Origin of the sequence: Serinicoccus sp. CNJ-927, assembly GCF_001942435.1 — a bacterium.
In the GTDB taxonomy this organism is placed as follows: Bacteria; Actinomycetota; Actinomycetes; order Actinomycetales; family Dermatophilaceae; genus Ornithinicoccus; species Ornithinicoccus marinus.
The window spans coordinates 113,903-171,573 of sequence record NZ_MKKF01000033.1 but is presented as its reverse complement, the minus strand read 5'-3'; the positions used below and the strand labels follow the sequence as shown (position 1 = coordinate 171,573).

47 protein-coding genes, 1 tRNA gene and 3 pseudogenes (1 of these 51 cut by a window edge) are annotated in these 57,671 nt (G+C 72.4%); 28 read left to right on the top strand and 23 right to left on the bottom strand.

The window, feature by feature from the left end; translation table 11 throughout:
• The 5 genes from BJF86_RS18940 to BJF86_RS10395 all read right to left on the bottom strand — a co-directional run.
• Positions 1–89 carry the beginning of a hypothetical protein gene (locus BJF86_RS18940; RefSeq protein ID WP_237768173.1) on the bottom strand. The gene continues 112 nt to the left of window position 1, outside the view, so only the first 89 of its 201 coding nucleotides appear in the window; it begins with the start codon at positions 87–89; its stop codon lies off the left edge, out of view.
• Positions 90–102: 13 nt separating this feature from the next.
• Positions 103–921 (bottom strand): transporter substrate-binding domain-containing protein, encoded by an 819-nt coding sequence (locus BJF86_RS10410; protein WP_075818762.1) that lies wholly within the window; start codon positions 919–921, stop codon positions 103–105.
• A 70-nt stretch (positions 922–991) separates the two neighbouring features.
• A complete protein-coding gene (gene glpK / locus BJF86_RS10405) occupies positions 992–2,530 on the bottom strand; it encodes a glycerol kinase GlpK (protein WP_075818760.1) in 1,539 nt (512 codons plus the stop codon).
• A 47-nt stretch (positions 2,531–2,577) separates the two neighbouring features.
• Positions 2,578–3,312, bottom strand: coding sequence for an MIP/aquaporin family protein (locus tag BJF86_RS10400; protein WP_075818758.1), 735 nt, complete (start codon positions 3,310–3,312; stop codon positions 2,578–2,580).
• Positions 3,313–3,363: 51 nt separating this feature from the next.
• Complete coding sequence (locus BJF86_RS10395; protein WP_075818756.1) at positions 3,364–5,127, bottom strand: glycerol-3-phosphate dehydrogenase/oxidase; 1,764 nt, start codon at positions 5,125–5,127, stop codon at positions 3,364–3,366.
• A gap of 144 nt (positions 5,128–5,271) precedes the next feature.
• Here BJF86_RS10395 and BJF86_RS10390 point away from each other — a divergent pair, with 144 nt between their 5' ends.
• Positions 5,272–6,126: a DUF4081 domain-containing GNAT family N-acetyltransferase gene (locus tag BJF86_RS10390; RefSeq protein ID WP_075818754.1), complete on the top strand. Its 855-nt coding sequence runs from the start codon at positions 5,272–5,274 to the stop codon at positions 6,124–6,126.
• Positions 6,127–6,144: 18 nt separating this feature from the next.
• Here BJF86_RS10390 and BJF86_RS10385 read toward each other — a convergent pair whose 3' ends face one another.
• Together BJF86_RS10385 and BJF86_RS10380 are read right to left on the bottom strand one after the other, a co-directional pair.
• Complete coding sequence (locus BJF86_RS10385; RefSeq protein WP_075818751.1) at positions 6,145–8,229, bottom strand: prolyl oligopeptidase family serine peptidase; 2,085 nt, start codon at positions 8,227–8,229, stop codon at positions 6,145–6,147.
• A complete protein-coding gene (locus tag BJF86_RS10380; protein WP_075818748.1) occupies positions 8,226–8,561 on the bottom strand; it encodes an alpha/beta hydrolase-fold protein in 336 nt (111 codons plus the stop codon). The genes BJF86_RS10385 and BJF86_RS10380 overlap by 4 nt, the downstream gene beginning before the upstream one ends.
• A gap of 281 nt (positions 8,562–8,842) precedes the next feature.
• Here BJF86_RS10380 and BJF86_RS10375 point away from each other — a divergent pair, with 281 nt between their 5' ends.
• The 4 genes from BJF86_RS10375 (at position 8,843) to BJF86_RS10360 (ending at position 14,445) form a co-directional block, all read left to right on the top strand.
• Positions 8,843–10,420, top strand: coding sequence for a M20/M25/M40 family metallo-hydrolase (locus BJF86_RS10375; protein WP_075818746.1), 1,578 nt, complete (start codon positions 8,843–8,845; stop codon positions 10,418–10,420).
• Between the two features lie 84 nt (positions 10,421–10,504).
• A complete protein-coding gene (locus tag BJF86_RS10370; RefSeq protein WP_075818744.1) occupies positions 10,505–11,710 on the top strand; it encodes a cysteine desulfurase-like protein in 1,206 nt (401 codons plus the stop codon).
• 120 nt (positions 11,711–11,830) lie between these two features.
• Positions 11,831–13,630: a proline--tRNA ligase gene (locus BJF86_RS10365; RefSeq protein ID WP_075818910.1), complete on the top strand. Its 1,800-nt coding sequence runs from the start codon at positions 11,831–11,833 to the stop codon at positions 13,628–13,630.
• Positions 13,631–13,644: 14 nt separating this feature from the next.
• Positions 13,645–14,445, top strand: a complete 801-nt coding sequence (locus BJF86_RS10360; RefSeq protein WP_075818742.1) for a TSUP family transporter — start codon at positions 13,645–13,647, stop codon at positions 14,443–14,445.
• Positions 14,446–14,449: 4 nt separating this feature from the next.
• Here the strand turns inward: BJF86_RS10360 and BJF86_RS10355 are convergent, their stop codons facing one another.
• The 4 genes from BJF86_RS10355 to BJF86_RS10340 form a co-directional block, all read right to left on the bottom strand.
• Complete coding sequence (locus BJF86_RS10355) at positions 14,450–15,766, bottom strand: CapA family protein (protein WP_083652934.1); 1,317 nt, start codon at positions 15,764–15,766, stop codon at positions 14,450–14,452.
• Positions 15,763–16,914: an LCP family protein gene (locus BJF86_RS10350; protein WP_075818738.1), complete on the bottom strand. Its 1,152-nt coding sequence runs from the start codon at positions 16,912–16,914 to the stop codon at positions 15,763–15,765. Before BJF86_RS10350 ends, BJF86_RS10355 begins: the two co-directional genes overlap by 4 nt.
• A 38-nt stretch (positions 16,915–16,952) precedes the next feature.
• Positions 16,953–18,893: a thioredoxin domain-containing protein gene (locus BJF86_RS10345; protein ID WP_075818736.1), complete on the bottom strand. Its 1,941-nt coding sequence runs from the start codon at positions 18,891–18,893 to the stop codon at positions 16,953–16,955.
• A gap of 109 nt (positions 18,894–19,002) precedes the next feature.
• Entirely contained in the window at positions 19,003–19,968 is a 966-nt protein-coding gene (locus BJF86_RS10340; protein WP_075818735.1) for a DUF4439 domain-containing protein, read from the bottom strand.
• Between BJF86_RS10340 and rimP the strand changes: the two genes are divergently transcribed.
• The 9 genes from rimP to BJF86_RS10295 all read left to right on the top strand — a co-directional run bounded on the left by rimP (position 19,967) and on the right by BJF86_RS10295 (position 30,474).
• Positions 19,967–20,590 carry a ribosome maturation factor RimP gene (rimP, locus tag BJF86_RS10335; protein ID WP_202817337.1) on the top strand — a complete coding sequence of 208 codons (624 nt, stop codon included), beginning with the start codon at positions 19,967–19,969 and terminating at the stop codon, positions 20,588–20,590. The two genes, BJF86_RS10340 and rimP, sit on opposite strands and share 2 nt — an antisense overlap.
• The gene (nusA, locus tag BJF86_RS10330; RefSeq protein ID WP_075818733.1) at positions 20,590–21,621 is read left to right on the top strand and encodes a transcription termination factor NusA; all 1,032 of its coding nucleotides are present in this window, start codon (positions 20,590–20,592) and stop codon (positions 21,619–21,621) included. Before rimP ends, nusA begins: the two co-directional genes overlap by 1 nt.
• A gap of 1 nt (position 21,622) precedes the next feature.
• Positions 21,623–21,937, top strand: a complete 315-nt coding sequence (locus BJF86_RS10325) for a YlxR family protein (RefSeq protein WP_075818731.1) — start codon at positions 21,623–21,625, stop codon at positions 21,935–21,937.
• A 199-nt stretch (positions 21,938–22,136) separates the two neighbouring features.
• Positions 22,137–24,914 (top strand): translation initiation factor IF-2, encoded by a 2,778-nt coding sequence (gene infB, locus BJF86_RS10320; protein ID WP_075818729.1) that lies wholly within the window; start codon positions 22,137–22,139, stop codon positions 24,912–24,914.
• A 132-nt stretch (positions 24,915–25,046) separates the two neighbouring features.
• On the top strand, positions 25,047–25,556 hold the full coding sequence (gene rbfA, locus BJF86_RS10315; protein ID WP_075815117.1) for a 30S ribosome-binding factor RbfA: 510 nt from the start codon (positions 25,047–25,049) through the stop codon (positions 25,554–25,556).
• A complete protein-coding gene (gene truB / locus BJF86_RS10310) occupies positions 25,553–26,482 on the top strand; it encodes a tRNA pseudouridine(55) synthase TruB (RefSeq protein ID WP_075818727.1) in 930 nt (309 codons plus the stop codon). The genes rbfA and truB overlap by 4 nt, the downstream gene beginning before the upstream one ends.
• A gap of 10 nt (positions 26,483–26,492) precedes the next feature.
• Positions 26,493–27,458 carry a bifunctional riboflavin kinase/FAD synthetase gene (locus BJF86_RS10305; protein ID WP_075818906.1) on the top strand — a complete coding sequence of 322 codons (966 nt, stop codon included), beginning with the start codon at positions 26,493–26,495 and terminating at the stop codon, positions 27,456–27,458.
• Between the two features lie 6 nt (positions 27,459–27,464).
• Positions 27,465–28,601 (top strand): rod shape-determining protein RodA, encoded by a 1,137-nt coding sequence (gene rodA, locus BJF86_RS10300; protein ID WP_075818726.1) that lies wholly within the window; start codon positions 27,465–27,467, stop codon positions 28,599–28,601.
• Positions 28,602–28,635: 34 nt separating this feature from the next.
• Positions 28,636–30,474, top strand: coding sequence for an AMP-dependent synthetase/ligase (locus BJF86_RS10295; RefSeq protein ID WP_075818724.1), 1,839 nt, complete (start codon positions 28,636–28,638; stop codon positions 30,472–30,474).
• A 66-nt stretch (positions 30,475–30,540) separates the two neighbouring features.
• On the opposite strand, the gene xylB is transcribed toward BJF86_RS10295, so the two are convergent.
• The 3 genes and pseudogenes from xylB to BJF86_RS10280 all read right to left on the bottom strand — a co-directional run.
• On the bottom strand, positions 30,541–31,959 hold the full coding sequence (gene xylB / locus BJF86_RS10290) for a xylulokinase (RefSeq protein ID WP_075818722.1): 1,419 nt from the start codon (positions 31,957–31,959) through the stop codon (positions 30,541–30,543).
• A complete protein-coding gene (locus BJF86_RS10285; RefSeq protein ID WP_075818720.1) occupies positions 31,946–33,463 on the bottom strand; it encodes a mannitol dehydrogenase family protein in 1,518 nt (505 codons plus the stop codon). Before BJF86_RS10285 ends, xylB begins: the two co-directional genes overlap by 14 nt.
• Positions 33,460–33,594, bottom strand: a pseudogene (locus BJF86_RS10280) (carbohydrate ABC transporter permease); the annotation flags it as partial. The pseudogene BJF86_RS10280 and the gene BJF86_RS10285, both read right to left, overlap by 4 nt.
• Positions 33,595–33,775: 181 nt before the next feature.
• Here BJF86_RS10280 and BJF86_RS10275 point away from each other — a divergent pair.
• Positions 33,776–34,708 (top strand): sugar-binding transcriptional regulator, encoded by a 933-nt coding sequence (locus BJF86_RS10275; RefSeq protein WP_237768172.1) that lies wholly within the window; start codon positions 33,776–33,778, stop codon positions 34,706–34,708.
• Positions 34,709–34,717: 9 nt separating this feature from the next.
• On the opposite strand, the gene BJF86_RS10270 is transcribed toward BJF86_RS10275, so the two are convergent.
• The 4 genes from BJF86_RS10270 to serC form a co-directional block, all read right to left on the bottom strand.
• Positions 34,718–34,906, bottom strand: coding sequence for a hypothetical protein (locus BJF86_RS10270; protein WP_237768171.1), 189 nt, complete (start codon positions 34,904–34,906; stop codon positions 34,718–34,720).
• The gene (locus BJF86_RS10265) at positions 34,903–35,580 is read right to left on the bottom strand and encodes an MFS transporter (RefSeq protein ID WP_075818715.1); all 678 of its coding nucleotides are present in this window, start codon (positions 35,578–35,580) and stop codon (positions 34,903–34,905) included. The genes BJF86_RS10270 and BJF86_RS10265 overlap by 4 nt, the downstream gene beginning before the upstream one ends.
• A 191-nt stretch (positions 35,581–35,771) precedes the next feature.
• Positions 35,772–36,962 (bottom strand): phosphoglycerate dehydrogenase, encoded by a 1,191-nt coding sequence (locus tag BJF86_RS10260; protein WP_075818713.1) that lies wholly within the window; start codon positions 36,960–36,962, stop codon positions 35,772–35,774.
• Positions 36,963–36,975: 13 nt separating this feature from the next.
• Positions 36,976–38,061, bottom strand: a complete 1,086-nt coding sequence (gene serC, locus BJF86_RS10255; protein ID WP_237768170.1) for a 3-phosphoserine/phosphohydroxythreonine transaminase — start codon at positions 38,059–38,061, stop codon at positions 36,976–36,978.
• A gap of 374 nt (positions 38,062–38,435) precedes the next feature.
• Here serC and BJF86_RS10250 point away from each other — a divergent pair, with 374 nt between their 5' ends.
• The 12 genes and pseudogenes from BJF86_RS10250 (at position 38,436) to BJF86_RS10195 (ending at position 49,531) form a co-directional block, all read left to right on the top strand.
• A complete protein-coding gene (locus BJF86_RS10250) occupies positions 38,436–41,153 on the top strand; it encodes an Rne/Rng family ribonuclease (RefSeq protein WP_075818709.1) in 2,718 nt (905 codons plus the stop codon).
• Positions 41,154–41,311: 158 nt separating this feature from the next.
• Positions 41,312–41,626, top strand: a complete 315-nt coding sequence (rplU, locus tag BJF86_RS10245; RefSeq protein ID WP_022925660.1) for a 50S ribosomal protein L21 — start codon at positions 41,312–41,314, stop codon at positions 41,624–41,626.
• A gap of 31 nt (positions 41,627–41,657) precedes the next feature.
• Positions 41,658–41,930 (top strand): 50S ribosomal protein L27, encoded by a 273-nt coding sequence (gene rpmA, locus BJF86_RS10240; protein WP_022925659.1) that lies wholly within the window; start codon positions 41,658–41,660, stop codon positions 41,928–41,930.
• A gap of 88 nt (positions 41,931–42,018) precedes the next feature.
• Entirely contained in the window at positions 42,019–43,524 is a 1,506-nt protein-coding gene (gene obgE / locus BJF86_RS10235) for a GTPase ObgE (protein ID WP_075818708.1), read from the top strand.
• A gap of 290 nt (positions 43,525–43,814) precedes the next feature.
• A pseudogene (proB, locus tag BJF86_RS10230) lies at positions 43,815–44,938 on the top strand (glutamate 5-kinase).
• Between the two features lie 30 nt (positions 44,939–44,968).
• A pseudogene (locus tag BJF86_RS10225) lies at positions 44,969–46,258 on the top strand (glutamate-5-semialdehyde dehydrogenase); the annotation flags it as partial.
• A 36-nt stretch (positions 46,259–46,294) separates the two neighbouring features.
• A complete protein-coding gene (locus BJF86_RS10220; RefSeq protein WP_075818704.1) occupies positions 46,295–46,513 on the top strand; it encodes a hypothetical protein in 219 nt (72 codons plus the stop codon).
• Positions 46,514–46,527: 14 nt separating this feature from the next.
• On the top strand, positions 46,528–47,100 hold the full coding sequence (gene nadD, locus BJF86_RS10215) for a nicotinate-nucleotide adenylyltransferase (RefSeq protein ID WP_028131138.1): 573 nt from the start codon (positions 46,528–46,530) through the stop codon (positions 47,098–47,100).
• Complete coding sequence (rsfS, locus tag BJF86_RS10210; RefSeq protein ID WP_075818702.1) at positions 47,097–47,477, top strand: ribosome silencing factor; 381 nt, start codon at positions 47,097–47,099, stop codon at positions 47,475–47,477. Before nadD ends, rsfS begins: the two co-directional genes overlap by 4 nt.
• Positions 47,478–47,480: 3 nt before the next feature.
• The gene (locus tag BJF86_RS10205; RefSeq protein WP_075818701.1) at positions 47,481–48,128 is read left to right on the top strand and encodes a histidine phosphatase family protein; all 648 of its coding nucleotides are present in this window, start codon (positions 47,481–47,483) and stop codon (positions 48,126–48,128) included.
• A 63-nt stretch (positions 48,129–48,191) separates the two neighbouring features.
• Positions 48,192–48,263, top strand: a tRNA-Ala gene (locus tag BJF86_RS10200).
• A gap of 44 nt (positions 48,264–48,307) precedes the next feature.
• Positions 48,308–49,531, top strand: coding sequence for an MFS transporter (locus tag BJF86_RS10195; protein WP_075818699.1), 1,224 nt, complete (start codon positions 48,308–48,310; stop codon positions 49,529–49,531).
• A gap of 9 nt (positions 49,532–49,540) precedes the next feature.
• Here BJF86_RS10195 and BJF86_RS10190 read toward each other — a convergent pair whose 3' ends face one another.
• The gene (locus BJF86_RS10190; RefSeq protein WP_414819944.1) at positions 49,541–49,789 is read right to left on the bottom strand and encodes a hypothetical protein; all 249 of its coding nucleotides are present in this window, start codon (positions 49,787–49,789) and stop codon (positions 49,541–49,543) included.
• Between the two features lie 133 nt (positions 49,790–49,922).
• Between BJF86_RS10190 and BJF86_RS10185 the strand changes: the two genes are divergently transcribed.
• Positions 49,923–51,722 carry an L-lactate permease gene (locus BJF86_RS10185; protein WP_075818696.1) on the top strand — a complete coding sequence of 600 codons (1,800 nt, stop codon included), beginning with the start codon at positions 49,923–49,925 and terminating at the stop codon, positions 51,720–51,722.
• A gap of 12 nt (positions 51,723–51,734) precedes the next feature.
• Here the strand turns inward: BJF86_RS10185 and BJF86_RS10180 are convergent, their stop codons facing one another.
• The 4 genes from BJF86_RS10180 to aceB all read right to left on the bottom strand — a co-directional run bounded on the left by BJF86_RS10180 (position 51,735) and on the right by aceB (position 57,583).
• Positions 51,735–52,988 carry a (Fe-S)-binding protein gene (locus BJF86_RS10180; RefSeq protein WP_237768168.1) on the bottom strand — a complete coding sequence of 418 codons (1,254 nt, stop codon included), beginning with the start codon at positions 52,986–52,988 and terminating at the stop codon, positions 51,735–51,737.
• Positions 52,989–53,109: 121 nt separating this feature from the next.
• Positions 53,110–54,420 carry an FAD-binding oxidoreductase gene (locus tag BJF86_RS10175; protein ID WP_237768167.1) on the bottom strand — a complete coding sequence of 437 codons (1,311 nt, stop codon included), beginning with the start codon at positions 54,418–54,420 and terminating at the stop codon, positions 53,110–53,112.
• Positions 54,421–54,428: 8 nt separating this feature from the next.
• A complete protein-coding gene (locus tag BJF86_RS10170) occupies positions 54,429–55,898 on the bottom strand; it encodes an FAD-linked oxidase C-terminal domain-containing protein (protein WP_075818692.1) in 1,470 nt (489 codons plus the stop codon).
• A 65-nt stretch (positions 55,899–55,963) separates the two neighbouring features.
• Complete coding sequence (gene aceB / locus BJF86_RS10165) at positions 55,964–57,583, bottom strand: malate synthase A (protein WP_075818690.1); 1,620 nt, start codon at positions 57,581–57,583, stop codon at positions 55,964–55,966.
• Positions 57,584–57,671: the final 88 nt, after the last annotated feature.

Below are 57,671 nucleotides of genomic sequence, written 5' to 3'. Positions count from 1 at the left end.
AGGACGAGGCCACCGACCAGGAGGACGAAGAGGGCGTACAGCGAGAGCCGGACACCCCGCTGCCGCTGGGTGCGGGTCAAGGAAGGCATCTGCGTCGTCGACTCAGCCCTCGGCGCTGAAGTAGGTGTCGTAGATGGTGTCGTAGTCGCCGCTGTCACGCAGCGCGCTCAGCTGCTCGTTGACCGCCTCCACCAGGCCGGTGTTGTCCTGCTGCATGGCGAAGCCGTACTGCTCGTCGGTGGAGTACTCCTCGACGATCATGAAGCCGCCCTGGCGGGCGTTCTCCACGTTGACCGGCAGGTCCTGCAGGATGGCGTCCACCTGGCCCGCCTGGATCGCCTGGAACATCTCGGGGTTGCCCGGGAAGGCGGTGATGGTGGCGTCCGCGGCGTTCTCCTGCGCGTAGGCCTCGCCGGTGGTCGACTGCTGCACGGCGACCCTGGCCCCGGCGAGGTCCTCGATGCTGGCGATGTCGGAGTCCTCGGGGACGAGCAGCGACTGCTGGGAGTCGTAGTAGCCCTCGGAGAAGGCGAGGTTCTCCTGCCGGTCCTCGGTGATCGTCATGGCCGAGGCCGCGACGTCGCAGTCACCGGAGTTGAGGGCCAGGCCCGACTCGAGGGCGTCGAAGGAGGAGTCCTTGACCTCGAGCTCCAGCTCGAGCCCGTCGGCGATGGCCTGCATCAGGTCGATGTCGAAGCCGCTGTAGCCGGACTCGGTGGAGGAGTCCTCCATCTCGAACGGCTCGTAGGGGACCTCCGAACACACCGTCAGCGTGCCCTCGGTGATGAGCTCCATCTCGGCGGCGCCGGCCTCACCGCCGGAGCCGGAGTCGTCGGAGCCACCGTCGTCGGAGCCGCACGCGGCCAGGGAGAAGGCCAGGGCGCTGGCCGCGATCACGGGAAAGAGCGAGTTCTTCGTCATGGGCGCACCATACGTCCGGCCCGGGCGAGACATGCTCACCCGGGCCGGATCGTGACCGAATCGATGCCTGTCAGGCGTCCGTGGCCTCCTCGACCGCCTCCTCGGCGGCCTCGGCGTCCTCGTCCATCCAGTCGAAGGTCTTGGTGACCGCCTTCTTCCACTGGCGCAGGAGCCGCTCGCGCTCGGCCTCCTTCATCTGCGGGCTCCAGCGCTGGCCCTCCTCCCAGTTGTCCACGACGTCCTGCTCACCCGAGAAGAAGCCGACGGCGATGCCCGCGGCATACGCCGCGCCCAGCGCCGTCGTCTCCGCCACCTTCGGGCGGACCACGTCCACGCCGAGGATGTCGGCCTGGAACTGCATGAGCGTCTCGTTGGCGACCATGCCGCCGTCGACGCGCAGCTCGGTGAGCTCGACACCGGAGTCGGCGTTCATCGCGTCGGACACCTCCCGCGTCTGGAAGGCGGTGGACTCCAGCGCCGCCCGGGCGATGTGATTCTTGTTGACGTAGCGCGTCAGCCCGACGATCGCGCCGCGGGCGTCGTCCTTCCAGTAGGGCGCGAAGAGCCCGGAGAAGGCCGGGACGATGTAGCACCCGCCGTTGTCGTCGACCTGGGTCGCGAGCTTCTCGATCTCCGGCGCGTCCGAGATGAGGCCGATATTGTCCCGCAGCCACTGCACCAGCGAGCCGGTCACCGCGATCGAGCCCTCGAGGGCATACACCGCGTCCTGATCCCCGATCTTGTAGCAGACGGTGGTGAGCAGGCCGTTCTCGCTCGGGACGATCTCGGTGCCGGTGTTGAGCAGCATGAAGTTGCCGGTGCCGTAGGTGTTCTTGCTCATCCCCTTCTCGAAGCAGGCCTGCCCGAAGGTGGCGGCCTGCTGGTCACCGAGGATCCCGGCGATCGGCACCTTGAGCTTGGTGCTCTCGCCGTAGACCTCGGCCGAGGACTTGATCTCCGGGAGCATCGACAGGGGGATGCCCATGTCGCCGGCGACCGTCTCGGACCAGGACAGCGACTTCAGGTCCATGAGCATGGTGCGCGAGGCGTTGGTGACGTCGGTGACGTGCACGCCGCCCTCCGTGCCGCCGGTGAGGTTCCACAGCACCCAGCTGTCGGTGTTGCCGAAGAGCAGGTCTCCGGCCTCGGCGCGGTCCTTGGCCCCCTCGACGTTGTCGAGGATCCACTTGACCTTCGGGCCGGAGAAGTAGGTCGCGAGCGGCAGCCCGCAGATGTCCTTGTACTTGTCCGCGCCGTCGTCACCACCCAGCTCGGCGACGATCTTGTCGGTCCGGGTGTCCTGCCAGACGATGGCGTTGTAGACCGCCTCACCGGTGTTCTTGTCCCACACCACCGCGGTCTCGCGCTGGTTGGTGATGCCGATGGCCGCGAGCTCGTCGTTGCCGACACCACCCTTGCCCAGGGCGATGCCGATGACCTCCTTGGTGTTCTCCCAGATCTCGGCGGGGTCGTGCTCGACCCAGCCGGCCTTGGGGAAGATCTGCTCGTGCTCCTTCTGGCCGACCGAGTGGATCTCGCCGCTCTTGGTGAACACGATGGCTCGGGTGCTGGTCGTTCCCTGGTCGATGGCCAGGACGTAGTCAGCCATGGACTTGCTCCTTCACGTCGTTGTGCATGGTCGATGGGGGAGTGCGGTCAGCCGTAGAGGGCAGCCACGAGACCGGCGATGACACCGCCGATGAGCGGCCCGACGACCGGCACCCAGGAGTAGCTCCAGTCGCTGCTGCCCTTGCCGGGGATGGGCAGGACCGCGTGCGCGATGCGGGGGCCGAGGTCTCGTGCGGGGTTGATGGCATACCCGGTGGGGCCACCGAGGCTGGCGCCGATGCCGACGACGAGCAGCGCCACCGCGAGCGGGCCGAGCTCGTTCGGCGTGTTGCCGAACATGATGACGACGAAGACCAGCACGAAGGTGCCGATGATCTCGGTCGCGAGGTTCCACCCGTAGTTCCGGATCTCCGGCCCGGTGGAGAAGACGCCCAGCTTCGCCGCGGGGTCGCCGTCGGCGTCGAAGTGCTGCTTGTAGGCGACCCAGCACAGCACCGCGCCGAGGAAGGCGCCGAGCATCTGGGCGGCGAGGTAGACGACCATGTTGCCGACGTTGACGGCGACACCGGGCGCGAACTCCTCGGCCCCGTTGGCCAGCAGACCCACGGTGACCGCCGGGTTGATGTGCGCCCCGGACTTGTAGGCGGTGAACACGCCGGCGAAGACGCCGAGGCCCCAGCCGAAGTTGATGAGCAGCCAGGCGGCGCTGGCACCACCGCCGGTGCCCTTGGTCTTGGGCAGGATCGCGTTGGCGACCACGCCGCAGCCCAAGAGCAGCAGCATCATGGTGCCGAGCACCTCGGAGACGAAGATCTCTCCCACGGGATGTTTCCTTTCGTGTCACCTACGGGTCCGGGCGGGCGCTCGGTCCCGTCAGTCGGACGCCTCGGCGCCCGAGCCCATCGCCTGCAACGGGGCGACCTCACCGAGGTCCGCTCGCACGCGGGCGGCGCTCTGGTCGTCCGGCTCGGCCGCCGCCGCGATCTCCGCCTCGGCCCGGGCGGTGTATGCCTCGATCTCGGCCTGCGTCGTGGTCTCGTCCCAGCCGAGCTCGGCGGCGGCGATGGCGGCGATCTCCGGCACCGTGTGCAGGCCCTTGTCCGGCGCCTCGTAGATGAGCCGGGTCCGGCGCATCATGAGGTCCTCGAGGTGCAGCACCCCCTCGGTGCGGCAGGCGTAGGCGATCTCGGCCCGCAGGTAAGCGGTCGACTCCTCCAGCGTCTGCGCCATCGAGGGGTCCTCGGCGATGAGGGCCAGCAGCTCCTCCACGAGCGATCCGTAGCGGTGCAGCAGGTGGTCGGTCATCTGCTCCGACCAACCGAACTGCTCGCGCAGCGCGGGCATCCGCCGGCGCATCGCGGCCTCGCCCACAGCGCCGAGCAGCGGGATCTCGTCGGTGATGCAGGGCAGCTCCGCGGCGCGACCGCCGAGGGCGAAGTCGACGGCGTCCTTCGCCATGACCCGGTAGGTCGTGAGCTTGCCGCCACCGATGACGGTGAGGCCGGGCACCGGGCTGGCGACGGTGTGCTCCCGGCTGACCTTCGCCGAGTCCGTGCCCTCCTTGGTGCCGGGCTGCAGCAGCGGGCGCAGACCGGCATACCAGCCGACGACGTCGTCCCGGGTGAGGGTGGTCTTGAGGACCGCGTTGGCGTGCTCGAGGACGTAGTCGATGTCGGCCGCGGTGGCGACCGGGTTCTGCCGGTCCAGCTCCCAGGGGGTGTCCGTGGTGCCGAGGATCCAGTAGCGGGACCAGGGGATGAAGAACAGCACCGACTTCTCGGTCTGCAGGAACAGGCCCGAGGTGCCCTGGATCCGCTCGCGCGGGATGACCAGGTGTATGCCCTTGGACGCCAGGACGTTGAGCCCGCCGTCGGTGTCGGCCAGGTCGGAGACGTCGTCGGTCCACACCCCGGTGCAGTTGATGATGTGCCGGGCTCGCACCTCGAAGCGCTCGCCGGACTCCAGGTCGGCCAGCTCGGCGCCGATCGCGGTGCCGTGCTCGTCCTTGACGATGCGGACCACCTCGGTGCGGCTGGCCGCGTGGGCGCCGTAGGTGTAGGCCGTGCGGACCAGCGTGGACACGAGCCGTGCGTCGTCCACCGTCGCGTCGTAGTACTTCACCGCCCCGATCGCGGTGTCGTGCCGCAGGTCCGGGAACTGCTTGCTCAGGCCGCCGCGGGTCGTGTGCTGGTGGATCGGCAGGGCGCGGCGCCCGGGCATGATGTTGGCGAGCACGTCGTAGAGCGTGACGCCGGCGCCGTAGTAGGCCCGCTGCCACACCCGGTGCTCGAGCGGGATGAGGAAGGGCATCGGCTTGACCAGGTGCGGTGCCAGGGTCTTGAGCAGCAGCCCACGCTCGGTGAGCGCCTCGTGGACGAGCTTGAAGTCGAGCATCTGCAGGTAGCGCAGCCCGCCGTGGACCAGCTTGGTGGACCACTGTGAGGTGCCGGAGGCCCAGTCCTGGGCCTCGACCACCGCCGTCGTCAGGCCCCGCGTGGCGGCGTCCAGCGCCACCCCGGACCCCGTCACCCCGCCCCCGATCACCAGCACGTCGAGCGGTTCACCACCCTCGGCGGAGTCGCGCAGGGCCTGCAGGGCCTCCGTGCGGCTGTCCGGGCTGAGTGCTCGTGGCTGCATGTGTCGTCTCCCGTGGTCCGTGGTGGTGCTGCGCCGTCCAGATCTTGCCTTGCGGTGATGCCGGACGCAACAGCGGGGTGCGGGTGAACGGGCAGGTCGTGGACCGGTGTCGCCACGTCGGCGTCCGTGCGGCAGGCTGGGGGCATGCTGCGCACACTGGGCTCCGGGGCGGGGGGCGTGCGGGCCTACGGGCTCCAGGACGTGCGTCGTGCCCTGGACGTGTGCGCGCAGGACCCGGTGACGAACGTCTTCGTGGCTGCCCGGATCCAGGAGAGCGGCCTGGTGGGCACGCGCGGACCGCTCTTCGGCTACGAGTCGGGGGGGGAGCACGCCCTGTGCTGGTGCGCCGCCAACGTCGTGCCGGTGGCGGCCAGCCCGCGGGCGATCGGTGCGCTGGCCGGCAAGGTCGTCAAGCGCCGCTCCACCGCCAGCTCGATCTTCGGCCCCGTCGACCAGGTGCTCGACCTGTGGTCCCGCCTGGAGCCGCACTGGGGAGCGGCCCGCGAGGTGCGGGAGAACCAGCTGGTCCTGACGATGCAGGAGCGTCCCTCCGTCCTGGGCGTGCCGGTCGATCCACGGGTGCGCCCCGCCCGGATCGACGAGCTGGATCTCGTGGTGCCGGCGGCGGCCGCCATGTTCACCGAGGAGATCGGCTACCCGCCCTACCGCGGCAGCAGCGGGGCATACCGACGCGCGGTGGCCGGACTGATCGAGCAGGGGCACACCCTGGTCCGGGTCGAGGACGGAGAGGTCGTCTTCAAGGCCGACCTGGGATCGGTGGCCCTCGGGGCCGCGCAGGTCCAGGGTGTCTGGGTCCACCCCGACTGGCGCGGCCGCGGGATGGCCGCGCCCGCGATGGCCGCCGTGGTCGAGCACACGATCTCCCAGGTCGTGCCGACGGTGACGCTCTACGTCAACGACTTCAACGTCCCGGCGGTCGCGACCTACCGCAGGGTCGGCTTCGTCCAGACCGGCACCTTCGCCACCGTCCTGCTCTGAGCGGGTCCGACCGGCCGCTCAGGCGGTGAGGCGGGCGTGCAGGAAGGTCCAGGCGAGGGCGTGCCACGTGGCCCACTGGTCCGCCGTGCTGGCGCCGCCGTGGCCGCCCTCGGTGTTCTCCCAGTAGGTCACGTCCCGGCCGTGCTCCTCCAGCAGCGCCGCCATCTTGCGCGCGTGGCCGGGGTGCACCCGGTCGTCCCGAGTGGACGTGGCGAGGTAGACCGGAGGTGTCGGGCGGTCCGGGTCGAAACGCTGGTAGGGCGAGAAGGTGCGCAGCCACTCCCACTGCTCGGGATCGTCGGGGTCGCCGTACTCCGCCATCCAGGACGCCCCGGCCAGCAGCTCGTGGTAGCGCGCCATGTCGAGCAGCGGCACCTGGCACACCACCGCCCCGAAGTCCTCGGGATAGCCGGTGAGCATGTTGCCGACCAGCAGGCCGCCGTTGCTCCGCCCGGTCGTGCCGAGGTGGGGGACCGAGGTGACGCCGCGGGCGACCAGGTCGCGCGCGACCGCGACGAAGTCCTCGTAGGCCCGGTGCCGGCTCTCCTGCAGCGCCGCCTGGTGCCAGCGCGGCCCGAACTCCCCACCGCCGCGGATGCCGGCGACGATGTGGACGTGGCCGTGCGCCAGCCACGCCCGACCCACGATCGGGTCGTAGGCGGGTGTGAGGGCGTGCTCGAAGCCGCCGTAGCCGTGCAGAACCGTCGGGGTGGAGCCGTCCGCGGGCAGGTCGGCGGGACCCACCTGCCAGTAGGGGACCGGTGTCCCGTCGGCGGACGTCGCCCACGCCTGGGTCACCGTGAGCCCGGTCGCGTCGAAGCGCTCCGGTGCGGCCTTGAGCACCTCGACCTCGACGTCCGCGCCTGCACCTGTCCGGACCAGCGACAGCCGCATGGGCTGCAGGAAGCCGGTCGTCACGAGCCACAGGTCGTCGCTGCGGTGCTCGTCGACGGCCGCCACGCTCGCGGTGCGCAGGTCGATCCCGAGCGTCGTGGTGAGGTCTCGGGTCTCCCAGCCGTGATCCCCGAGCCGGTGCGACTGGACCGTGTGCAGGACGTCGACCAGCGTCGTCGTCACCAGTAGGTTCGCGGTCCACACGAGATCGACCAGCGCGGAGCGGTCGTCGGGGGCGACCAGCGTCGTCCACGTCGCCGACCGGACGTCGTCGAGGACCTCCGCGAGCGGGGCCACCACGAGTGAGCCGGCGGCGAGGTCGCCCGCGCCGGACGGGCCCGCGTGCTCCTCGGGGCTCGGGTCCCACGGGTGCCGCAGCCGCACGGCCACGTGGTCGCCGTGGACCGAGGTCTCGGCGCTCTCCGGGAGGTCGAGCCGCCGCACTCCGTCCTCGGTGAGCACCAGCGTGTGACTCCGGTAGAACGCCAGCGCGTGGTGGAGCACCGTCGTCCCGCGCGTCTGGTCGTGCTCGACGAACAGCCCCAGGTCCTCCTCGGGGATCGTGTGAACGACCTCGGCCTGCGCCATCGGGGTGCCGCGGCGCCAGAGGCGGGCCGTCCGGGGGTAGCCCGAGCGGGTCGCGCCCGTCGGGTCGTCCGCGGTGGTGAGGTAGACGTGGTCCCGGTCCCGCCAGGTCAGGCTGCCCTTCGCCTCGGGCTTGGCGAAGCCCTCCGGCGCCGGGACGAACTCCCCGGTCGTCAGGTCCAGCTCGCGGGTGGTGCCGGCGTCCGAACCGCCCCGGGACAGGTGCACGAGGGCGCGGTCGGCGTCGGGCCGGAGCACCCGGGCTCCCTGCCAGACCCACGGGACGTCCTCCTGCGCCGCCAGCGCGTCGACGTCGACGAGCACCTCCCAGCGCGGGTGCTCGGTGCGGTAGGACTCCCAGGTGGTGCGTCGCCAGACGCCGCGAGGATGCTCGGCGTCGGTCCAGAAGCCGTAGAGGTGGTCACCGACCTGGGCGACGAGAGGTATGCGATCGCTCGCCTCGAGCGCGTCCTGGATCCCGGCGTGCAGCTCGTCGTGGAGGGGGTGCGCCTGGAGCGTCCGCTCGCTGGTCGCGCTGCGCTCGCGGACCCACGCGAGGGCGGCATCCGACTCCACGTCCTCGAGCCAGCGGTGCGGATCGGCGGGGGAGGAGGTGGTCGTCATCCGGCTATGCCATCACACCGCGGTGACGGACCCGCGCAGCAGCCAGGCGATGGCCGGACCGACGCGCTCGGCCCAGGCGGCCTCGACGTGCCGGGCGCCGGAGTCGTAGACGTAGCGGACGGGCACACCGGCTCGCCGTAGCGAAGCCAGCAGGCGCTCCGCGTCGAGGACGTACCGCTGCTGGATCTCCCCGCGACGACGGTGTGCCCGGACCCGGGCCGGGTGCGCAGGACGTCGTCGACCGCCGGCTTGAGCTCGTCGAGCAGGAACCGTCCGTAGTCGGCCGCCCGTCCGCCGCCGTGCTCCGGGTGCGCGTAGCGGGTACTCCTCACCGCGAAGCTCGGGATGACAGGGCACCGCGACGACGACCGCCTCGATGCCCTCGGCCGCCAGGCGGGTCATGGCACGGTCCAGGTGGGGCAGCTCCAGGTCTGGCCACATCCGCAGGTCACCGAGGATCCCGTCCTCGCGGACGGGCAGGAGGTCCGAGGCGTCGAGCTGCATCGCCCCAGGCTAGGACACGCCCGTCCGGTGGGCGTCTGTCGGAACGACCTGCTTAGGTGTGGTGTCGGTCGGTCCGGGCCGACACCACACGAGAGACGAAGGAGTCCTCATGAGCCTGTCCCGTCGTCGAGGGACGCTGGCCGCCGCTGCGGCCGGTGCCCTGGTCACGTCCGCCCTGGTGGCGGCACCCTCGGGTGCCGCACCGTCGAAGAACGGGTGCGACAACCGCAGCAACAACACCTACGCCAAGCTCCTGGAGTGCGTCCGTGTCGACGGTGTCATGGAGCACCTCGAGGCCTTCCAGCAGATCGCGGACGACAACGGGGGCAACCGCGCCTCCCTGACGCCCGGCTACGACGCCAGCGTCGACTACGTCGTCGACGTGCTGGAGTCGGCGGGGTGGTCGGCCGAGGTCGTGCCCTTCACCTACGACGCCGTCGACTCCACCCTCGAGCAGCTCACCCCGCAGCAGACGGAATGGCCGCACGCCGACGCCACGGGGACCGGTGAGGGCGACGTCACCGCGGAGGTGGTGCCGGTCGACATCAACCTCGACCCGCCGCGCGCGAACTCCAGCGGCTGCCAGGCCGAGGACTTCGCGGGCTTCCCCAGCGGCGCGATCGCGCTCGTCCAGCGGGGATCGTGCCCGTTCGCGGACAAGGCGGTCAACGCCGAGGCGGCCGGTGCCTCCGGGGTCGTCATCTTCAACCAGGGCGACACCGACGCCGCCGACCGGACCGGCGTGCTCAACCCGACCCTGGGTGGTGACGGCGTCGTCGACATCCCGGTCGTCGGCACCTCCTACGCCGCCGGCGAGTCGCTCGCGCAGGAGGGCTCCACGGCCCGGATCGCCGTCGACTTCTACGACGCGACGTCATACAACGTCATCGGCGAGCTCGCCGGACGCACCGACGGCAACGTCGTCATGGCCGGCGCGCACCTCGACTCGGTCCCGGCCGGCCCCGGCATCAACGACAACGGGTCCGGCTCGGCCGGCCTGCTGGAGGTGGCCGAGCAGATGTCCAAGAGCCGCCCGCACAACACCGTGCGCTTCGCGTGGTGGGGTGCCGAGGAGCTGGGCCTCCTGGGCTCCCGCGCCTGGGTCGACCAGCGCAGCGAGGCCGAGCTCGACGAGATCGCGCTCTACCTCAACTTCGACATGATCGGCTCGCCGAACTACTACCTGGGCGTCTACGACGCCGACCAGTCCAGCTTCGCCGCACCGGTCGTCGTCCCCGAGGGCTCGGAGGACATCGAGGAGACCTTCGAGTCGTTCTACACGCTGCGCGGTGAGCCCTACGACGACTCCGCCTTCAGCGGCCGGAGCGACTACCAGGCGTTCATCGACAACGGCATCCCCTCCGGTGGGCTCTTCACCGGCGCCGAGGTCGTCAAGACGCCGGAGCAGCAGGAGATCTGGGGCGGCGTCGCGGGCGAGTCCTTCGACCAGTGCTACCACCAGGAGTGCGACACCATCGACAACCTGGACGAGGGCGCCCTGGACGTCAACGCCGACGCGGTGGCCTTCGCGGTCTTCCGTTACGCCGCGTCGACCGAGGCGGTGAACGGCGTCCCGGGGCGTGCGGTCCCCGGGAAGTTCGAGATCCCGGCCCCCGCCGGTCCCGAGCACACCTTCGCCGGTCCCCTGGGTGGCGACGACCACGACCACGAGGGCGAGCACCAGTGAGGCACTGAGCCACGCTGTTCGAGCGAGGCCCGGCGGGCACACGCCCGCCGGGCCTCCGGTCTGCCAGGACCTAGGCTGCGCGGTATGCCGCTCGACGTCGACGCCGTCCGTGCCCAGTTCCCCTCGCTCGCCGGAGGGACCGCGTTCTTCGACGGACCCGGCGGCTCGCAGACCCCCGCCGTGGTCGCCGCGGCCGTGGCGAGCACGCTGACCAGCCCGCTGTCCAACCGCGGCACGGTGACGGACTCCGAGCGCCGGGCCGAGGAGACGGTGCGCGCGGCGCGGTCGGCCCTGGGGGACCTGCTGGCTGTCGACCCGGCGACGGTGATCTTCGGCCGCAGCATGACCGCGCTGACCATGGACCTCGCCCGCACCCTCGCCCGGTGCCAGGGCTGGGGTCCGGGCGACGAGGTGGTCGTCACCTCCCTGGACCACGACGGCAACATCCGTCCCTGGGTCACCGCCGCGCTCGCGGTCGGCGCGACCGTCCGGTGGGCCGAGGTGGACCCTGCCACCGGCGAGCTGCCGGTGGAGGCCGTGACCGCCGTCCTGTCCGACCGGACGCGCCTGGTCGCGGTGACCGGTGCCGCCAACCTCATCGGCACCCGCCCCGACCTGCCCGCGATCAGCGCGGCGGCCCACGACGCCGGAGCCCTCGTCCACGTCGACGCCGTCCACCTGGCGGCCCACGACCGGATCGACACCGCCGCCCTGGGCGCCGACCTGCTCTCCTGCTCGCCCTACAAGTTCTTCGGGCCGCACCTCGGCGTGCAGACCGGCCGCGCCGAGCTGCTGGAGCGGCTCCGGCCGGACAAGCTGCTGCCCTCCATCGACGCCGTCCCCGAGCGGTTCGAGCTCGGCACGCTGCCCTACGAGCTGCTCGCGGGAGCGACGGCGGCGGTCGACCTCATCGCCTCGCTGGGGGAGGGGTCCACCCGGCCGGAGCGGCTCACCTCCGCCTTCACCGTGATCGAGGAGCACGAGGACGGCATGCGCCGACGCGCGGAGGAGGGGCTGTCAGCGATCCCGGGGCTCACCCTCTGGTCGCGGGCGCAGCGCCGGACCCCGACGCTGCTGTTCACCGTCGACGGCGTGGACCCGGCGGCGATCCACCGGCACCTCTCGAGCCTGGACGTCAACGCGCCGGCCTCGCACTTCTACGCCTGGGAGCTGTCCCACCGCCTCGGTCTCGGCGCGGCCGGCGGCGTCCGGGCCGGCATGGCGCCCTACACCACGGCGAGAGAGGTCGACCGCCTCGTGGACGGTGTCGCGCAGGCGGTCTCCGCCTGAGAGACGCCCGCGCAAACCCGTCGAGGCGGGAGCCGCGCGCCGGGTACCCTCGTAGCGCCGGTGCGCACCGGCATACCGCGACGAATCCCCTGCCACCCCGAGGAGTGCCCCCACGTGGTCATGCGCCTGTCGACCCTGTTCCTGCGGACCCTGCGCGAGGACCCGGCCGACGCCGAGCTGCGCGGGCACAAGCTGCTCGTGCGGGCCGGCTACATCCGGCGGGCGGCCCCGGGCATCTACTCCTGGCTGCCGCTGGGTCTGAAGGTGCTGCGCAAGGTCGAGGCGATCGTCCGTGAGGAGATGGACGCGATCGGCGGCCAGGAGCTGTCCTTCCCCGCGCTGCTGCCGCGCGAGCCCTACGAGGCGAGCGGCCGTTGGACGGAGTACGGCGACAACCTCTTCCGGCTCCAGGACCGCAAGGGCAACGACATGCTGCTCGGCCCCACCCACGAGGAGCTGTTCACCCTCACCGTCAAGGACATGTTCAGCTCCTACAAGGAGCTGCCGCTCACGCTTTACCAGATCCAGACGAAGTACCGCGACGAGGCCCGGCCCCGGGCCGGGCTGCTGCGCGGCCGCGAGTTCATCATGAAGGACTCCTACTCCTTCGACGTCGATGACGCCGGGCTCGAGGAGGCCTACCAGCGTCACCGCGAGGCCTACGTCAGGATCTTCGACCGGCTCGGCTTCGACTACGTCATCGTGCACGCCGACTCCGGCGCCATGGGTGGCTCGGCCAGCGAGGAGTTCCTCGCCGTCAGCCCCGTCGGGGAGGACACCTTCGTGCGCTGCGAGGCCTCCGGGTATGCCGCCAACGTCGAGGCCGTCGTCGTGCCGCAGGCGCCCGCGGTGGACGCGGCGGTCGTCGAGGCGACCCCGGCCGCCCACGTCGAGGAGACTCCGGACAGCCCGACCATCGCGACCCTCGTCGCCCAAGCCGATGCGCTGCACCCGCGCACCGACGGCCGGGCCTGGACCGCCGCCGACACGCTCAAGAACGTCGTCGTCATGCTCGAGCACCCGGACGGGACGACCGAGCCGCTGGCCATCGGCCTGCCCGGTGACCGCGAGGTCGACGCCAAGCGGCTGGAGGCCCAGGTCGCGCCCGCCGCCTGGCGCCCGTTCGAGGAGGCCGACTTCGCCGCGTACCCGATGCTGGCCAAGGGCTACATCGGCCCGGGCGTTCTCGGGGAGCAGCGCAGCAGCGGCATCAAGTATCTCTTGGACCCCTCGGTCGCCGAGGGATCGGCCTGGGTCACCGGTGCCGACGAGCACGGCAAGCACGTCTTCGACCTCGTGCTCGGCCGTGACTTCACGGCCGACGGGACGATCCAGGCGGGCGAGATCCGGGAAGGCGACCCCAGCCCCGACGGGGCCGGGCCGCTCACCCTGGCCCGCGGTATCGAGATGGGCCACATCTTCCAGCTCGGCCGGAAGTACGCCGAGGCCCTGGACCTCCGGGTGCTGGACCAGAACGGCAAGCTGGTCACCGTCACGATGGGTTCCTACGGCGTCGGGGTCTCTCGCGCCGTGGCGGCGGTCGCCGAGGCGACCCATGACGAGATCGGTCTGGTCTGGCCCCGCAACCTGGCGCCCGCGGACGTGCACGTCGTCGCGACCGGCAAGGACCAGGCTGTCTTCGACCACGCTGAGGGTCTGGTCGCCGAGCTCGAGGGCGCCGGTCTGGAGGTCATCTACGACGACCGGCCCAAGGTCAGCCCCGGCGTGAAGTTCAAGGACGCCGAGCTGCTCGGGGTGCCCACCATCGTCGTCGTCGGCAAGGGCCTCGCCGACGGCGTGCTGGAGGTCAAGGACCGGCGCACCGGTGACCGGCGCGAGGTGGCGGTGGCGGACGCCGTGGCGGCGGTGCGAGCGCAGGTCGGTGGCGCCGACAGCGGCGACGCTCCCGCTCGCGGCTGACGGCATACCCCGACGTGCTGGAGAGCCTGGACCTGGAGCCACGGGTCCTCGTCTTCCTCGCCCTGGCGGGCCTCGCCGCGGGCTTCATCGACGCGGTTGTCGGTGGCGGTGGGCTGGTGCAGCTCCCGGCGCTGCTCGTCGGCCTTCCCGGCGCGACGCCGGTGCAGCTGCTCGCCACCAACAAGCTGGGTTCGATCTGCGGCACCACGGTGAGCTCGGTCACCTACTTCCGCCGGATCCGCCCGGACCTGCGCACGGCGGTCCCCCTCGCCCTGGCGGCCTTCGCCGGCAGCGCGGGTGGCGCGGCCCTGGCCTTCCTCATCAGCAAGGAAGCCTTCAACCCCATCATCCTCGTGGTGCTCGTGGCGGTCGGGGCCTACACCCTGCTCAAGCCGTCCATGGGACAGCTGCAGGCGCTGCGCTTCGGCCATGCGCGTCGCAAGCACGTGGGGACGGCGGTCGTCATCGGGGTGGTCGTCGGGGCCTACGACGGCGCACTCGGGCCGGGCACCGGCTCGTTCTTCGTCTTCGCCCTGGTCAGCGCCCTGGGGTATGGCTTCCTCGAGGCGAGCGCGAAGGCCAAGATCGCCAACCTCGCCACCAACCTCGCGGCGCTCGTCGTCTTCGTCCCGCAGGGCGCCGTGATCTGGTCGGTCGGCCTGCTGCTCGGAGCCGCCAACGTCCTCGGGGGCTACCTCGGGGCACGCGTCGCGGTGGCGCGCGGCAGCGGCTTCGTCCGGGTCGTCTTCGTGGTCATCGTGGTCGCCTTCATCCTCAAGATCGGCTGGGACACCGCGCGGCAGTTCCTCGGCTGACGGCTCACGGCGGCATCGGGCGGGCACCGCACCCGCCGAGCAGGTCCACGGCCGAGGTCGTGCGCTCCCACGTCGGGGTGTCCGGTCCCACGAGCCGGATGACGTGGGTCGCACCGTCGGCAGGGTCGATCTCGACCCGGGTGGGGTGGTAGGCGAGCCCGGTGCTCAGCCGGCCCTCCTGGTCCCGCCGCACGGTCACGACCGCCACCATGCCCTCCTGGGTGCCGGGGGCCAGCGCCGGGTTGACGTCGAAGCCCTGGTTGGACAGGACGTTGCCCAGGCCGTGGATGACGTGCTGGTCCCCGATCCGCTCGCAGGGCTGGATCACGTGGGCGTGGGTGCCCAGGAGGAGGTCGATGTCGGGCGACTCCAGCAGCTCGCGTGCGAGCCGGGTCTGGTCCTGCGTCGGGAGGACCTGGTACTCCTGACCCCAGTGCATCGACACGACCACCACGTCGGCGCCCTCGCGGCGCGCGGCCCGGGCCTGCTCCCGGATGCCCTCGCCGCCGATCGAGGGCCACGACGCGAGCTCGAGCCAGGGTGCCTCGGCGGGGATGTGCGTCGTCGGGCTGCCGTCGTTGGGGTAGGTGTAGGTGTAGGCCAGGTGGGCCACGGTGACGGGGTCACCTGAGGCGACCGGGACCCGGTAGGTCTCCGCCCGGCCGGAGCGGTCCCGGGACGCGGTCGGCCCGGCATACCCCAGACCGGCGTCCCTGACCACCGCCTCGGTGGTCGCGAGCCCCTCGAGCCCCTGGTCCATCGTGTGGTTCGACGCGAAGTCGCACCCGTCGATCCCCGCACCGGCCAGCGCGGTCGGGAGCTCGGGCGGGGTGTTGAAGGTCAGGGTCCCGGGCGCGGTCAGCGACGAGTGGTCCGACGACAGCGGCGTCTCGAGATGGCACAGGGCGAGGTCGGCCTCCGACAGCAGCGGGGAGACGTCGTCGAACATGGGGGAGTAGTCGAAGACGTCCTCGCCGCCGGACTGCCGGGCGAACTCGCGGGCCGACTCGTTGACGGCGTGGTGGGCCAGGACGTCCCCGGTGGCGGCGATGGTGATCTCGAAGGGTCCCTGCGCGGAGGGGCGCTGCGTGCTCGGGGCCGACTCCGGTGCCGCTGAGGTCGACGTCGGAGTGGCCGGGGCCTTCTGGCCGTCGTCGGAGGGAGCGGGTGGGGACTGCGTCGGGGGATCCGACCGGGTCGGGGCCGTCGTCGGTGGTCCGTCCTGCGGGGGCGGCCCGGTGCAGCCGAGTACCGCCATCGGGCCGAGCAGGACCACGGCCAGCCGCGGGGCGGCTGTCGGGGTCCTGCGTGAGGCCCTCATGGGGCGTAGCCGGTGCCCCAGCGGTCGACGTAGCCCTCGACGTCGTCCTCGCGCAGGGCTGCCCCGAGCGCGGCGGTCTGCTCCCGGTCGACGATGTTGACCGACTGTCCCTGGATCATGTCGAAGCCGGTGATCGGCACCATGAGCGAGATGGTGTCCTCGGGGTCGAGCTCGCGCAGCAGCGGGGTGAGGGCGACGAAGTCCCGGAGGTCGATGTCACCGGTGACCTTGACGTTGCCGTGCAGGTGCGCGACCAGCTCGGGGAAGGCGCGGGGATCGTCCGCGAGCCGCTCCTGCAGCCGGCCCATCATGCCGACGAGGACGGCGCGCTGCCGCTCGGTGCGGTCGAGGTCACCCAGCGGGAGACCCTTGCGCTGCCGGCTGTAGATGAGCCCGTCGGTGTTCTCCAACCACAGTGGTCCCTCGTCGAAGACGACCTGGCGCCCGGTGGAGCCGACCGTGACGGAGGAGGCGTGCTTGTTGTCGACCTCGAAGCCCTCGAGCCAGCGGGTGATGTTGATGAAGCCCTGGAAGTTGGACTGGACGACGTAGTCGATCTCGACCCCGCCCAGCAGGTCGGAGACGGTGCGGCGCAGGGTGTCGGTCCCGCCCTGGGCGAAGGCGGCGTTGATCTTGCCCTGCCCCATCCCGGGGATGTCGACCCACATGTCGCGGGTGAGCGAGACCAGGGCCACCTCGCTCCGGTCTTCCGGCAGGTGCATGAGCATGATCGTGTCCGACGCGCCGCTCATCGACGCGGGGTCCCGGGAGTCGGTGCCGATGAGCAGGATCGTCACCGGCCCGTCCGCCAACGGGGAGTCGGGGGTGGTCTCGCGCGGCTCCGCGGAGCTGGTCGTCCCGGGTGTCCTCGTCGCGGTCGCCGCCGTCGTCGTGGCCCCCGTCTCCGCCCCCGTCGTGCCCTGCGCGGCGCTGTCGGGAGGCGTGCTCGTGGTCGCGGCGGCCGTGGTCGTGGCATCCTCCTGCGCCACCGGTGCCGAGGTGGCCGAGCTCTCCGAGGTGGGGGTCGTGGCATCCCCCGTGGCTGCTGCGGTGGTCGGAGCCGTGTCGGAGGTGACCTGCTCGCCCGGGCCGCAGCCGACGAGCAGCAGCGACAGGGTGAGACCGGCGGTGACGAGTGAGGTGCGCACGCCCCCATCCTCGCAAACTCCGGCCCCGGTCCCGAGCCTCACGGCAGGGCGGCCGGGTCCTCGGTCGGCAGCCCGCAGACGGTGCCGTGGCAGACCACGGCCGCCGTCGGCGGGGGAGCGGCCGGCCCGTCGGTAGACCGGTGCAGGACCAGGGTCCCCACGGGTGCCCGGCGCGTGGTCGCCGCGAGCTCTGGCGACGCCGAGGGCCCGAGCCGGACGACCGTGGGTCCCGCGGTCAGCTCCTCGGCCGCGACGAGGGACCACCCGGTGAACCGGGGCGCCTGCCGGGCCTGCTCGCTGACGTGCGTCAACGCGTCCCGTGCCGCCTCGAAGCATCCGGGAGGTCCGCCCTGGGCGCCCAGGCGCACGAGGGCCACCGCGATCGCGGAAAGTCCTCCCGGCTCCGCGTTGTCCCCGGTCGTCGTCGGGTCCAGCACCAGGCGGTCTGCGTCGGTCCCGGTGCCGGCGACGGATCCGTCCGGCCGCACGAAGAGCGACCGTGCGGCCGTGATCAGGTCATCGGCCGCCGCCAGCCAGGACGGGTCGCCGGTCGCCCGGTGCAGCGCGAGCAGACCGTCGGCGAGGTTGCCGTGGTCCTCGGCCACGGCGAGGGCGCCACCGACGGTCCCGTCCCGCGAGCTGCGCCGCAGCCGACCCTCGACCACGTGCTCGCGCAGGAGGAAGCGCGCGCACCGGGCCGCGACGTCGACCCAGTCCTCCTCGTCGAAGGCCCACCCGGCGTGCGCCAGCGCCGCCACGAGCAGACCGTTCCACGCCGTGACGACCTTGTCGTCCCGGCCGGGCTGGGGGCGCAGGCTGCGCTGCACGTCCAGGCGCTGCCGGGTGGCCGCCCACCAGGGCGCGTCCTCGGGGTCGGCGGTCAGCTGGAGGGTCGACCGACCGTGCTCGAAGGTGCCCTCGGGGGTGACCCCGAGCAGGTCGGCTGCCCGCTCCCCGTCGCCCTCGCCCAGCGCGGCGACCAGCTCCTCGCGGGTCCAGGTGTAGGTGGCGCCCTCGACCCCGTCGGTGTCGGCGTCCAGCGAGCTGGCGAAGGCCTCCTGCTCGGTCCACAGCTCGCGCAGGAGCCACTCGACGGTCTCCCGGACCACGCGCTCCGCCCAGGGGCGGGACACCGGGTCGGTGCGGGCGAGGTCGGTGTAGACGCCCAGCAGCAGCGCGTTGTCGTAGAGCATCTTCTCGAAGTGCGGGACCACCCAGGCCCGGTCCACGGCATACCTCGCGAAACCGCCGCCCACCTGGTCGTACATCCCCGAGCGGGCCATCCGCTCGCAGGTGTGGCGCACCATTTCCAGGGAGCGCGCCTCACCCGTCCGGGCGTGGTGCCGCAGTAGGAAGGCCAGGACCATCGAGGGCGGGAACTTCGGGGCGCCGCCGAAGCCTCCCCACTGCGGGTCGGCATCCGCCGCGAGGGAGCGCGCCGCCTCGTCGGCGAGTCGGGCGTCCAGCCCCTCCGCGCTGCCTGCCGCTGCGCGCTGCTGCGCCTCGTTGAGCGTCCGCACGACCTCTGCGCCGCCGTGCTCCAACCGTGGCCGGTCCTGCTCCCACTGCACCGACGCGGCCCGCAGCAGCTGGAGGAAGCCGTCCTTGGGGAGGTAGGTGCCGGCCCAGAAGGGCTCACCGGTGGGCGTGAGCAGGCACGTCATGGGCCACCCGCCCTGCCCGGTGAGGGCCGTCAGCGCGCTCATGTAGGCGGCGTCGACGTCGGGGCGCTCCTCCCGGTCGACCTTCACCGTCACGAAGCCGACACGCAGCACCTCGGCGACCTCGTCGTCCTCGAAGGACTCGTGCGCCATGACGTGGCACCAGTGGCAGGCGGCATACCCCACCGAGAGCAGGACCGGCACCCCGCGACGCCCGGCTTCCTCGAAGGCCTCCGGGCCCCACTCCCACCAGTCGACCGGGTTGTCCGCGTGCTGCTGGAGGTAGGGCGAGGTGCTGGACGACAGGCGGTTGGGCATGCACCCAGTCTGCCTCGGCCGATCTTACCGGTGGGGTGCCGGCCCGAGCGACAACGTGCGACGGTCCTCGGCGCACCGTGCCCTGAGGACCGTCGCGATCGAGCGGTCCTCAGGGCAGGGTCATGCCGGGGAAGGCCGTGGTGCCGGCCCCGAGCCGGCGGGACCATGCGGTGGCCTCGACCGTGAGCCGCAGGGTGGACCCGACCTGAGCGGGGTCGGACCCGGCGCGGTCGGCGACCCGCAGGACCGCGGGGGCGATGTCCGCGACCACCGCCCGGGCCAGCCCCTCGCGGTCCGAGCGGCTCGCGAGCGGCTCGGGCAGGTCGTAGCCGAGCGGTGGCACCGGGGCGGCGTCGCCGGCCAGCGTGGTCAGGGTCCTGGTCATCCCCCGCAGCGGCGCGAGGACCGCCTCGTAGGCCTCACGCTCCTCGCCACCGGACCGGGCGGCGACCACCTCGAGGGCGTAGACCGCGGGACGGGCGGTCGCGAGGATCGGCACCGCCGCGGCACCGGTCGGCCCGCTGAGCGCCGGCCAGTCGACCGGCGCCCCAGCCCGGTCCGCGCTGAACAGCTGCTGGGCCGCCAGGGAGAGCAGCATGGGGCGGTTCGTGGCGGTCGACGCGCCGACCTCCTCGACCATCACCTCTCGGTCCGCGCGCACCGTGCGACCCAGGGTCAGCAGGTCCGACGGTGCGGAGCTCGTCGCGGCGGCGTCGTCGGGCGGGCTCGTGCCGACTGCGGGATCATCGCTGCCCGAGGGGCGCTCGAGCGCGGTGAGCAACAGCTCCAGCCGTTCCGCCTGGAGCGTCCACAGCTCGTCGAGGCGGCGCACGAGCGCCCGCTGCTCCGACGTCGGTCCGACCTGCGCGAGTGCGCTGCGGTAGCCGGCGACGCGGTGACGTGCGGCACGGATCAGCGGCAGGTCCGGTGCGTCCGGACCGGTGTCCTGGGCCGGTGGCTCGGGAGCCCACGGGGTCCGCAGCCGGTCACCGCTGCACCCGGACAGCATCGCTGCCGCGCCCGCCCAGGCCGCGGCACGCAGCGCGGTACGGCGGGGGACCGGGACGGGTGGCATGACCGTCATCCTCGCAGACGGTAGGGTGTATGCCCCGGACGGCACCGCCGCGCCCACCCACCCGTGCGTGCCCGTCGCGGGCACGACAGCAGAAGACGAGGAGCACGCCATGGACGCACGCGCGGCCGCCGCCACGATCACGCGGCACGCGACCGAGGCGCTGGCGGACACCGATCTCGACGTCGTGGTGGACGGCGTGACCGTCCAGGAGGCAGGACGCCGCCGCCTCGTCCGGGTGCTGCTGGCACGTGACCTGTCGGGCCTGTCGCCCGACGACGTCACCTCGACCGTCCAGCCACTGAGCCTGGACGAGGTCTCCGAGGCGACCCGGAGCGTGGCCGCCGCGGTGGACACCTGCTCGGTCATGGGCGAGCGCCCCTACACCCTGGAGGTCGGGTCGACCGGGCTGGACCGGCCGCTCACCGAGTTCGCCCACTTCCGACGCAACGTGGGCCGGCTGCTGAAGGTCAGCCGGGCCGACGGGAGCACCCTGGAAGGTCGACTGCTGGAGGCCGGACCGGAGCACCTCACGATCGCCGGCCACGACCCGCTGCCGCTGGCCGACGTGGCCAAGGCGAGGGTCCAGGTCGAGTTCAGCAGCCCCGAGCGGAAGGACGCATGATGGATATCGACATGGCAGCGCTGCGCATGCTCGAGCGCGAGCGCGAGATCCCGATGGACGTCATCGTCGAGGCCATCGAGCAGGCGCTCCTCTCGGCATACCAGCGGGTCGACGGCCACGCGCGGCACGCCAGGGTCGAGCTCGACCGCGCCTCCGGGCACGTCACCGTCTGGGCCCGCGAGGACCCTCCCGTGAGCGAGGACGGCACGCCGGGGGAGCCCGGACCTGAGTACGACGACACCCCCGAGGGGTTCGGGCGGGTGGCGGCGGCCACGGGCCGGCAGGTCATCGCCCAGCGCATGCGCGACCTCGAGGACGACGCCGTGCTCGGCGACTTCCGGGGCCGCGAGGGCGACATCGTCTCCGGCATCATCCAGCAGTCCAACGACCCCCGCCGGATCCTCGTCGACTTCGGGACGATCGAGGGGGAGCTGCCCGTCTCCGAGCAGGTGCCCGGCGAGAGCTACGAGCACGGGCAGCGGCTGCGCTGCTTCGTGGTCAGCGCCAAGCGCGGCCTGCGCGGGCCGCACGTCACCTTGTCCCGGACCCACCCCAACCTCGTGCGCCGGCTCTTCGCCCTGGAGGTGCCGGAGATCGCCGACGGGACCGTCCAGATCCAGGCGGTGGCGCGTGAGGCGGGCCACCGGACCAAGATCGCCGTGCACTCCACCGTGCCCGGGGTCAACGCCAAGGGGGCGTGCATCGGGCCGATGGGGCAGCGCGTGCGTGCCGTCATGGCCGAGCTGCAGGGCGAGAAGATCGACATCGTCGACTACGTGGACGACCCGGCGCAGTTCGTCGCCGCGGCGCTGTCTCCGGCCAGGGTGTCCTCGGCCACCATCGTCGACGGTCGGGCCAAGCAGGTACGCGTGGTCGTCCCCGACTACCAGCTGTCCCTCGCCATCGGGCGCGAGGGTCAGAACGCCCGGCTGGCCAACCGGCTGACCGGGTGGAAGATCGACATCCGGGCCGACACCGAGGAGCAGGTCGACGGCGGGGTGGACGCCGCGGCGACCGACGTCGGCGTGTAGAGTGGAGGGTCGGAGCGGGGCCGTCTCCACCTCGCAGGTCGGGCACTCACCGGTGCGGACCTGCGTCGGATGTCGGACCCGCTGCGAGCAGACCGCGCTGCTGCGGTTCGTCGCACGACAGGATGCCCCCGCACGATGGCGGGTGGTCCTGGACGTGCGGCGGCGGCTGCCGGGCCGAGGTGCATACGTGCACCCCGCCCCGGAGTGCGTGGAGTCGGCGATCACCCGTCGTGCTCTCCTCCGCGCCCTGCGCCTCCCGGCGTCGGGCGAGGTGGACCTGGGCGACGTCCGCCGGCACGCGCAGCAGCACGGCTGAGAGCACCACCCGGGCCACCTGGCCTGGGCGAGACCACCGGCGGGCCCGACGACAGGGCCTGTCATCGAGGACACCGGAAGCGGGTTTGACGCTGATGAGCACCCGATGAGTACTCAGCGATGAGCACCCACCAGCAGTAGTCGCGACCGCACCCGAGCGGGTCACGGTCGTGGCGCCAACACCGAGGAGACACCACACCGTGCCAAAGCTCAGGGTTTACGAGCTCGCCAAGGAGCTCGGGGTCGAGAGCAAGGAGCTGCTCGCCCACCTGAAGGACCAGGGAGAGTTCGTGAGGTCGGCGTCGTCGACCATCGAGCCCCCGGTCGTCCGCAAGATCCGCGAGAACCCCCCCGCCACCGCCGAGAAGGGCGGCGGTGGCACGGCCGCGGAGACGACGAAGGCTCCCGCGAGCCCGCCCAGGAAGTCGGCCGCCCCTAAGCCCGGCCCCGCCGGCGGGCCGCCGAGAAGGCGTCCTCCGCGGAGGCCCCGGCAGCCAAGGCCCGACCCCGCAGGCCCCGACCCCGGGCGCCGCGAAGGACGCCGCGTCGTCGCCGGCGCCGCGACCGACACGCCGCCCACCTCGACCCCGGCGCCGACACCGTCCGCGCCGGCCGCCAAGGAGGAGGCGCCGAAGTCGCCCCGACCCGGCGCCAAGCCCGGCCCGCGGCCGGGCAACAACCCCTTCAGCTCCAACCAGGGCATGGGCCAGTCCCGTGACCGGCGGGGCGGGTCGGGCGACCGGTCCGGCACGCCGCGCCCGGGCAACAACCCGTTCGCGACGAGCCAGGGCATGCCTCGCCCCGGCGGCAGCCGTGGCGCCGAGCGTCCCGGTGGTCGGCAGGGCACCGGTGCCGCCGGGCCGCGCCCGGGCGGTCCGCGCCCCAACCCGGGCATGATGCCTGCCCAGGCGGCCGTCCCGCGTCCCGGGGAGCGCCCCACGCGCGGCGGTGGCCGCGGCCGTCCCGGCGGCGGCCCCGGCGGTCCTCCCGGCGGTGGCTTCCGCGGACCCGGCGGTGGCCGCGGAGGCGGTCCGCGCGGTCGTGGCGGCACCCAGGGTGCCTTCGGTCGAGGCGGCGGGAAGGTCCGCGGGCGCAAGTCCAAGCGGGCCAAGCGTCAGGAGTTCGAGCAGATGCAGGCGCCCTCCATCGGTGGCGTCAGCATCCCCCGGGGCAACGGCGCCACCATCACGGTGCGCCGCGGTGCCTCGCTCACCGACTTCGCGGACAAGATCAACGTCGACCCGGCCTCGCTGGTGACGGTCCTGTTCCACCTCGGCGAGATGGCCACGGCCACGCAGTCGCTGGACGAAGACACCTTCGGCGTGCTGGGCCAGGAGCTCGACTACACCATCCGTGTCGTCTCCCCCGAGGAGGAAGAGCGTGAGCTGCTCAGCTCCTTCAACATCGACCTGGAGGCCGAGGCCGACGCCGAGTCCGACGAGGACCTCGAGGCCCGCCCCCCGGTGGTCACCGTCATGGGTCACGTCGACCACGGCAAGACCCGGCTGCTGGACGCGATCCGGCAGGCCGACGTCACCGCCGACGAGGCCGGTGGGATCACCCAGCACATCGGTGCCTACCAGGTCCACACCGAGCACGAGGGCGAGGAGCGGGCCATCACCTTCATCGACACCCCGGGACACGAGGCCTTCACGGCCATGCGTGCCCGAGGTGCGAAGGTGACGGACATCGCGATCCTCGTGGTCGCCGCGGACGACGGTGTCATGCCGCAGACGATCGAGGCGCTCAACCACGCCCAGGCGGCGGACGTGCCGATCGTGGTCGCGGTCAACAAGATCGACGTCGACGGTGCGGACGCGGCCAAGGTGCGCGGTCAGCTGACCGAGTACAACCTCGTCGCCGAGGAGTACGGCGGCGAGACGATGTTCGTCGACGTCTCCGCCAAGAACCAGCTCAACATCGAGGAACTGCTCGACGCGGTGCTGCTGACGGCCGACGCGGCGCTCGACCTGCGGGCCAACCCGGACAAGGACGCGCGCGGTGTCGCCATCGAGGCGAACCTCGACAAGGGGCGCGGCGCGGTCGCGACGGTGCTGGTCCAGCAGGGCACGCTGCGGGTCGGCGACGCCATCGTCTCCGGCGGCAGCCACGGTCGCGTCCGGGCGATGCTCGACGAGCACGGCACCAACGTCGAGGAGGCCACTCCCTCGCGCCCGGTCCAGGTGCTCGGCATGGACACGGTGGCCCGGGCCGGCGACACCTTCGTCGTCGCTCCGGACGACCGCACGGCACGGCAGATCGCCGAGAAGCGCGAGGCCGCCGACCGGCAGGCCGCCCTGGCCAAGTCGCGCAAGCGGATCAGCCTGGAGGACCTCAACCAGGCCCTCGCGCAGGGCAAGGTCGAGACCCTCAACCTCATCCTCAAGGGCGACGTGTCCGGTTCGGTGGAGGCGCTGGAGGACGCGCTGCTGCAGATCGACGTCGGCGACGAGGTCGACCTGCGGATCATCGACCGCGGCGTCGGCGCGATCACGATGAACAACATCAACCTCGCCGTCGCCTCGGACGCGGTGATCCTCGGCTTCAACGTCCGCGCGGAGGGGCAGAACGCCGACTACGCGGACAAGGAGGGTGTCGAGATCCGCTACTACTCGGTGATCTACCAGGCCATCGAGGACATCGAGAACGCCCTCAAGGGCATGCTCAAGCCGGAGTACGAAGAGGTCGAGACGGGCACGGCGGAGGTCCGCGAGATCTTCCGCAGCTCGAAGTTCGGCAACGTCGCCGGCTGCCTGGTCAGGAGCGGCGAGATACGACGCGGTGCGAAGGCCCGGATCACCCGGGACGGCGTCGTCATCACCGAGGGTCTGCAGATCGCCGGGCTGCGGCGGTTCAAGGACGACGTCACCGAGGTCCGCGAGGGCTTCGAGTGCGGCGTCAACCTGGGGTCGTTCAACGACCTCCAGCCCGACGACCTCATCACCACCTACGAGATGCGCGAGATCCCGCGCACCTGACCCGGCACGGACCGGATCCGGGTCGGCCCCTTCCTGCACCGGGAGGGGCGACCCGCGCCCACGGAGCCTCCTCCTGCCCCCTTCGTAGGATGGGCCCGGCACCGCAGCAGTCACCGACGTCGAGGAGGAGTCATGGCGGACCCGGCACGCGCCCGACGCATCGCCGAGCGCACCAAGCAGCTGGTCACCCAGGGCCTGTCACAGGTGGTCAAGGACGAGCGGGTCGGATTCATCACGATCACCGATGTCCGGGTGACCGGCGACCTGCAGCACGCCAGCGTGTTCTACACCGTGCTGGGGGACGACGCGGACCGGGAGACGGCCGCGGAGATCCTGCAGGACTACCGGGGCCGGCTGCGCTCGTTCGTGGGCAAGGGCCTCGGCATCCGGCTCACGCCGACCCTGGAGTTCATCCTCGACGCGCTGCCCGAGGACGCGCAGCACATGGACGACCTGCTGCGGCGGGTGGCCGAGCGCGACGCCGAGCTCGCGGCGGGCCGGGCGGCGACGGGGTATGCGGGCGAGGCCGATCCTTATCGCAAGCCGCGGACGGACGAGACCGACGAGCAGGTCGCCGACGCCGACCCGCTCCCGGACGGACTCCCCGACGACCAGGCATCGGGCGCGGACCGCTCTCGATGAGCGCCGCCGAGGCGCGGCTGCCCGGTCACAGCGTGGGTGACGGTCTGCTCGTGGTCGACAAGCCGACCGGGTGGACGAGCCACGACGTGGTCGCCCGGGCGCGGCGGCTGTGCCGCACCCGTAGGGTCGGCCACGCCGGCACGCTGGACCCCATGGCCACCGGTGTGCTCGTGCTCGGCGTCGGGCGCGGCACCAAGCTGCTCACCTTCCTCGTCGGCCACGACAAGGCCTACGAGGCGACGATCAGGCTGGGGGAGAGCACCGTCACCGACGACGCCGAGGGGGAGGTCGTCCGTCGTACCGACGCCTCCGGCGTCACCGACGACGACATCGACGCCGCCGTGGGCGGACTGACCGGCGAGCTCGAGCAGGTCCCGAGCGCCGTGAGCGCGATCAAGGTCGACGGGGTGCGGTCCTACGCGAGGGTGCGCTCCGGGCAGGACGTCGAGCTCACCGCACGGCCAGTGACGGTGAGCCGGTTCGAGGTGCTGGACAGGCACAGGTCGGGTCCGCACCTGGACCTGGACGTGCGGGTCGAGGTGTCCTCCGGCACCTACGTCCGGGCCCTCGCCCGCGACCTGGGTGCCGCGCTGGGCGTCGGCGGGCACCTCACCGCCCTGCGGCGGACGAGGGTCGGCGGCCTGGACCTGGACCGTGCCGTGACCCTGGAGTCGCTCGAGGCGGACGGCGCCGAGAGGCACCTGATCCCGCTCGCGGTGGCGGCCCGCAGCGCGCTGGCGGTGCGCGAGCTCGACGAGCCGGAGGCACGGGCACTGGGCTACGGGCAGCGCGTGGCCTCCGCCCGCCCGGGACGCGAGGAGCCCGTGGCGGCCTTCGGCCCGGACGGCAGGCTCGTCGCCGTCCTGGACGAGCGGGCCGAGCAGGCCCGTGCCCACGTGGTCCTCGTCCCGGCCGGCGAGAGCTAGAGTGACGCCCGTGCATCGCTGGACCCGCCTGGAGGACGTGCCGGCCGAGCTCGGGCCGACCGTGGCCACGCTCGGCAACTTCGACGGTGTGCACCAGGGGCACCGGACCGTGCTGGAGACGGTGACCGGGATCGCGCGGGAGCGGGGCCTCGCCTCGGTCGCCGTCACCTTCGACCCGCACCCGGTGGCGGTGCTCCACCCGGAGCGGGCACCCCAGGAGATCGCCGGTCTCGAGCACCGCCTGGACCTCCTGGAGGAGGCCGGGCTGGACGCCGTCGTCGTCATCGAGTTCACCAAGGAGTATGCCCGGCTCTCGCCGGAGGACTTCGTCGTCGAGACCTTCGTCGACGGGCTGCGCGCCGAGGTCGTCGTCGTCGGGCAGGACACCCGCTTCGGGCTGCACAACTCCGGCGACGTCGGCACCATGCGTGAGCTCGGGGAGGTGCACGGCTTCGACGTCGTGGTGCAGCACACCGCCGGCGCCCTGGACGGGGGCCTGCGCACCTGGTCCTCGACCGCCCTGCGCCAGGCGCTCGCCGACGGGGACCTCGCCACCGCCAACGCGATCCTCGATCGTCCGCACCGGGTGTCCGGCGAGGTCGTGCACGGCCACCACCGTGGCCGGGAGCTCGGCTACCCGACGGCCAACCTCGCCTTCGACTGCGTCGGCATGATCCCGGCGGACGGCGTCTACGCCGGCTGGCTGGAGCGTCCCGACCTCCCCGTCGGGCACCCCGACCGCCGGCTGCCCGCAGCCATCTCGGTCGGCACGAACCCCACCTTCGACGACGTCGAGCAGCGAACCGTCGAAGCCTACGTCCTCGACCGGGACGACCTCGACCTGTACGGCGAGGTCGTGCGGGTCGACTTCGTGCAGCGGCTGCGCGGCAACGTCCGGTTCGACTCGCTCGACGAGCTCATGGCACAGATGGCCGCCGACGTCGACCGCAGCCGCGACCTCCTGCAGCAGGACTAGCGCGGGGTGCGCGAGCGCTACCTGCGCACCGACTGGGCACCGGTCGTCGCGGCCCTCGGCCTCAGCCTCGTGGGTGCGCTGCTCGTGTGGTCGACGACGCATACCTGGGCCGGGTCGGCGCTGGCGGTCCGCCACCTTGTCAACACCGCGGTCGGCATCGTGCTGGCCCTCGTGCTGATCGGCACGGACGTACGATGGCTGCGCGCCGCGGCGCCGTGGGTCTACCTCGCCGGGCTGGTCGGGCTCGCCACGGTCCTCACCCCTCTGGGCCAGACGGTCAACGGCTCCCGGTCCTGGCTCTTCCTCCCGGGAGGGTTCTCGCTGCAACCCGCGGAGCTCGCCAAGATCGGACTGGTGGTGGGGCTGGCCATGATCCTGGCGGAGGGTCGGGACCCCTATGCCCGGCCGGGGTGGCGCGAGGTGCTGCCCGCGTGGGTGCTCGCCGCGGTCCCGGTGGGCCTCATCATGCTGCAGCCGGACCTCGGCAGCGCCCTCGTCCTGGGCGTGCTCACGATCGGGATGGTCGCGACCTCTGGCGCCTCGTGGCGCTGGACCGCGACAGCCCTGGTCGGGACGGTGAGCGCCGTGGTGGCCGCGATCCGGGTGCCGCTGCTCGACCCCTACCAGGTGGACCGGCTGCTGGCGTTCCGGGACCCGGCGCTGGATCCCGGCGGCATCGGCTACCAGACCCGACAGGCGCGGCTGGCGATCGGGTCCGGCGGCTGGTCGGGCACCGGGCTGGGGGAGGGGCCGCAGACGCAGGGCGGGTTCATCCCGTTCCAGTACACCGACTTCATCTTCTCGGTGGCCGGGGAGGAGCTCGGTCTCCTCGGCGCGGGGGGCCTGATCCTGCTGCTCGGCTTCCTCGTGGTGCGAGGACTGGTGGTGGCGCTGCGGTGCGAGGATCCGTTCGGCCGGCTCCTGGCGGTCGGGGTGGCGTCCTGGTTCGGCTTCCAGACCTTCCAGAACATCGGGATGAACCTCGGGCTCATGCCGGTGACGGGGCTGCCGCTGCCCTTCCTCTCCTACGGGGGGTCCTCGATGCTCGCCTGCTGGCTGGCCCTGGGGCTGCTCGCCTGCGCCAGCCGGCGCGAGCCGCGGACGGTCCCGTCTTGGCCGGTCCGATCGAACCTGCCAAGATGAGCACCCGCAGGACCCTTCGACCTCAGGAGTTGCCGTGGCCCGTCTCATCGATGAGCAGCCAGACCTGTCCGTGATCGAGAACCGCGCCCCGAGCGTGGGCCACCTCCTCCGTGAGCGGGTCGCGGCCACCCCGGACGCCGACGCCTTCCTCTACCCCGAGGGCGAGGGCTGGACCGCCCTGACGTGGTCCCAGACCGGTGATCGCGCCTACGCGTTGGCGGCAGGGCTGATCGAGCTCGGTGTTCAGCCGGAGGAGCGCGTGGCGCTCGCCTGCTCGACGCGGATCGAGTGGGTCCTGGTCGACCTCGCAGTCATGTGCGCCGGCGCCGCCACCACGACGATCTACCCGTCCACGCTGTCCGACGACGTCGCCTTCATCGTCACCGACTCCGGCAGCCGGGTGGTGGTCGCCGAGGACCAGGAGCAGGTGGCCAAGGTGCTCGAGCACCGGGCCGAGCTCGGGGCCGTGCTCAAGATCGTCGTCATCGACGGCGAGGGGGACGGGGGCGACATCATGACCCTCGCCGAGCTGGAGGAGCTCGGCCGGTCCCGGCTGGCGGCCGAGCCCGGTGTCGTGGACGAGCGGATCGACAGCCTCACCCCGGACCACCTGGCCACGATCATCTACACCTCGGGCACGACCGGTCGACCGAAGGGGGTGCGGCTGCCGCACTCCGCCTGGACCTACGAGGGCGCCAGCGTCGACGCGGTGCGCCTGCTCGGACCGGACGACCTGCAGTACCTCTGGCTGCCGCTGGCGCACGTCTTCGCCAAGTGCCTGCTGGTGCTGCCGCTGCAGATGGGCTTCCCCACGGCGGTGGACGGCCGGGTGGAGAAGATCGTCGAGAACCTCGGCGTCGTGCGACCGACCTTCATGGGCGCCGCGCCGCGCATCTTCGAGAAGGCCTACGGCCGGATCACCATGATGATGGCCGACGAGGGCGGGGTGAAGGAGAAGCTCTTCGGCTGGGCCAGCGGCGTCGGCCGGGAGGTCGCCGAGATCCGGGCCGCCGGGGGGCAGCCCGGTGGTCTGCTCAAGGCCAAGCACGCCGTCGCGGACAAGCTGGTGCTCTCCAAGATCCGGGAGCGCTTCGGGGGCCGCATCCGCTTCTTCATCTCCGGGTCCGCCGCGCTGAACCAGGACATCGCGCACTGGTTCGACGCCATGGGCCTGCGGATCATCGAGGGATACGGCCTGACCGAGTCCAGTGCCGCATCGATCGTCAACCGGCCCAAGGACGGCGTCAACAAGATCGGCACCGTGGGGTGGCCGCTGCCCGGCACCGAGGTGCGCCTCGCCGACGACGGTGAGCTGCTGATGCGCGGCCCGGGCATCATGACCGGCTACCACCAGAACGACGAAGCCACGTCGGAGGCGCTGCAGGACGGCTGGCTGGCCACCGGCGACATCGCCGAGATCGACGAGGACGGCTACGTCCGCATCACCGACCGCAAGAAGGACCTGTTCAAGACCTCCGGCGGCAAGTACGTCGCACCCTCGCGCATCGAGTCGCTCTTCAAGGGGATCTGCCCCTACGCCAGCCAGCTCATCGTCGAGGGGGACGGGCGCAACTTCGTCTCGGCCCTCATCACCCTCGACCAGGACGCCATCACCGGCTGGGCGGCCAAGAACGGCATGGCCGGCGACTCGTACGCCCAGATCGTCACCTCGGACGCAGCACGGGAGATGGTGCAGGGGCACGTCGACCAGCTCAACGAGAAGCTGGCGCGGCACGAGCAGGTCAAGCAGTTCCACATCCTCGACCACGACCTGTCCATCGAGGAGGGCGACCTGACCCCCAGCATGAAGCTCAAGCGGCGGGCCGTGACGGCGAAGTACAAGGACGAGCTAGACCGGTTCTACACCGGCTGACGATCCCCACCCGCCGGGCAGGCCTCGGTGCGCCGGGCCGACGGGTCGCGGGAGCCGGAACCGCTTTCACACGCCGTGCATGGTGGCGACGAGGTCCCGGTAGCGGTCGCGGGCGTCCTGCCCTGCGGACGACGGGCTTCCCTCCAGCCGCTCGGCGGTCCCGGCACGCCACGGTGGCAGGTCCCCGCCCCGCAGCGTCCAGGCGGCCTGGCGTGCGGCGCCGAGCGCGACGTACTCTCCCGGCTCGGGGATGACGACCGGGACGCCGAGGAGGTCGACCGCGATCTCGCGGACGGCGCGGGAGGCGACGGCGCCACCGATGAGGTGCACGCGGTCCACCGGGACCCCTTCGCGGCGCAACGAGTCGACGCCCGCGCCCACCCCGAGGAGCATGCCCTCCACCACCGCCCGGGCGACGTTCTCCGGGGTCATGTTGTCCCGCGTCATCCCGGACACCGTGCCGGTGGCGTCCGGCAGGTTGGGGGTGCGCTCGCCATCGAGGTAGGGGAGCAGCGTGAGCCCGCCGGCGCCGGGAGCGGCAGCCAGCGCGAGACGCTCCAGACCGGCCAGGTCGGTGCCGAGGACAGCTGCCCCGGCGCTCAGCACGCGGGCGGCGTTGAGGGTGCAGACGAGCGGGAGGAAGCGTCCCGTCGCGTCGGCGTAGCTCGCGACCTCGCCGGTGGCGTCCGAGGTCGGGGCGTCGTGCCGGGCGAAGGCGGTCCCGCTGGTCCCCAGGGACATCACCACGTCGCCACGCTCCAGGCCGAGACCCAGCGCGGCGGCGGCGTTGTCACCGGTACCGGGTCCGAGGAGCGCGCCGGTCCCGGTGGTGCCGGCCCGGTCGGCAGGTCCGAGCACCGTCGGCAGGGTCAGGTCCCGGCCGACGGCCAGGCGTACCAGCTCGCGGTCGTAGTCACCGCTGGCCGCGCTGTAGTAGCCGGTCCCCGAGGCGTCACCCCGGTCGGTCGTCCAGCCGTCGACCTCGCCCCCCAGACGACGGGCGATCTGTCCGGTGAGCCAGTCGTGGGGCAGCACGCAGGTCGCGGCCCGGGACAGGTGCTCGGGCTCGTGCTCGGCCACCCACCGCAGCTTGCTCACGGTGATCGCGGCCAGCGGCACGACCCCGACACGCTGCGCCCACGCCGTGGCGTCGCCCAGCTGCGTGACCAGGTCCGCCGCCGCCTGCGCCGAGCGCGTGTCGTTCCACAGCAGGGCCGGACGGATCACCTGGTCGTGCTCGTCGAGCAGCACCATGCCGTGCTGCTGGCCCCCGACCGCGATGGCCTCGACACCGTCGAGCAGGTCGTCGGCGGTCGCCTCCTCGAAGGCGCTCCACCAGTGCTCCGGATCGACCTCGGTGCCGTTCGGGTGGGTGCCCCGTCCTTCCCGGACGATCTTGCCGGTGTCCGCGTCGCACACGACGACCTTGCAGGACTGGGTCGAGGTGTCGACCCCGGCGACCAGTGTGCCGTCAGCTCCAGTCATGACCCTCAAGCGTGGCGCGTGCCCCCACCTCGTGCAACTGCTCGAGGAAGTGGGTGTAGGCGGCGGTGAAGATCTCCTGGTCGCGCAGGTCGCCGAAGAAGGTCTCGTCCCCGAGGAAGGCCAGCGGCTCCTCCCGCTGACGCGCGGCGGCCGCCATGACCCGGTCCTGGTGGCGGTCGACGACCTCGATGGGCTCGCCCTGCTCGTCGACGCCCTCGGCATACCGGGCCCAGGCAGCCACCACGAGGGCGGAGCGCTCGATCTGGCCGCCGTGCTCGAGGTTGTGCCGGATGACGGGGACGAGCCACTTGGGTATACGGTCGCTGCTCTCGGCGCAGAGCCGGGCCAGCGTGTCGCGCACCTCGGGGTTGGCAAAGCGTTCGACGAGGGTCCGACTGTAGTCCGCCAGGTCGACGTCCGGCACCTCGGGGAGGGTCGGGATCGCCTCCTTCTCCATGTAGCCGAGGAGGAAGTCGACGAAGAGCGGGTCCTGGGCCACCTCGTGCGCGTAGCGGTACCCGGCGAGGTAGCCCAGGTAGCCCAGGGCCTGGTGTCCGGCGTTGAGCAGCCGCAGCTTCATGAGCTCGTAGGGCACGACGTCGTCGACCACCTGGACGCCGACCTCCTCGACCGCGGGGCGACCGGCGGTGAAGTGGTCCTCGAGCACCCACTGGGTGAAGGGTTCGCACACGACCGGCCAGGCGTCCTCCACGCCGAACCGGTCGGCGAGCGCGTCGATGTCCTCCTGGGTGGTCACCGGGGTGATCCGGTCCACCATGGAGTTGGGGAACTGCACGTGCTCCTCCATCCAGTCCGCGAGCGGGTCGGCACCCTCACGGTTCTCGTCCTGCATGCGGGCGAAGGACGTGAGCATCCGGCCGGCGACGTCGCCGTTGCCCGGCAGGTTGTCGCAGGACATCACCGTGAAGGGCTCGGTGCCCGCCTCGCGGCGACGGCGCAGCGCCTCGGTGATGAAGCCGAAGGCGCTGCGGGGCGCGTCCCCGGGACCGGCGGCGATGTCCTCCTGGAGCGACTCGTCGGCGGGGTCGAACTCTCCGGTGACCTGGTTGACGTGGTAGCCACCCTCGGTGATCGTGAGGCTGACGATGCGGACCTGGTCGTCGGTGAGCTGGGCCAGGACGGCCTCCGGGTCGTCCGGGGCGAAGAGGTAGGCCGACATCGCGCCGAGGACGCGTGGCTCCAGCCGGCCGTCCGGGTGCTTGACGACGAGGGTGTAGAGGCAGTCCTGCGCGACCATGGCGTCGCGCATCCGGGCGTCCCCGGGCATCGTGCCGACCCCGACGATCGACCAGCCCAGGGAGTCGTCGGGCTGCTCGTCCATGAGGGTGTCGAGGTATATCGCCTGGTGCGCCCGGTGGAACCCGCCGACGCCGAAGTGGACGATCCCCGGGCGCAGCCTGGACCGGTCGTAGGTCGGGCGGGCCACCTCCTCCGGGAGCCCGGGCAGGGTGTCATCGCCGAGGGTGATCCGTGCCGTGCTCACTTGACTGCTCCCATGGACAGACCCTGCACCAGTTTGTCCTGCGCCGCAAAGCCGGCCGCCAGCACGGGCAGCGAGACGACGAAGGAGGCGGCGCAGACCTTGGCCAGGAAGAGCCCCTGGCTGGTGACGAAGTGCACTCGAGCCTCCACATCTGGTGCTCATCAGAGCGCGTGCGTGCGCACATATGAGTATGCTCAGTGAATCCGCCGCCGGTCGGGTTGTCAAGGACATGGACGTCGGCGGCTCGAGCCGGGATAATGGCGTGGCTCACAGGCCGCGGACCGCGGCTGACTCAGGGAGGTTCGGGTGCCGGTGAAAGACGAGCACGACCTCGTCCTGGCCGTCGCGGTCGCCAGGCGGCACTACGAGCAGCACCAGGCCAAGACGGAGATCGCCGAGGCGCTCGGCATCAGCCGGTTCAAGGTCGCCCGCCTGCTCGACCTGGCCCACGAGGCGGGGGTCGTGCGGATCGAGATCGTCGAGCCCGTCGCCGACGGGGGCCTGACGCGCGAGCTGGAGCGCGCCTTCGACCTGCGGTGCTGCAGCGTCGTCCCGATGCCCTCGTCCGCGCCCGAGGCGCGCGCCGAGGTGGGTCGGGCCGCCGCGCGGCTCCTCGACGAGACCTTGCGGCCCGACGACGTCCTCGGCCTGCCCTGGAGCCGCTCGGTCTACGACATGGTGGCCGTTCTGGAGACGCTGCCGCAGGTGCCGATCATCCAGCTCAGCGGGGCGCTCGCCGGGGTGCGGGAGGACTCCAGCGCCGTGGACCTGGTGCGTCGCGCGGGCCGGATCGCCGGCGGCGGACGACAGGTGTTCTTCGCTCCCCTCGTGATGCCGGACGACGCGGCGGCCCAGGCCGTGCGGCGTGACCCCGCGGTCCGGGACACCCTGTCGGCGGCCGACCGGGTGACGGTGGCGATGGTGGGCGTCGGTGCTTGGGAGCCCGGACAGTCGACGATCTTCGACGCCGTGGGCGAGGAGTGCCGGGACCGGGTCCGCGAGGCCGGTGCCGTGGGCGAGTCCGTCGGTGCCTGCTTCGACGCCGGGGGCGCCCTGGTGAGCACCTGCCTGACCGACCGGCTCATCGCCCTGTCCCCGGACCAGCTCCGGTCGATCGGCACGGTGATCGCGGTGGCGCACGGGGAGCGCAAGGTCGAGGCGCTGCGCGCCGCCATGACCGGGGGGCTGATCAACGGCCTGGTCACCACGCACGACACCGCGCAGGCCCTACTGGAGCTGGCCTGAGGCTGACCGCTAGCACCCGCCGCCACCCTCTGGGCTGCTGGCCGGCATGCGCCAGGCCGCTACGGCGGCAGGCACGCTGAGCGCGATCGCGGTGCCGGCGACCACCGGGGTGAGCTCGAGGTGCAGCGTGAGCAGGCCGACCAACGTCAGGGTCACCAGGAAACCCACCTCGCTGGCCACCCCCGCCACCGACGTCACCGTCGCGCGCACCTGGCTGTCCGCCCCGAGCGCGTGCTGCAGGCGGCTGTCACCGGCCAGGTAGAGGCTGCTCGCCGCGGCGTACCCCAGGCCCAGCGCCAGGGCCCCGGCCCACCCGCAGGGTCGCCGCCCAACCGGCGCGCGCAGCACCGGCTGCCGGGTCGGGCACCGGGTCCACGGCGCGGGGCGACGTCGGGTGGGGGGGACGTCAGCCGCTCCGCAGTCGCTGGAATGCCTGGTCGCCCCGGTCGGGGGAGGCGCAGGGTCACGCCGACGTGCAGGAGCGCCGCAGCCAGGCTCGCCGCGCCGACCAGGGGATAGCCCCCCACCTGGTGCAGCGGCGCGGCGGCCGCGATCGCGCCGGCCATGACGAGCAGGACGATCCTCTCCGAGCGCGCCTTGACGTGGGCATACCGGACGGCGTGCCCCTGTGCGGTCAGCTGGTCGAAGAGGTAGGCCTCCCACGTGCCCGAGTGCAGCGCGTCCGAGCACGACCAGAGGAGGAAGCCGAGCAGGAAACCCCAGAAGGTCGGCCAGACCATCCAGACGGCGAAGGCGCTGACGTAGACGAGACCGGACGCGAGGAGCATCCGGCGGCGGTCCAGCAGGTCCGCCCAGGCGCCGGAGGGGATCTCCAGCACGAAGGCGCTCACCGACCAGGCCGCGAGCAGCACCGAGATCTGCGCCGTGCTCAGGCCGCTGTCGGCGAAGAGCAGGGCATAGATCCCGAAGAGCGGGATCGCCTCGTGCGTGGCGCGGTAGGCGACCGCGAGCGTCCGGATCCGGCCTCAACCCTGGCCGGAGGGGTAGCTGGCTCGACTCATACGAGCCACCCTGGACCTCCGGGAGAGGGCCGGAGCCGGTCTCAGTCGATCTTGCGTGCGCGGATGACGCCGTCGATCGCCAGGATCGACTCCTTGAGCTCGTCCTGCACCTCGCCCTCGACGTCGACGAGGGTGTAGGCGACCTCGCCCTTGGACTTGTTGGTGAACTCCGCCACGTTGAGGCCGGCGTCCGCCAGGGCCGCGGTGATCTGGCCGATCATGTTGGGCTTGTTGGCGTTGAAGATGCCCAGCCGCGTGGTGCCCGGGGTCCGGGCCATGACGACCTCGGGGAAGTTGACCGAGTTGCGGATGTTGCCGTGCAGCAGGTAGTCCGACAGCTGGTCGGCCGCCATGACCGCGCAGTTGTCCTCGGCCTCACCGGTGGACGCGCCCAGGTGGGGGAGCGCGATGACCTTCGGGTGCACCGAGCCGGCCTCGGAGGGGAAGTCGTTGACGTAGGCGTGCAGGTGCCCCGCGTCGAGCGCGTCCAGCACCGCCTGCTCGTCCACGACGCCGCCGCGGGCGAAGTTGAGCACCACGCCGCCGGGCGCCATCGAGGCGATCCGGTCGGCGTCCACGAGGCCCTTGGTCGCCTCGATGAGCGGCACGTGCAGCGTGATCATGTTGCTCCGGGCGAAGAGCTCCTCGACGCTGGTCACCTGCTCCACGTTGGGGGAGAGCTGCCAGGCACGCTCGACCGTGATGGCCGGGTCGTAGCCGAGGACCTTGAGCCCGAGCGACTGCGCCGCGTTGGCGACCAGCACGCCGATGGCGCCCAGGCCGATGACGCCGAGGGTCTTGCCCGGGAGCTCGTAGCCCGCGAACTGCTTCTTGCCGGCCTCGACCTGCTTGTCCAGCTCGGCCCCGGTCAGCTCCTGCTCGGCGACGAGGCCGCGGGTGTAGTCCGCCGCGTGGTAGAGGTTGCGGGCGGCCAGGAGCATGCCCGCGATGACGAGCTCCTTGACCGCGTTGGCGTTGGCGCCCGGCGTGTTGAAGACCGGTATGCCGCGGGACGCCATCTCCGAGACGGGGATGTTGTTGGTGCCCGCCCCGGCGCGGGCGACGGCGTACAGCGAGTCGGGGATCGGGGCCGAGTGCAGGTCGGCCGAGCGCAGCAGGATGCCGCGCGGCTCGGGGATGTCGGTGCCGAGGTCGAAGATCTCGCGGTCGAGCCGCTGCAGGCCGACGGGGGAGATCGCGTTGAGGGTCTGGATCGGGTAGGTCTGCGTCATGGGAGTGGTGTTCTCAGCCGTTCTGCTGCTCGAAGTCGGTCATGAAGTCGACGAGGGCCTGGACGCCCTCGATCGGCATGGCGTTGTAGATGCTGGCGCGCATGCCACCCACGCTGCGGTGGCCGGAGAGCCCGGAGAGCCCGGCCTCGGCGGCGGCCGCGACGAAGGGCTTCTCCAGCGCGGGGTCCGGCACGAGGAAGGGCACGTTCATCCACGACCGCGCCTGCGGCTGCACCGGGTTGGAGTAGAAGTCGGAGGCGTCGATCGCGCCGTAGAGCAGGTCGGCCTTGGCCTGGTTGCGGCGGCCCATCTCGGCCACGCCGCCCTGCTGCTCGACCCACTCCAGGACCAGACCGACGAGGTACCACGCCAGCGTGGGCGGGGTGTTGAGCATGGAGTCGGCGGCGGCCATGGCCTTCCAGTCCAGGGCGGCGGGCACCTCGGCGCGGGCCCGCTCCAGCAGGTCACGGCGCACGATGACGACGACGAGCCCGGCGGGCCCGAGGTTCTTCTGCGCCCCGGCGTAGATCACGCCGAAGCGGGAGACGTCGAGCGGGCGGGACAGGATCGTGGAGCTGGCATCGGTGACCAGCGGGACGTCGCCGGAGTCGGGCACGTAGGGGAACTCGACCCCGCCGATCGTCTCGTTCAGGGTGTAGTGCAGGTAGGCCGCGTCGTCCGGGACGTCGAACGAGCCCTCGGCGGGGACGGTGGAGTAGTTCGACGCCTTCTCGTCCGCGAGGACCCGGACGTCGGCATACTTCTCGCCCTCGCTGATCGCCTTCTTCGACCACGACCCGGTGTTGAGGTAGGCCGCGGCCTGGCCGGGCGCGGCCAGGTTGAGCGGCACGCCGGCGAACTGGCCGGTGGCTCCGCCCTGCAGGAAGAGCACGGCGTGGTCGTCCGGGACCGAGAGCAGGGCGCGCATCCGCTGCTCGGCCTCGGCGGCGATGGACACGAACTCGGGGCTGCGGTGGGACATCTCCATGACCGACATCCCCGAGCCGCGCCAGTCGGTGAGCTCGGACTGGGCGCGCTCGAGCACCTCGAGCGGCATGGTGGCTGGACCGGCTGAGAAGTTGAAGACTCGCACGGGCACCTACCGTACCGTCAAGGAACGGCGCGCCCGGCCTCGGCCCGAGTGGCCGGGGAGGGCCTCGCCCGTGTGCGATACTGCATAGCGGTCGAGCGCGGACCCACCCCTGCGTGAGACCCGGTGCGAGTCCCCCGCGGTGCGGCCCGGAAGCAGGTCGGCACGCGGGACACGGTTGCTCGAGGTGAGCCCGGACCGGCCCGCACCGCACCGCTGGTCGGTGCCGCGCGAGTGCGCGAGCTGTCCTCGTCGGTGACACGGAAGACTTCCGTCGCGGCCGGCCGGTCGCGACGACACAACACCCGCGCCGCGCGGGCAGTGGGGCGGTCCGACCGGCCCCGAGGTGTGGACTGGCCACGCGCGGTCTGGAAGGACACGACGTGTCTGACGAGCGCACCACCGACACCCCCACCGACGAGCGACTGACGAGCGACACCCCCGAGGCCGCGTCGACCGGCTCCAGCGACACGGCGCCAGCCGACTCGAGCGCCGCAGTCCAGGAGTCGGGCGCCCCGGAGGAGAGCGACGAGGAGACTGTCGAGGCGCCCGACGGGACGTCCGAGGAAAAGCCCGAGGACGCCGCTGCGGACGCCGACGAGGAGGCGTCCGACGAGGCGCAGACCTCGGCGGTGCCGTCCTTCGGGCTGGTCTTCCAGGCCCCCGACCTGACCGACCTGCCCAAGCGCCGCTCGCGACGGGCGACCGCGGCCTCCGCCGCGCCGGCCCCGGTCCCGGCGGCCGAGGACCCGAGCGGGACCGGCGACGACGCTCCCTCCGGTGACGACGCCCTGTCGTCCGACGCCGCGGACGGGGACGACGAGCAGGGTGGGCGTGGCCGCCGTCGTCGTCGGCGCGGGGGCAAGGGGCGCAAGGCTCGCTCGGAGGAGCAGGGCGACGGAGCGGCCGCGGACGGTGCCGACGACGGTGACGACGGGACGCCGGCGAAGGGGACGACCTCGGGCGGCGGCCGTCGTCGTGGCGGTGGGGACGGCTCGCAGGGCGGTTCCGGCAAGGGGGCCCAGAAGGACACCGGCAAGGACGCGGCCTCCAGGGACGGCTCCGGCGAGGGGTCCGACGACCGGGCCACGGCCGACGACACCGCCTCCGAGGGGGACAGCGGTGGCACCAAGCGTCGCCGTCGCCGGTCCCGCAGCGGCAGCGAGCGTCCGGCCAAGGACGAGGTCGCCTCGGTCAAGGGCTCGACCCGGTTGGAGGCCAAGCGGCAGCGCCGGCGTGAGGGGCGCGAGGCCGGGCGGCGCCGGACCGTCATCACCGAGGCCGAGTTCCTGGCCCGGCGCGAGAGCGTGGAGCGGGTCATGGTCGTCCGGGGCCTGGAGGACCGCACCCAGATCGCGGTGCTCGAGGACGGGGTGCCGGTGGAGCACTACGTGTCCCGCTCGGCACAGTCCACGATGGTGGGCAACGTCTACCTGGGCCGGGTCCAGAACGTCCTGCCCAGCATGGAGGCCGCCTTTGTCGACATCGGCAAGGGCCGCAACGCGGTCCTCTACGCCGGTGAGGTCAACTGGGACGCCGCCGGGCTCGAGGGCAACCAGCCCAAGCGGATCGAGAACGCGCTGAGCTCTGGCGAGTCGGTCCTGGTGCAGGTCACCAAGGACCCGATCGGTCACAAGGGCGCCCGGCTGACCTCGCAGGTCTCCCTGCCCGGCCGCTACCTCGTCTACGTGCCCGGCAACTCCATGACCGGGATCTCGCGCAAGCTGCCCGACACCGAGCGCACGCGGCTCAAGAAGATCCTCAAGGAGGTCGTCCCCGACGACGCCGGCGTGATCGTCCGCACCGCGGCGGAGGGCGCTTCCGAGGCCGAGCTGCGGGCCGACGTCGAGCGGCTCACCGCGATGTGGGAGCGGATCGAGGCGAAGGCGAAGACCGCGAACGCCCCGGCGCTGCTCCACGGCGAGCCGGACATGACCGTCAGGGTCATCCGCGACGTCTTCAACGAGGACTTCGCCAAGCTCGTGGTCTCCGGCGACAAGGCCTGGACCGAGGTCAAGCGCTACATCGACGAGGTCGCCCCCGACCTCGCCGAGCGGGTGGAGAAGTACACCGGCACGACCGACGTCTTCGCCACGCACCGCGTGCACGAGGCGATCGCCAAGGCGATGGACCGCAAGGTCTGGCTGCCCTCGGGCGGGTCCCTGGTCATCGACCGCACCGAGGCGATGACCGTCGTCGACGTCAACACCGGCAAGTTCACCGGCTCCGGCGGCAACCTCGAGGAGACCGTCACCAAGAACAACATCGAGGCGGCGGAGGAGATCGTCCGCCAGCTGCGGCTGCGCGACATCGGCGGCATCATCGTCGTCGACTTCATCGACATGGTCCTCGAGAGCAACCGGGACCTCGTCGTCCGGCGGCTGCTGGAGTGCCTCGGACGCGACCGCACGAAGCACCAGGTGGCCGAGGTCACCTCGCTCGGCCTCGTGCAGATGACCCGCAAGCGGGTCGGCTCGGGCCTCATCGAGGTCTTCTCGGAGAGCTGCGCCCACTGCTCCGGGCGCGGGGTCGTCGTGCAGTCCGAGCCGGTGGTCCGCACCGGCGGCGACGAGGGCGGCGGCAACGGCGGCGGCAAGCGTCGTGGCAAGGGCCGGGGCAAGAGTGCCGGCCCGGCCGAGCCGAAGAACGTGCTGCCCACGCCCAACCCCAACGGTCCCACCCCGGCCCAGATCGCCGCGGCGGCGCACGCCGCTGCCCTCACCGCCGGCGCGAGCTCGGATGCGGCGGACGCCGCTGCGCAGGCCGCGGCCGGCGAGGTGACCGAGGAGGCGCCCCGGCAGGCCGCCGCGGCCACGACCGATCCGGCACCGGCGCAGGGCGCCGACGCGGCTGCCGGGTCGGACGCCCCGACGGCCGCCCCGACGGCACCGTCCTCCGACCAGACCACGGTCCCGGACGCCGCCGAGGAGGCGACGACGTCCACGCCGGCTGCGGAGCAGGACGCCTCCGCGCCGCGCCCGAAGCGCCGTCGTCGGGGTCGGGTGGTCTCACCCGCCGGTCCGCCCACCGGGGAGGTCGGCACCGACCCGGCGCCGGGCTCCGCGGAGCCCTCCGAGGCCGCCCCGCAGGACGAGTCCTGAGTTTGGAGCGACGCCGGTCGGCACGGTAGTCTGGTGCGTCGGTTCGCCCTGGAGGGTCGGCCCGGTCTCGCAGACGACATCTCGTGTCGGCTCGACCGTGCCACGACCAGGTGCGCGTCCGAGCCCACCGCGACCAGAAGTCAGAAAGCGAGTTCAACGTGTACGCGATCGTCCGTGCTGGCGGCCGCCAGGAGAAGGTCTCCGTCGGCGACGTGCTGACCATCGACAAGGTCGGTGGTGACGCCACGGCCGGCGACACCGTCGAGCTCGCCCCCGTGCTGCTGGTCGACGGCCAGACCGTGACCACCGACGCCGACGCCCTCGGCAAGGCCACGGTCACCGCCGAGATCCTCGGCGCGGCCAAGGGCCCCAAGATCGTCATCCAGAAGTACAAGAACAAGACCGGCTACAAGAAGCGGCAGGGCCACCGCCAGCCGCTCACCCAGGTCAAGATCACCGCGATCGACGCCTGAGCGTCGTCACGAGCCACGAAGGAGTCAGCAGATGGCACACAAGAAGGGTGCGTCCTCGACCCGCAACGGTCGTGACTCGAACGCCCAGCGTCTCGGCGTGAAGCGCTTCGGCGGTCAGGTCGTCGGCGCCGGCGAGATCATCGTCCGGCAGCGCGGGACCCACTTCCACCCCGGTGAGGGCGTGGGGCGCGGCGGCGACGACACGCTGTTCGCGCTGGTCCCCGGTGTGGTCGAGTTCGGCGCCAAGCGGGGCCGCAAGACCGTCAACATCGTCGCGGGCGCGACGGAGACCGTCGACGCCTGAGGCGCGGCACGACAGACCGCGGCGACGCCGGCGGAGCCCGAGGCTCCGTCGGCGTCGCGCTGTCTGCACCACCCTGAGAGGATCACCCATGGCCAACTTCGTGGACCGTGTCGTGCTGCACCTGCGTGCCGGCAAGGGCGGGCACGGCGTCGCCTCCGTCCACCGCGAGAAGTTCAAGCCGCTCGGCGGTCCTGATGGTGGCAACGGCGGTCGGGGCGGGGACATCGTGCTGCGGGTGGACCCGCAGGTCACGACGCTCATCGACTACCACCACGGCCCGCACCGCACCGCCCCGAACGGCCGACCGGGCGAGGGGGACGAGCGCAACGGGGCCCAGGGGGAGGACCTCGTCCTGCCCGTCCCCTCCGGGACGGTGGTGACCACCCGTGGGGGCGAGGTCCTGGCCGACCTGGTCGGGGACGGCGCCGAGCTCGTCGCCGCCCGCGGCGGACGTGGCGGGCTGGGCAACAAGGCCCTGGCCTCGCCCCGCAGGAAGGCACCCGGCTTCGCCCTGCTCGGGGAGCCGGGCGAGGAGGCCGAGGTCGTTCTCGAGCTCAAGACGCTTGCCGACGTGGCGCTCGTCGGCTTCCCCTCGGCGGGGAAGTCGTCGCTGGTCAGCGTGCTGTCGGCGGCGCGCCCGAAGATCGCCGACTACCCCTTCACGACGCTCGTGCCCAACCTGGGGGTGGTCACCGCCGGCGGCGAGCGCTTCACCATCGCCGACGTGCCCGGGCTCATCCCCGGCGCCAGCGAGGGCAAGGGTCTGGGGCTGCAGTTCCTCCGGCACGTCGAGCGGTGCCACGTGCTCGCGCACGTCGTGGACTGCGCGACCCTCGAGCCCGGGCGCGACCCGCTCACCGACCTGGAGGTCATCGAGGAGGAGCTCGCCGCCTACGTGCCCCACGGCGAGCTGGGCGGCATACCCCTGGCCGAGCGGGTGCGCGTCGTCGTGCTCAACAAGGCCGACGTGCCCGAGGCGCGGGAGCTGGCGGAGATGGTGCGGCCGGACCTCGAGGAGCAGGGCTACGAGGTGCACGTCGTCTCGGCCGTCGCCCACCAAGGACTCAAGGAGCTGACCTTCGCGCTCGCGGGTCATGTGCGACGGGCCCGCGAGGAGCAGATCGAGGTCGAGCCGCAGCGGGTCGTCATCCGGCCCCGGGCCGTCGACGACCAGGGCTTCACGGTGCGTCGCGAGAACACCGCCGACGGCGAGGTCTTCCGGGTCGTGGGTGAGCGGCCGACGCGGTGGGTGCGGCAGACGGACTTCGCCAACGACGAGGCGGTCGGCTACCTCGCCGACCGGCTGGGGCGGCTGGGCGTGGAGGAGGAGCTGCTCAAGGCGGGCGCCGTCGCCGGGTCCACCGTGCTCATCGGACCGGAGCAGGACGCGGTCGTCTTCGACTGGGAGCCGACCATGGCCGGCGACGCCGAGCTGCTCGGCAGCCGTGGCACGGATGCCCGGCTGGAGGACCGCTCCCGGCCCACCCGCGCCGAGCGGCGGGAAGCCTTCCACGACCGCAAGGACGCCCAGAGCGAGGCGCGCGAGGAGCTGGAGGCCGAGCGGCGCGCCGGTCACTGGACCGACGACACCTGAGCCAGGCTCCGACCCGGCCCCACCATCGAGCACCCCCGTCGACCCCGGCCCGGAGCAATGGGGATCGTCCAGGTGCGGCTGGAGCACCTTCGAGAACGAGTTCGTCGGTGTCTTCTGGTTCCTGTGGCGGGGCACCTCGATGGAGGGGTCCGAGCTGGCGGCGCGCGCACTGCGTGACCAGCTGGCGCAGCGGTTCGGCGAGCCGGCGCAGGAGCACGTGACTGAGCCGTGTGGAGCCCTCCACCTCGTGGATGCATGAGTATGCGTGACAGTGGAATAGTATTCGTCCCATGGGCTCGACCGTCGACCGCAGCGTCATCCGCGACGCGCACCGCATGGTGGTCAAGGTCGGCTCGTCCTCGTTGACCGGCCGGGAGGGCGGGCTGGACGGGTTCCGGCTGCAGGCGCTCGCGACCTCGTTGGCGAAGAAGGCGATGTCCGGCACCCAGGTGGTGCTCGTGTCCTCCGGCGCCATCGCCGCCGGGATGGTGCCGCTGGGCCTGGAGCGCCGCCCCAAGGACCTCGCGACCCAGCAGGCGGCGGCCAGCGCCGGGCAAGGGGCGCTGATGTCGGCCTACACCCGGGCCTTCACGATGCACGGGGTCCAGGTCGGCCAGGTCCTGCTCACCGCCGACGACATGCACAGGCGCAGCCACTACGTCAACGCCTCCCGCACCCTGGAGCGGCTCCTCGAGCTCGAGGTGGTCCCGATCATCAACGAGAACGACACCGTCGCGACCGACGAGATCCGCTTCGGCGACAACGACCGGCTGGCCGCCCTCGTCGCCCACCTCGTGGACGCCGACGCCTGGTGCTGCTCTCCGACGTCGACGCGCTCTACACCGGGCACCCCGCCCGGGCCGGCTCCGAGCGCATCCCGCTCGTGGCGGGGCCCGAGGCGCTGGCCGAGGTCGACGTCTCGCGCGCTGGGTCGGCGGTCGGCACCGGCGGCATGCAGACCAAGGTGGGGGCCGCCCAGATGTCGGTCGCCGAGGGCATACCCGTGCTGCTGACGAATGCCGAGCAGGTGCACCAGGCCCTCCTCGGTGAGGACGTGGGCACCCTGTTCACCCCGGTCGGGACCAAGAGCCCCGCCCGCCGCCGCTGGCTGGCGCACGCCAGCAGCGCCACCGGTCGCGTCGTCCTGGACGACGGAGCGGTCGAGGCCGTCGTGCGCCGGCGCACCTCGCTGCTCCCGGTCGGCATCACCCGCGTCGAGGGACGCTTCAGCGCCGGGGACACCGTGGACCTGTGCGACCAGCACGGGAGCGTGGTGGCGCGGGGTCTCGTCGGCTACGGCGCCGAGGAGCTCGGGACGCTCGTCGGGCGTCGGCTGGTCCGCGACGCCGCCCTGCGCTCCAGCACCCCTGCCCCCCGCCCGGTCGTCCGTCGCGACGACCTCGTCGTCCTCTGACCACCCAGCACGAGCCCCCACCCGCAGGAGCAGCACATGACCGTCACCATCGCCCCTGACGTCACCGAGCAGGTCGCCGCGGTCGCCCGCTCCGCGCGGGTCGCCGCACGCGAGCTGGCGCTGCTGACCCGGGCGGAGAAGGACACCGCCCTCCTGGCCCTGGCCGACGCGCTGGACGCGCGGGCCGCGCATGTCGTGCAGGCCAACCACGAGGACCTGCGCCGGGGCCAGGACAGGGGCCTGGCCGCCAACCTGCTGGACCGGCTCACCCTGGACGAAGAGCGGGTGCGCACGGTGGCCGATGCCCTGCGCCAGGTCGCCGGGCTGCCCGACCCCGTCGGTGAGGTGGTCCGTGGGTCGACCCTGGCCAACGGCCTCCAGATCCGCCAGGTCCGGGTGCCGATGGGCGTGGTCGGCATGATCTACGAGGCACGCCCCAACGTCACCGTCGACGCCGCGGGCCTCGGGCTCAAGAGCGGCAACGCGGTCATCCTGCGCGGCGGGTCGGCGGCCGGGTCCACCAACGCCGCCCTCGTCACGATTCTGCGCGACGCGCTCCGGGAGCGGGGCATCAGCCCGGACGCCGTCAACCTGCTGTCCGAGGGCGGCCACGACGCGGCGCGTGCGCTGATGACGGCCCGGGGTCTGGTCGACCTGGTGATCCCGCGCGGCGGCGCCAGCCTCATCCGGACGGTCGTCACCGAGTCCACGGTCCCGGTCATCGAGACCGGGGTGGGCAACTGCCACGTCTACGTCGACGCCAGCGCCGACACCGACATGGCCACGGCGATCGTCACCAACTCCAAGACGCACCGCACCTCGGTCTGCAACGCCGCGGAGTCGCTGCTCGTGCACCGGGACGCGGCGCAGCGCGTGCTGCCGCCCATCATGCGTGAGCTCGCCGCCGCCGGCGTCACCGTGCACGGCGACGTGGACGTACAGGGGTATGCCGAGGCCGCCGGGGCGGCATACCAGCCGGTCACGGAGGAGGACGACGACACCGAGTTCCTCTCCCTGGACATCTCGGCACGGGTGGTGGACGACCTCGACGCGGCCCTGACCCACATCCAGGAGCACACGAGCGGCCACACCGAGGCGATCGTCACCGCCGACCGGGCAGCGGCACGACGCTTCACCACCGAGATCGACGCGGCAGCGGTCCTCGTCAACGCCTCGACCCGGTTCACCGACGGCGGCGAGTTCGGCTTCGGTGCCGAGATCGGGATCTCCACGCAGAAGCTGCACGCCCGCGGCCCGATGGCGCTGCCCGAGCTCACGACGACCAAGTGGGTCGTCGAGGGGGACGGGCAGGTGCGCTGACGCCGAGCCGTCCCGGTGCGGAGGTAGAGTGTCACCATGACGCCCGCGCAGTTCTTCGTCGCGGCCGCCGAGGAAGGCGGCCACCACATCGTCAACGAGCTCCCGTTCCCGCCGATCATGTTCGGCGTCTTCGCGATGCTCGCCTTCCTGCTGCTGCTGGCCTTCCTCTGGGCCTTCCGCAACACGCTGGCGCTCGACCCGCACGGTGTCGCGGACGGCAAGCACGACCCCGACATGGGTCGAACCCAGCACTGATGCGTCTGGGGGTGATGGGTGGGACCTTCGATCCCATCCACCACGGCCACCTGGTGGCCGCGAGCGAGGCGGCGCACCTGCTGGGCCTGGACGAGGTGGTCTTCGTGCCCACCGGCCAGCCCTACCGCAAGGACGCGAGCAAGGTCACCGACGCCGAGCACCGCTACCTCATGACCGTCATCGCGACCGCCTCCAACCCGTCCTTCACGGTCAGCCGGGTGGACGTCGACCGGGACGGTCCGACCTACACCCGCGACACGCTGCGCGACCTGCGGGCGGAGCGGCCGGACGACGAGCTGTTCTTCATCACCGGCGCGGACGCCCTGGCGCAGATCCTGTCGTGGAAGGGCGTGGACGAGCTGTGGGACCTCGCCCACTTCGTCGGGGTCACCCGCCCGGGCCACGTGCTCACCGACGCGGGGCTCCCCGAGGACAAGGTGACCCTGCTCGAGGTGCCCGCCATGGCGATCAGCTCCACCGGCTGCCGCGAGCGCACCGCGGAGGGCGACCCGGTCTGGTATCTCGTGCCGGACGGCGTCGTCCAGTACATCGGCAAGTACGACCTCTACCGGAAGGACCGTGAGTGAGGGCCACGCAGCGTGCGATCGAGCTCGCCCAGGCCGCCGCGGCCGCGGCGCAGGACAAGTTGGGGCAGGACGTCGTCGGTCTCGACGTCTCCGGCCAGCTCGCCCTGACCGACGTCTTCGTCATCGCCTCGGCGCCCAACGAGCGGCAGGTCGGTGCCATCGTCGACGCCGTCGAGGAGCGCCTGCTCCAACTGGGGGCCAAGCCGCTCCGCCGCGAGGGGCAGCACGAGGGCCGGTGGGTGCTGCTGGACTTCAGCGACATCGTCGTGCACGTCATGCACGCCGAGGACCGGCAGTTCTACGCCCTGGAGCGGCTCTGGAAGGACTGCCCGCCCGTGCTGCTCCCCGAGCCCGGCACCCCTGCCGGCGAGAGCTGAGGTATGCGGCGGGTCATCGTCTGGCGGCACGGCGAGACCGAGCACAACGCCAGCGGCATCTACCAGGGCCAGCTGGACACCGAGCTCTCCGTCCGCGGTCGCGAGCAGGCCCAGCGTGCGGCCGAGGTGCTCGCCGCGCGGGGGGCCGTGCGCCTGGTGACCTCCGACCTGACCCGGGCCGTCCAGACGGCGACCTGCCTGGCCGAGCGGACCGGGCTGCGGGCCGAGCCGGACGCGCGGTTGCGGGAGATCCACGTCGGCCGGTGGCAGGGGTTGACCCACCAGGAGGTGCTCGCCCGCGACCCCGAGGCGCAGCAGGCGCTGGAGCGCGGCGAGGACGTCGTCCGGGGCCAGACGGGGGAGCGGGTGGCCGATGTCGCGGCCCGTGCCCGGGCGGTCTTCGAGGAGGTCGTCGCCGACCTGCCAGAGCACGGCCCGGCCGTGCTGGCCTCCCACGGTCTGGCGTCCCGCGCCCTCGTCTGCGCCGTCGTCGGCCTGGACTTCCAACAGGCCTCGCAGGCCCTCGTCGGGTTGCGCAACTGCCACTGGGCCGAGCTCGTGGAGCACGCCACCGGATGGCGCCTCGAGGCCTGGAACGTGGGGGTCCCGGAGGCCCACGCGGTGCCGACGATCGCCCACCCCGTGCCCTGACCAGAGATTTGGCGATTGCCCAGGGCGCTGGGTAAAGTAGTCCAGTCCTCACGGGGCCACCCCGGGGCTGTGGCGCAGTTGGTAGCGCACCTCCATGGCATGGAGGGGGTCAGGGGTTCGAATCCCTCAGCTCCACCGGACGAGCGGGCCGGACACCACCAGGTGTCCGGCCCGCACGCATGAGAGGAGGGGGTCGGTGCCGCGGCACGAGGACGCCTTCCGGCTGCGGGACATCGCCCTGCCGGCTTCGCCCCGAGCATCGTCAACGCGGTCGGCCTGAGCGCCGTCACCCGGTCCTGGCGCTGCACGCCCGCGACCTGGGGGCCAGCGTCGGGCAGGCCGCACTCGTCGTGGCGCTGCTCGGCCTCGGCAGCCTGCTCGGGTCGTTGCCCGCGGGGGCGCTGGTGGCCAGGCTCGGCGAGCGCCGCGCGCTCATCGTGGCCGGGCTGGTGGACGCGGCGGCGATGGTCGCCGCAGCCCTGGCACCCACGCTGACGGTGCTCGCGGTCGCGGTGGTCGTCACGGGGATGGCCTGGAGCGTCTTTCTGCTGGCCCGTCAGGGCTTCCTCATCGTCGTGGCGCCGGTCCACCTTCGCGCCCGGGCGATGTCCACGTTGGGCGGGAGCCACCGGATGGGGGGCTTCGTCGGGCCGGTGCCGGGCGGTGTGCTCATCGGCGCCACGGGCCAGGTGTCGTCCGTCTTCTGGCTCGGTGCGGCGATGGGGCTCATGGCCGCGCTCGTGGTGCGGGCCGCGCCCGACCTCACCGCTGGTCTCGAACAGACCCCCGGCACGCCGGCCCCGACCCGGGTGCTCTCCGTGATCTGGGAGCACCGGCGAACCCTCGCCTCGGTCGGCAGCGCGGTGGTCGTCATCTCCGGGGCCCGGACCCTTCGGATCACCCTGCTGCCCCTCTGGGCCGAGCAGATCGGCGTGTCCGCGGCGACGACCTCCCTCGTCTTCGGGCTGGCGGCCTTCCTGGAGATCCTGCTCTTCTACCCCGCCGGCTGGGTGATGGACCGCTACGGCAGGAGCGTCGTCGCGGTCACGGTGGTGCTGCTCATCGGCGCCGGGGTGCTGCTCCTGCCGCTGAGCCAGGGCCTGATCGGCTTCACCCTCCTCGCCCTGCTCATGGCGGTCGGAAACGGCCTGGGCTCGGGCATCGTCATGACGCTCGGCGCGGACACCGCGCCCGAGCAGGACCGGGCGCAGTACCTCGGCGGCTTCCGCCTCGCCGGCGACCTCGGCGGGTCGGGCACCCCGCTGCTGCTCTCCGGCCTGACCTTCCTCGCCCCGCTGGCGGTGGCCTGCGTCACGGCGGGCACGGTATGCCTGCTCGGCGCCGGGTGGGTGGCGCACCGCGTCGGTCGCCTCGACCGTCGGCGACGGTCGGCCGACGGGTGACCGCAGCCCTCACAGGTCGGGGAGATGCCTGCGGACCTCGGGGCCCGCCGCAGCCTCCTGAGCGGCGTCCCGGTCGTGGTCCTGGCCGGTGAGCGGCAGCGTGAGCAGCCGCGGCCCCTCGCGCCCGATGACCAGCACCGGCCGGTCCTTGCTCTGGGAGGCGTCCTCCTCGAAGGGCACCCAGGCCCATACCACCTCGCCTGGATCGGCCCGGTCGTCCGCCACCGGGGCATACCCGAGGCGTGGTCGATCCTCCATGGTGTGCACCCTACCGGCGCATCCGGACGGCCTCGGGCCCGTCGCCAGCGCGACGGGTCGGTCATGGGCTACAGTGCGCCCAGGTGACGGCGCGCCGAGGAGGGGGCGTCGCCCTGCGAGGAGAGGTGTCGACGTGGACAACCTGGCTGTGCTGAGCCTGCTGGCGATCTCGCCGATCGTCGTCGTGGGGGTCCTACTCGCCGGCTTGCGGTGGCCGGCGAAGCTGGCCATGCCGGTGGGGTATGCCGTGACCGTCGTCATCGCGCTCGTGGTCTGGCAGATGCGCCCCACCGCCGTCGTCGCGGCGACACTCGAGGGCTTCATCATCGCGGTCACGCTGCTCTACATCGTCTTCGGCGCCCTGCTGCTCCTGGCGACCGTCATCTCCAGCGGGGCGATGGCCACCATCCGCTCCGGGTTCACCGCGATCTCCCCGGACCGCCGGGTGCAGGCCATCATCATCGGCTGGCTCTTCGGGTCCTTCCTCGAGGGCGCCTCGGGCTTCGGCACCCCCGCCGCGGTCGTCGCCCCGCTGCTCCTGGCGCTGGGCTTCCCCGCGATGGCTGCGGTCATGGTGGGTCTGATCATCCAGTCCACCCCCGTCTCCTTCGGGGCCGTCGGTACGCCGATCATCGTGGGGGTGGGCACCGGCCTGCAGGGCGGTGCCGGGGTGGAGCAGCGCGCCGGCGAGCTGGGTCTGGACTACGACGGGCTCATCGCCGAGATCGGCTTCCAGGTGGCGGCGATCCATGCGGTCGTCGGACTGCTCGTGCCGCTGCTCATCGCGGTCTTCCTCACCGGGTTCTTCGGCGAGCGACGCAGCTTCGCCGAGGGGCTGAAGGTGTGGCCCTTCGCCCTCTACGCCTCGGTCGCGATGACCGTGCCCTCGGTGCTCGTCGCCCGGTTCTTCGGCCCCGAGTTCCCCTCGCTCCTGGGCGGGCTGGCCGGGCTCGCGCTGGTGATGTTCACCTCCTCGCGCGGCTTCCTCATGCCCGACCGGGAGCACACCTTCGACTTCGGGCCGCGGTCCGGCTGGCAGGAGCGCTGGATGGGCACGTTGGACACCGACCATCTCGGTGACCTGGACACCCGTCGGATGGGCCTGGTGACGGCGTGGGTGCCCTACGTCCTCATCGCGTTGCTGCTGCTGGCGACGCGGCTGGTGGAGCCGCTCACCGCGGCGCTGCGCTCGGAGAACCCCGCGGTGACCCTCCCCTTCGAGGACCTGCTCGGCACCGGGATCTCGACGACCTGGCAGTGGCTCTACAGCCCGGGGACGGTCTTCATCCTGACCTGTCTGCTCACCTACGCCCTGCACCGCATGAGCGCCCGACAGATCAGGCAGACGTGGTCCGTCGCCGGTCGGCAGATTCTCGGTACCGGGGTCGCGCTGCTCTTCGCGGTGCCCCTCGTGCGGCTGCTCATCCGCTCCGGTCCCGAGTTCACCGAGTCCGGCCTGGCTTCCATGCCGGTCACCCTGGCCGAGGGCGCCGCGGCGGTGGCGGGCTCCAACTGGCCGCTCGTCGCGCCGTGGATCGGTGCGCTGGGCGCCTTCGTGGCCGGCTCCAACACGGTGAGCAACCTGACCTTCTCGCTGTTCCAGTTCGCGACCGGTGAGGAGATCGGGGTGGCGCCGGAGAGCGTGGTCGCCGCCCAGGCAATCGGTGGTGCCGGTGGCAACCCGGTGGCGATCCACAACATCGTCGCCGCCTCCGCGACGGTCGGGCTGCTGGGCCGCGAGGGCGACCTCATCCGCAAGACCGCCCTGGTCACGGCCTACTACTGCCTCGCCGGCGGCGCCCTCAGCTACCTGTGGATCTATGGCGTGGGGCTCAACCTCGGGCTGCTCCAGCTCGTGGCGCTGCTCGCCCTGCTGGTGGGGCTCGTCGTGTGGGCGCTCCGCCGCGACGCGCGCACCCCCGTGGGCGCGTGAGGCGACGGGGCGTCAGCGCACCGGGACCCCACGGATCGAGGCGTCCAGGAGCGAGGCCGTGTGGACGAAGGGCAGGGGCCGCCCGGCCCGCTCCAGCGCCTGGGTGATCTGCATGAGGCACCCCGGGTTGGCGGTGACCAAGAGCTCGGCGCCGGTGCGCAGGATGGAGGCCGCCTTGCGGTCGCCGAGCTCGGTCGCCGGCTCGGGGTTGAGGATGTTGTAGACCCCCGCCGACCCGCAGCAGATCTCGCCGTCCGGGATCTCCACCAGCTCCACCCCGGGTATGCCCCGGATCAGCTCGCGCGGCGCGCTCACCACGCCCTGGGCGTGCCGCAGGTGGCAGGCGTCGTGATAGGCGACCGTCAGCTCGGGCCCACCCAGCCCGCCGGTGCGCAGCGGGTGGCGCTGCGCGACCGGTCCCAGCTCGTGCAGGAACTCGGCGAGGTCGCGCACCCGGTCGCTGAACGCGCGGGCACGCTCGGCATACGCCGGGTCGTCGGCGAGCAGGTGGACGTAGTCCTTCATCGTCGACCCGCATCCCGCGGAGTTGACCACCACGGTCTCGACGCCGGCCTCCTCGAAGGTGTCGATGAGCCGGCGGGCGAAGCCGATGCCCTCCTCTTCGCGGCCGGTATGCACCGAGAGGGCGCCGCAGCAGCCCTGGCGCGCGGGCGCGACCACCTCGCAGCCCTCGGCCGCGAGCACGCGGGCGGTCGCGGCGTTGACGTCGCCGAAGAACTCCCGCTGGACGCACCCGGTGAGCATCCCGACCACGGCCCGGCGGGTCCCGACGGCAGGGGTGCGTTCGGGCACCGTGACGCGCGGGCCCAGCGGCGGGGCGAGAGACTGCATGACGTCGAGCTCGGGGCTGACGCGCCCGACCAGGCCGCTGCGTCGCACCAGGCCGAGCGCACCGGAGCGCTGGGCGGCGCGCAGCGGGCCGCGCAGCGCCCGCAGGCGGGTGGGGTAGGGGAACAGCGAGAAGATCAGCCGCCGCAGCGCGCGGTCCCGTCGCGGGCGGGTGACGCGGCGCTCCACCTGGGCCCGGGTCGACTCCAGGATGCGGTCGTACTGCACGCCCGACGGGCAGCTGGTCACGCAGGCCATGCAGCCGAGGCAGGCATCCAGGTGGCCGACCGTCGCGGCGGTGAGGGGCGCGCCCTGCGCCGCGGCCCTGATCTGGTCGATGCGACCGCGCGGGCTGTCCATCTCCTCGCCCCAGAGCTGGTAGGTGGGGCAGGTGGTGAGGCAGAAGCCGCAGTGCACGCAGTCGTCGAGCAGGTCCGGGTCGGGCGGCCGCAGCGCGTCGAAGGCGGCTGCGCCAGCACGGCGGACTCGCTCCCCCGAACCCGGGGCATACCGAGGTGGGTGTGGCCTTCGGTGCTCATCACAGTCCTCCCACGAAACGGCCCGGCGCCAGCAGGCGCACGGGGTCGAACTCGGCCTTGACCCGGCGCATGAGGTCCAGACCCGGCACGGGACCCCACGTGGCCTCGGCGTCGAGCCCTGCCTTGACCGCCGGCGGTGCGTCCAGGACCACGGTGGAGCCACCCAGCCGCAGGGTGAGCGCACGGACCTCCTCGACGGCGCGACGGACCGCGTCCGGGGCGGTGCCCTCGGGGAGCCGGGCGTGCAGCACCCCCACCCCGGCCGAACCGGTCACCGCGAACCCCCGGTCCGTGGCCTCCCGCACCAGCTCGGGTATGCCGCTGAGCCGGCTCGTGGCGCGCACCAGGGTCGGACGGGCCGAATGGTCGGCGTCGGTCTCGTCGGTGGCGGTCCCGTGCGTTCCGGTCTCGTCGGCGAGGAGCTGCGCCGTCTTCTCCGGGGGGCCCTCCGGGCCGACCACCGCCACCGACGGGCCGGCGAGGTCGGGCGACCCCAGCTCGGCCGCCAGCGTCTGCGCCCGCTCCCGGGTGCCCTCGACCGAGCCGCCGAGCCCGATGCTCAGCAGCGGGTCGGCCCCGGGCCGTGCCGAGACCTCCAGCGTGCGGGGCGCGAGCTGGGAGGCGACGAGGGGGGCCAGGGCCGGGCCGAGGCGGTCATGGGGGACCCGGGCGAGCACCGTGGCCTCTTCCTGGGGGAGGGGGTGCAGCCGCACGGTGACCTCGGTGACGACGGCGAGCGTGCCGTAGGAACCGGTCAGCAGCTTGGCCAGGTCGTAGCCCGCGACGTTCTTGACGACCTTGCCGCCGCTGCGGGCGATCGTGCCGTCGGCGAGCACCAGCCGCACCCCGATGACGAGGTCGCGCAACGGCCCGGCCCACAGGCGCCGCGGCCCCGACAGCCCGGTGGCCACCGCGCCCCCCAGGGTCGAGCCCGCGCCGTCGGCACCGCGCCCCGCGGCGAGGTCGTCGACGACGAGCTGGTGCCCGCCCTCGGCGAGCAGGTCGCCGAGCCGGGCCAGCGGCATACCGGCACCCGCCGTCGCGACCAGGTCGCCGCGGGAGTGCTCGACCAGCTCGCCCATAGCGCCGGTCTCGAGGATCACGTCCACCCGCTCCGGCGCCCGCCCCCAGGTGAGCTTGCTGCCGTGGCCCCGGACGACGACCGCGAGACCCTCGGCGTGGCAGGCCGCGAGCAAGGCCGAGGTCTGCTCCGCGCAGGACGGTCGCGCCACGGCCTGCGCCGGCACCCCGTCGACCGTGTCGGCCTCGCCCGCCGGGCGCACCGCACAGGCCCCCGAGAGGCGCTCCACCACCGACATCAGAAGACCTCGGCGCCGTCCACCACCGGCTCGTCGGCGGCGTGGACGACCCGCGGGCGCTCGCCGCACATGCGGGGGGTGGGGTAGATCTTGCCGGGGTTGGCCAGGTGCTGCGGGTCGAAGGCGCAGCGCACGAGCTGCATCGTCTCCAGGTCCTGGTCGCCGAACATGCGGGGCATGTAGCGCGCCTTGTCGGCTCCCACGCCGTGCTCCCCGGTGATCGACCCGCCGTGCTCGATGCAGAGGTCCAGGATCATCCCGGAGACCTCCTCGGCCCGCTCGGTCGCGCCGCTCTGCGCCGCGTCGAAGAGCACCAGCGGGTGCAGGTTGCCGTCGCCGGCGTGGAAGACGTTGGCGACCCGCACGCCGCGCTCGCGGGAGATCCGCCCCATCTCGCGCAGCACCTCCGGCAGCGAGGTCCGCGGCACCACGCCGTCCTGGACGATGTAGTCGGGAGAGATCCGCCCCACCGCCGCGAAGGCCGACTTGCGGCCCTTCCAGATCTCGGCGCGCTCCGCGGCGTCGGTCGCGGCGCGGAACTCGAAGCATCCCTGCCCGTCGCAGAGCCGCCGCACCTGCTCCAGCTCGTGCGCCACCTCGACCTCGGGGCCGTCCAGCTCGACCACCAGCACCGCGCCGGCGCCCTCCGGGTAGCCGCACGACACCGCCTCCTCGGCGGCCTCGATCGCGAGGGCGTCCATGATCTCGATCGCCGCCGGGACGATGCCCGCGGCGATGATCGCGCTGGTCGCCGCGCCGGCCTCGTCGGTGCTGGCGAAACCGGCCAGGCAGGTCCGCACGTCGTGCGGCAGCCGGGTCAGCCGCAGCGTGGCGCGGGTGGCGATCCCGAGGGTGCCCTCGCTCCCGACGAAGGCGCCGAGCAGGTCGTAGCCTGGGGCGTCCGGTGCCTCGGTGCCGAGGGTGAGGTGGTCACCCTCGGGCGTGACCACGTCGAGGGAGAGCACGTGCCCGGCGGTGAAGCCGTACTTCAGGCAGTGCGCGCCGCCGGAGTTCTCCGCCACGTTGCCCCCGATCGAGCAGATCTGCTGGCTGCTCGGGTCCGGGGCGAAGTAGTACCCGTGCGGGTTCGCCGCGTGGCTGACCTGGAGGTTGATGACCCCGGGGTCGGCCACGGCGCGCTGGTCCTGCGGCCGGACGTCGTGCAGCGTGCGGAGCCGGCTGGTGACGACGAGCACCCCGTCGGCGTGCGGCAGGGCGCCGCCGGACAGCCCCGTCCCCGAGCCACGGGCGACGAAGGGCACGCCGTGGCGCGCGCACGCCCTGACCGTGGTCGCGACCTGCTCCGCGTCCTCGACGAGGACGACCAGCCCGGGCCGGACGCGGTATGCCGCGAGCCCGTCGCAGGCATACGTGTCCCGCTGCGAGGGGTCGGTGACCAGCGTGTGCGCCGGCAGCGATCCGCGCAGGTCCGTGAGGAGATCGTTCACTGTCCGCTCGTGCTGCGTCATCGTCACTCTCCTCGACGGCCCCGTCCGGGCTCGTCCTGTCACCCTAGCCGCCAGCGCGGACGGACTCAGGGCATGGTCTCGTAGGCCGGCACGGTGAGGAAGTCGGCGAACTCCTCGGCGACGGCCACCTGCAGGAAGAGCTCGGTCGCTGCGCGGTGCTCGTCCGCGCCACCGGGCAGCTCCTCCAGGACCTGGTCGGTGAGCTGTCGGACGAGCTCGGGGGTGACCCTCTCACCGGTGTCGGCCAGGGTGATGCCCTGGTGCAGCCACTGCCACACCTGGCTGCGGCTGATCTCCGCCGTGGCGGCGTCCTCCATGAGATGGTGGATGGCCACGGCGCCCCGGCCGGTGAGCCAGACCGAGAGGTAGGCGATGGCCACCTCGATGTTGGCCTTCAGCCCCTGCTCGGTGACCTCGCCGGGGGTGGAGGCGACGTCCAGCAGGTCGGCGGCGCGGACCTGGACGTCCTCACGGGTGCGGTCGAGCTGGTTCGGCCGGTCGCCGAACACGGCGTCGAAGACCTCCCGGCAGGTGGGCACCATCGCCGGGTGGGCGACCCACGACCCGTCGAAGCCGTCACGCGCCTCCCGCTCCTTGTCGGTCCGGACCTTCTCGTAGGCCGCGGCGTTGACCTCCTCGTCCTTGGCCGGGACGAAGGCCGACATGCCACCGATCGCGTGCGCGCCGCGTCGGTGGCAGGTCCGCACCAGCAGCTCGGTGTAGGCCCGCATGAACGGGGCGGTCATGGTGACGGCGGCCCGGTCGGGCAGGACGAAGTCGGCTCCCCGGGTGCGATAGGTCTTGATGACGCTGAAGAGGTAGTCCCAGCGCCCCGCGTTGAGCCCGGCCGAGTGCTCGCGCAGCTCGTGGAGGATCTCCTCCATCTGGAAGGCCGCGGGATAGGTCTCGATGAGGCAGGTGGCGCGGATCGTGCCCTGCGGTATGCCGAGCGCGTCCTGGGCGAGGACGAAGGCGTCGTTCCAGAGGCGGGCCTCGAGGTGGTGCTCCATCTTGGGCAGGTAGAAGTAGGGACCCTTGCCGGCGTCCAGCTGCAGCTGGGCGCTGGCGCACAAGTAGAGTGCGACGTCCACCAGGCCTCCCGCGACCCGCTGCCCGTCGACCGTGATGTGCTTCTCGTCCAGGTGCCACCCGCGCGGGCGCATGACGATGGTGGGGAGCTGCTGCTGGTCGGTGGTGGTGAGGGCATACTCCTTGCCCTCGGGGGAGGTGAAGGAGATCGTGCCGCTGATCGCGTCACGGAGGTTGATCTGACCCTCGACGACGTTCTCCCACAGCGGGGTGTTGGCGTCCTCCTGGTCGGCCAGCCACACCCTGGCCCCGGAGTTCATCGCGTTGATCGTCATCTTGCGGTCGGTGGGGCCGGTCATCTCGACGCGGCGGTCGACCAGACCCGGCGCCGGGTCGGCGACCCGCCAGGTGTCGTCGGCGCGGACCTGCGCGGTCTCGGGCAGGAAGTCCAGGTCCTCGCCGTCGGCGACCCGGCGCACCACGTCGGCGCGGGCGGCCAGGCACTCCTGCCGTCGCGTCTCCAGGGAGCGGTGCAGCTGCGCGACGAGCTCGAGGGCCGGTCGGGTGAGGATCTCGTCGTAGCCCGGACGCAGCTCGCCGGTGACCAGCACCCCCTCGGGCAGATCCAGGGTGATGGGGGCGTCGGTGCTGGCCATGAGACTCCTCGGCATTCCGTCTAGGGGAAACAGATATCCACTGGTCGGAAGACACACTATCGTCTCGACGTGGAGATATCTACGCCCA

Bases quoted from the DNA above. Each gene is read 5' to 3' on its own strand.
- obgE (WP_075818708.1), top strand. From the start codon at position 42,019: ATGGCCAACTTCGTGGACCGTGTCGTGCTGCACCTGCGTGCCGGCAAG.
- BJF86_RS10395 (WP_075818756.1), bottom strand. From the start codon at position 5,127: ATGCAGCCACGAGCACTCAGCCCGGACAGCCGCACGGAGGCCCTGCAG.
- BJF86_RS10345 (WP_075818736.1), bottom strand. From the start codon at position 18,893: ATGCCCAACCGCCTGTCGTCCAGCACCTCGCCCTACCTCCAGCAGCAC.
- BJF86_RS10170 (WP_075818692.1), bottom strand. From the start codon at position 55,898: ATGACGCAGCACGAGCGGACAGTGAACGATCTCCTCACGGACCTGCGC.
- BJF86_RS10390 (WP_075818754.1), top strand. From the start codon at position 5,272: ATGCTGCGCACACTGGGCTCCGGGGCGGGGGGCGTGCGGGCCTACGGG.
- BJF86_RS10385 (WP_075818751.1), bottom strand. From the start codon at position 8,229: ATGACGACCACCTCCTCCCCCGCCGATCCGCACCGCTGGCTCGAGGAC.
- aceB (WP_075818690.1), bottom strand. From the start codon at position 57,583: ATGGCCAGCACCGACGCCCCCATCACCCTGGATCTGCCCGAGGGGGTG.
- glpK (WP_075818760.1), bottom strand. From the start codon at position 2,530: ATGGCTGACTACGTCCTGGCCATCGACCAGGGAACGACCAGCACCCGA.
- BJF86_RS10260 (WP_075818713.1), bottom strand. From the start codon at position 36,962: ATGACGCAGACCTACCCGATCCAGACCCTCAACGCGATCTCCCCCGTC.
- BJF86_RS10205 (WP_075818701.1), top strand. From the start codon at position 47,481: ATGCGGCGGGTCATCGTCTGGCGGCACGGCGAGACCGAGCACAACGCC.
- rpmA (WP_022925659.1), top strand. From the start codon at position 41,658: ATGGCACACAAGAAGGGTGCGTCCTCGACCCGCAACGGTCGTGACTCG.
- BJF86_RS10365 (WP_075818910.1), top strand. From the start codon at position 11,831: ATGCGCCTGTCGACCCTGTTCCTGCGGACCCTGCGCGAGGACCCGGCC.
- BJF86_RS10195 (WP_075818699.1), top strand. From the start codon at position 48,308: ATGAGAGGAGGGGGTCGGTGCCGCGGCACGAGGACGCCTTCCGGCTGC.
- nadD (WP_028131138.1), top strand. From the start codon at position 46,528: ATGGGTGGGACCTTCGATCCCATCCACCACGGCCACCTGGTGGCCGCG.
- BJF86_RS10355 (WP_083652934.1), bottom strand. From the start codon at position 15,766: ATGAGGGCCTCACGCAGGACCCCGACAGCCGCCCCGCGGCTGGCCGTG.
- BJF86_RS10340 (WP_075818735.1), bottom strand. From the start codon at position 19,968: ATGCCACCCGTCCCGGTCCCCCGCCGTACCGCGCTGCGTGCCGCGGCC.
- rimP (WP_202817337.1), top strand. From the start codon at position 19,967: ATGACCGTCATCCTCGCAGACGGTAGGGTGTATGCCCCGGACGGCACC.
- BJF86_RS10410 (WP_075818762.1), bottom strand. From the start codon at position 921: ATGACGAAGAACTCGCTCTTTCCCGTGATCGCGGCCAGCGCCCTGGCC.
- BJF86_RS10220 (WP_075818704.1), top strand. From the start codon at position 46,295: ATGACGCCCGCGCAGTTCTTCGTCGCGGCCGCCGAGGAAGGCGGCCAC.
- xylB (WP_075818722.1), bottom strand. From the start codon at position 31,959: ATGACTGGAGCTGACGGCACACTGGTCGCCGGGGTCGACACCTCGACC.
- rbfA (WP_075815117.1), top strand. From the start codon at position 25,047: ATGGCGGACCCGGCACGCGCCCGACGCATCGCCGAGCGCACCAAGCAG.
- BJF86_RS10370 (WP_075818744.1), top strand. From the start codon at position 10,505: ATGCCGCTCGACGTCGACGCCGTCCGTGCCCAGTTCCCCTCGCTCGCC.
- nusA (WP_075818733.1), top strand. From the start codon at position 20,590: ATGGATATCGACATGGCAGCGCTGCGCATGCTCGAGCGCGAGCGCGAG.
- BJF86_RS10375 (WP_075818746.1), top strand. From the start codon at position 8,843: ATGAGCCTGTCCCGTCGTCGAGGGACGCTGGCCGCCGCTGCGGCCGGT.
- BJF86_RS10190 (WP_414819944.1), bottom strand. From the start codon at position 49,789: ATGGAGGATCGACCACGCCTCGGGTATGCCCCGGTGGCGGACGACCGG.
- truB (WP_075818727.1), top strand. From the start codon at position 25,553: ATGAGCGCCGCCGAGGCGCGGCTGCCCGGTCACAGCGTGGGTGACGGT.